We start from the raw sequence: 56,776 nt of genomic DNA, 5'->3' as shown, positions 1-56,776 counted from the left end.
ATCGACCCGGCCAAGGACGTCGACGGCGCCAACCCGCTGTCGCTCGGCCGGCTGGCCGCCGGGCTGCCCGCGTTCGCGCCCGCCACGGCCGCCGCGGTGATGGCGCTGCTCGACCGGCACGGCGTCGCCCTGGAGGGCGCCCGGGCGGTCGTGGTCGGCCGGTCCACCGTCGTCGGCAAGCCGCTGGCCCACCTGCTGCTCGACCGGCACGCCACCGTGACCGTCTGCCACTCCCGCACCCGCGACCTGGCCGCGGCGACCTCCACCGCCGAGGTGCTGGTCGCGGCCGTGGGCCGGGCGGGGCTGATCGGCGCGGAGCACGTGGCGCCCGGAGCGGTCGTGATCGACGTCGGCACCAACCCGACGGACGACGGCGGCCTGACCGGCGACGTGAATTTCGACGCGGTCATCGGCAGGGCCGGGGCGCTCACGCCGGTGCCCGGCGGGGTGGGGCCGGTGACGACGGCCCTGCTGCTGCGCCACACCGTCACCGCGGCCGGGCTGACGTGACCCGTCCCCCTTCGACGACGATCCCCTGTACCCGCCGGAAGGTGGAAACGCGTGATGCCTGACGTCCTGATCGTGCAGAACAGCAGGAGCGGCGGCCCCGGCCGGCTCGGCGGCTGGCTGGAGGACATGGGGCTGCGGCTCGACGTCGTCCACGCCTACGACGGCGCGCCCATGCCCGCGGAGCTCCACCACGACGGAATGATCATGATGGGCGGCGGCTACCTGCCCGGCGAGGACGACCGGGCGCCGTGGCTGGCGCCCACACGCGGGCTGGTGGCCGAGGCCCTGGCCGGTCAGGTCCCCTTCCTCGGCATCTGCCTGGGCGGGCAGATGCTCGCCGAGGTGGCGGGCGGCGAGGTGACCGGCGACGCGGGCGCGCCGGAGAACGGCAGCGTGCCGGTCACGCTGCGGCCCGAGACGGCGACCGACCCGCTGTTCCACGGGCTGCCGCCGGTCGTGCCCGCCATCGAGCACCACGTGGACGCGATCACCGCCCTGCCGCCGGACGCGGTCTGGCTCGCCGAGACGGAACGCTGCCCGTACCAGGCGTTCCGCGTCGGCGGGCGGGCGTGGGGCGTGCAGTTCCACCCCGAGGTGCTGCCGGAGCGCATCCGGACGTGGGAGGTGGACGGCTTCGACCCGGACGAGGTGTACGCGGGGGCGGTGGCCGACGAGCCGATCTCCACGCCGATCTGGCGCGAGGTCGCCACCCGCTTCGCCAAGCTCGTCGCCGAACGAGGCTGACCGCCGCAGCCTCAGGAGGCGTACGCGTCGTGGCCGGGCTAGGCGGCGTACGCCTCGTAGCCGAGCTTGGCGGCGACGGCGAGGCCGCAGGCGGCGGCGAGGTAGCGCAGGCTCTGCCCCGGCAGCCGCCGGGCGATCTTCGGCCCGATCCACCCGCCGAGCAGGAAGCCGGCCGCGAGCGGCCCCACCGCCACCCAGTCCACGGGGCCGAACAGCGCGAACCCGATCGCCGCGACCGCGTTGGCCAGCCCCGACACCACGTTCTTGACCGCGTTGGTCCGGGCGGGCGCCTGGTCGAGCATCGCCGACAGCACCGCGAACATGAGGATGCCGCCCGCCGCGCCGAAGTAGCCGATGTAGACCGCCACGACGAACAGCGCGATCCGGGCGAGCACGCCGTGCTCCTCGTGCTTGCGCGCCGACGGGGGCCGGACGAGCAGCAGCGAGGCCCCGGCGATGAGCCACGGCGCGATCAGCTCGAACGTCCGCGACGGCGTAAGCAGCAGCAGCGCCGCGCCGGCCGCGCCCCCGAGGGCGGCGACCCAGCCGAGCCTGAGCACCCGCTCGCCCTGCCCGGCCAGCTCGGGCCGCGAGCCGGCCGCCGCGCCGAGACCGGTGAACAGCAGGGCCACCGTGTTGGTGACGTTGGCGGTGAGCGGCGGAAGGCCGAAGGCCAGCAGCGAGGGATAGGACACGATCGAGGCGAGGCTGACCACGGTGCTGACGATCCCGGCCGCCACACCGACCCCGAGAAGCCCCAGCACGTCACCCACGATCACTTGGACATGCTAGAGGCTGTCCCGTTTGTCCTGGTGAGCCGGTACTCCCCTGTCACGTACCGGCTACATTGATCATGTGCGCGTGAACCAGCTTCACCCGTGGCCGGCCACCGTCGAGGAGGCACAGGCCATCCAGGACCGGCTGCGCCCCCAGGTCGAGCTGACCGGACCGGCGTCGTTCGGCTTGGTGGCGGGCCTGGACGTCCACTACCACGGTGACGACCGGGTGCGGGCGGCCGTGGTCGTGCTCGACGCCGCCACGCTGGAGGTGGTGGAGCAGGTGACCGCCGAGGGCCGGGCGCGGTTTCCGTACGTGCCCGGGCTGTTCGCCTTCCGTGAGCTGCCCGCGCTGGTCGAGGCCCTGGAACGGCTGAAGACCACGCCGGAGCTGCTGGTGTGCGACGGGTACGGGGTGGCGCACCCCCGGGGGTTCGGCCTGGCCTGCCACCTCGGGGTGCTGACCGGGCTGCCGGCGATGGGGGTGGGCAAGACGCCGTTCGTCGGCGAGCACGCGCCTCCGGAGGCGGGGCGCGGGTCGTGGACGCCGATCACGCTGGGCGGGGAGACGGTGGGCCGGGCGGTCCGCACCCGGGAGGGGGTCAAGCCGGTGTACGTCTCCCCCGGCCACCGCGTCTCCCTGGAGACGGCCACGGAGCAGGTGCTGCGCCTGTCCCCCCGCTACCGGCTCCCCGAGCCCGTCCGCCACGCCGACCACCTCGCCCGCCACCCCGCCTGACCGTCCGCCTCGGGAGCAGGCGGACGGGGGTCACACGCCGGCGTGCTCCAGCGGGGTGAGGATGGCCTGGGCGTCGGCGCCGCCGAACCAGAGGCCGATGACGAACGCGGCCGTGGCCTCCAGCAGCGTGGCCCGGGCGAGGCCGCCGCCGTCCAGCGGGGTGCAGCCGAGCTCCGCGACCAGCCCCCGTACCTGCTCCAGGGCCTCCGGGTCGTCGCCGCAGAGCGGCACCGCCAGCGGCCTGCCGCCGAAGACGGGCGGCGTCATGCGCCAGACGTCCACGTGCCCCAGGTTGAACGCTTTCACAACGTGGGCCCCTGTGATGTCCGCCGCCATCCGGGCGATCTGACGCGCCGGGTCGTACGAGTCCGGCGTGGCGGAGTTGGTCACGTCGATGAGCGGCTTGCCGCGCAGCGCCGGGCCGGCGGCGGTGAGCACGTCGCACAGGCCCGCCTCCCGGACGGCGGCCATCACGACGTCGCCGAACGCGGCCGCCTCCGCCCACGTGCCGGTCAGCACGGCCCCAGCTGACGCGCCGGCCGCACCGGTCATCCGCGCCGCCGCGGCGGCCGTCCTCCCGGGGTCGCGGCCGCTGATCATGATCTCGTGGCCGGCGCGGGACCACTGGGTGCCGAGGGCGTCGGCCATGCCGCCCGCGCCCAGGATGCCGATCCGCATGGTGTGCTCCGTTCGTCGGAAGGGGTGGTGACGAGGACGACGGTACGGATGGCGATGCACACCATTCGGTTCCTTTCGCGCACGGTCGGGCCTTTCGCGTACGCAGGTGGAGACTGGACCGGGACGACACGCGGCCCGCCGCGCGGGTCATCATGGACCAGGACACGTTCTGGCGGCTGGCGAGCAGGGGGATCACGGTCGAGCAGGCCCGCGCCCGCGCGGCGCTGACCGGCGATCCGGCGCTCGGCTCGGCGGTGACCACTCTGCTGGCCGTCGTGGCGTGAGGCTGGTCCGACGAGGGAGGGTTCATGGCGTTTCTCGCCGACTGCCAGGCCAGGCTGGCCTTCGATCTGATCGCCAACACCTGGAACGCGGTGGTGGTGTGGGGCCTGCGGCACGGTCCGCGCCGCCCCGGGGAGTTGCGGGCGGCGATCGGCGGCATCAGCCCCAAGGTGCTCACCGAGACGCTGCGCCGCCTGGAGGCCAACGGGCTGGTGACGCGGCGGGCGTACGCCGAGGCGCCGCCCCGCGTGGAGTACGCGCTCACCGAGCTGGGCGAGACGCTGCTGGAGCCGATCGAGCGGCTCGGCCGGTGGGCCGCCGAGCACGCGGACGACGTGATGGCCGCCCAGGACCGCCAGGAGGCGGCCGATGAGCTGGAGGAACGCCCCGCGGGATGACCGCGACGGCCACGGAGCCGACGTTTTCCAGAGCTGAATCGATCAAATATGAGAAATTATCAGGAAAGCCGGACAGCCCGATCGCCCTTGCTCCACTCTTGATCACTGATGTCCGGCCCAAGATCACGGAGCCGGGGTTCGCAGATCAGTGGAGGTTCGATGCCCAACCGTTTACGCGCGTGGCTGGCGGCCGTCGTCGTGGTCGCCGGAGCGGGGGCCGGGACGGCCCCCCAGGCGTATGCCGAGGTGGGCGCCGAGACCGCCGCCCAGGGCGTCACCAGCGCGCGCGGGGCCCAGGCCGCACCCAAGAGCGTCACCGTGGACGTGAGCCAGGACACCTACCTCAGCCAGGCCAGCCCCGCGCAGGAGCACGCGGCCCACACCTGGCTGTCGGCCTGCCCGAGCACGTGCGACGGCAAGGTGGGCTCCGAACGGCAGGCACTGGTCAAGTTCACGGTCGCGGGGCTGCCTGCGAACGCCTCGGACGTGCAGATGACGCTCAAGCTCCAGGCCGCCCGCACCACCGACAGCTCGGTGGCGGCGCGCAAGGTGAGCGGCGCCTGGACGGACGCCGCGACCTGGGCGAACCGCCCCGCCCTGGGCACCACGCTGGCCACCGCCAAGGGCCTGACCTCCGGCGAGGACGTCGCGCTCGACGTCTCCGCCGCGTTCACCGGCAACGGCGCCTACGCCTTCGCGATCACCGGGACGGCCGGCGCGCAGGCGGTCTTCCACTCGGCCGAGGCCACCGCCGGCGACGGCCCCCGCCTGACCGTCACCTACACGGAGGGCGCCCCCGGGGACGACGACGAGAGCGGCGCGACCACGGACGGCCCGCTGCCGTTCACCCTGGCGTCCACCTCGAAGCTGCGCGCCTCCGGCAAGAAGGTGTTCGCCCACTACTTCCCGCCGTACCCGATCTCCCTGGACAACCAGGCTCCGGCGAGCGACTACTACGCCCGCAACTACCTCAAGCCCGAGGGCGAGAGCGGCAAGCACTCCGCGTACGGCGGCCTGCTGCGCGACCGTCCGATCGGCAGGTCGCCGCTGTCCGGCGAGTACGTGCTGGAGGACCTCAAGACCGAGGTGCGGCAGGCGATCGCGGCCGGCCTGGACGGGTTCACCGTGGACATCCTCTCGGTGTCGAGCAACAACTGGACGCGGGTGCAGAACCTGGTCAAGGCGGCCGCCGCCGTCGACCCCGGCTTCAAGATCGTCCTGATGCCGGACATGAACGGCCTGTCCTCGGTCGACAGCGCCACGCTCGCGACGGCGCTGGCCAAGCTCGCGTCGTCGCCCGCGGTGTACAAGCTGGGCGACGGGCGCCTGGTCGTGGCCCCGTTCAAGGCGGAGAACCGCACTGCCGCGTGGTGGTCCACCTGGATGAAGACCATGAAGGACGCCCACGGCGTCAAGGTCGCGCTCGTGCCGACGTTCCTGGACTTCAACAAGAACCGGGACGCGTTCGCCTCGATCAGCTACGGCTTCTCCAACTGGGGCAACCGCAACCCCGCCGCCAACGCGAGCCTGGCCCCGAACATCAGCCGCGCCCACACCATGGGCAAGATCTGGATGCAGCCGGTGTCGGTCCAGGACTCCCGCCCGAACCAGGGTATCTACGACGAGGCGGGCAACACCGAGAACCTGCGCCTGACCTGGAAGGGCGCGATCGACGGCGGCGCCGACTGGGTGCAGCTCACCACCTGGAACGACTACTCCGAGGGCACCCAGTTCGCCCCGTCCGCGAACAACGGGTGGACGTTCCTGGACATCAGCTCGTACTACCTCACCTGCTTCAAGCTGGGCTGCCCCAAGGTGACGAACGACGTCCTGTACCTGACCCACCGGGTCCAGACGGCCGCGGCGCAGCCGACGTACGCGGAGACCAAGCTCATGAGGCTGCGCGGCGGCAGCACGCCGGCGCGTGACATGGTCGAGGTGCTGACGATGCTGACCGCGTCCACGCCCGTCACGGTCACGGTGGGCGGCCAGAAGCAGACGTACACCGCCCCGGCGGGCGTGTCGGCCAAGACGTTCCCGCTGACCGCCGGGGCCGTCTCGGTGTCGGCGACGCGCGGCAACGCGCTCGTCGCCAAGTCGCTCTCGGCGGCCGAGGTCAAGGCCAGGCCGTACGTGCAGACCCTCCAGTACTACGGGGTGAGCAGCGGCCGTTAGGTCCCCTCCCTCCCGGTACCGCCGGAGCCGCCCCCTTCCTTCCCGGGGGCGGCTCCCGGCATGTCCGGAGCCCTACAGCCAGCCCTGGGCCTGGGCGTGGCGGACGGCCTCGACGCGGTTGCGGGTGCGGGTCTTGCCGATGGCCGACGACAGGTAGTTGCGCACCGTGCCCTCCGACAGGTGGAGGCGGGCGGCGATGTCGGCGATCGTGGAGCCGTCGGCCGCGGCGGCGAGCACGTCCCGCTCCCGGCCGGACAGCGGGTTCGGCCCGGCGCTGAGCGCGGCGGCGGCCAGGCCGGGGTCGATGACCCGCTCACCGGCCCGCACGCGGCGCACCGCGGCGGCCAGCTCGCGCGCCGGGCTGTCCTTGACGAGGAACGCCGCCGCGCCCGCCTCCATCGCCCGGCGCAGGTAGCCCGGCCGGCCGAACGTCGTCAGGATCACCACTCGGCAGCCGGGCAGCATCCGGCGGATCTCCTCGGCGGCGGTGATGCCGTCGCCGCCGGGCATCTCGACGTCGAGCAGCGCGACGTCCGGCTCGGTCTTGCGCGCCACGGCCACCGCCTCGGGCCCGGAGGCGGCCTCGCCGACCACCTCGATGTCGTCCTCCAGGCCGAGCAGGGTGACGAGCGCGCCGCGCACCATGGCCTGGTCCTCGGCCAGGATGATCCTGATCACGTCCGCTCCGCCCCGGTCGCGTCCGGCACGGCGGTCACCGGCGTCACTGCTCCGCCTCCGGCGGCGCCCGGTTCAGCCGGGGCGTTAGGGTCCGCCAGGGCATTGGGTTCGTTCGGGTCGGCCTGGGCATTGGGTTCGTTCGGGTCCGCCTGGGTGCCCGGTTCCGCCGGGGCGCCCGGGTCGGCCGGGACCGGGACGCGGACGGCGAGGCGGAAGCCGCCGCGCACCCGGCCCGCCGTCATCGTGCCGCCCGCCGCCGCGACCCGCTCCGCCAGTCCGGCCAGCCCGTTGCCCTCCCCCTCCGCCGCGGGCCCGCCCAGCCTGTACGCCTCCCCCTCGGCCACCGGCCCGGCAAGTCCGTACGCCTCCCTCTCCGCCACCGGCCCGGCAAGTCCGTACGCCTTCCCCTCCGCCACCGCCCCGCCCAGTCCGTACGCCTCCCCCGACGCCGCATGCCCCGCGTGGCCGCGTCCGTCATCGGTGATCTCCAGGGTGGCCTCCACCCCGTCGTACGTCACGGTGATCTCGCAGTGCCGCGCCCCCGAGTGGCGCAGCACGTTCGTGCCCCCCTCACGGACCGCCCACGCGAGCAGCCCGTCGAGCGCCGGCGGCAGCGGCGTCCCCGTCAGCCGCACGAGCGTGTCCGTGCCCGCCGACTCCAGCGCGGCGCGGGCCCCGTCGACCGCCTCGGCCAGCCCCCGCTGCCGGTAGCCGGTGACGGCCTCGCGCACCTCGACGAGCGCCTGGCGGGCCACCTCCTCGATGTCGCGGATCTCCCGCAGCGCCCGCGGCGACTCCTCGGCCAGCCGCCCGGCCAGCTCGGCCTTCATGGCGATGAGCGACAGGCTGTGGCCGAGCAGGTCGTGCAGGTCGCGGGCGATGCGCAGGCGCTCCTCGCCGGCCGCGAGCCGGGCCACCTCGCCCTGGGCCTCCCGCAGCCGGGACACCAGCAGCCGGGTGTTGCGCACGTTGGTGAACAGCACCGCCAGGGTCGCGACCTGGAAGACGAACATGATCAGCGTGCCCGGGTCGGCGTCCGTGACCACGCCGAGCGCGACGAGCGTGACGCCCATGGCGGCGACGGCGACCACGGCCGCCCGCTTCGGCAGCGCCATGGCGAAGGCCACGCTCATGTAGACGGGCAGCGCCAGCCACCCCGAGCCGAAGATCGGCGGGAGGACGACGGCGAGCACCGTGGTGAAGCCGAGCAGCGGGTACGTCCAGCGCCCCGGGCGGCCGAACGTCCGCTGGCTGAGCACGATCCCCGCGTAGGCGGCGGCGAACGCGACGAGGGCGACGCACGCCCACGCCGCCCGGGCCCCGGTGACCTCCCCCTGCATCACCCCCAGGACGGGGGCCACGAGGTAGACCAGCCCGACGGAGATGGACAGCAGCCGCCTGACGGGCGAGACGCCGTCAGGCGGCTCCGGAACGCTCATCGACTCTCCTTGCGCGGGGGACCCCAAACTTTAGCCCTGGGGAGGAAACGCGGGCCGGCTCGCACGGCGGATGCGAACATGGAAGCGATTCTCAACTGATGGCCTGGTACTGGGTGAGGTATGGCGCAGATCGTGAAGCGGGCCTACAGGTACCGCTTCTATCCGACCCGCGGGCAAGCCGAACAGCTTGCCCGGACGTTCGGCTGCGTGCGCCTGGTCTACAACAAGACCCTGGCCGAGCGGACCCGCGCCTACACGTCGGACGGCCGTCGGGTCTCCTACGGGGAGTCCTCGGCCACTCTCACCGCGTGGAAGAAGACCGGCGAGCTGGCGTTCCTGAACGAGGTGTCGAGCGTGCCGCTTCAGCAGGCGCTGCGCCACCTTCAGGCGGCGTTCGCGAACTTCTTCGCCCGCCGGGCCAAGTACCCGACCTTCAAGTCCCGCAAGAAGTCGCGGGCATCGGCCGAGTACACCCGCTCGGCCTTCACCTGGCGAGATGGGCGGCTCACCCTCGCGAAGATGCGCGAACCGCTGGACATCGTGTGGTCGCGGCCCCTGCCGCAGGGCGCGCAGCCGTCCACGGTGACTGTCTCCAAGGACGCGGCGCAGCGCTGGTTCGTGTCGATCCTGGTCGAGGAGGCGATCCGCCCGCTGCCCCCGGCCGCCACCCGGGTCGGCTTCGACGCCGGGGTCGCCGCGCTGGCCACGTTCTCCACCGGCGAGAAGATCGTCAACCCGAAGCACGAACGGGCCGACCGCCGCAAACTCGCCCGAGCCCAGCGGGATCTCGCCCGCAAGGAGAAGGGGTCGGCCAACCGGCAGAAGGCCAGACTCAAGGTCGCCCGCATTCACGCTCGGATCACCGACCGGCGGCGAGACTTCCTGCACAAGCTCACCACTCGGCTCGTCCGTGAGAACCAAACGGTCGTGATCGAGGATCTCACCGTCCGCAACATGGTCAAGAACCACAGCTTGGCCCGCGCCATGTCCGACGCCTCCTGGCGCCGGATGCGGTCCATGCTGGAGTACAAAGCCGCCTGGTACGGGCGGGAACTGGTCGTGATCCACCGATGGTTCCCCTCCTCGAAGCTGTGCTCGGCCTGCGGTGCCCTGCACGAGAACATGCCGCTGGCTGTCCGGGCGTGGCAGTGCGCGTGCGGCGCGCTGCACGACCGCGACGTCAACGCCGCGATCAACATCCTCGCCGCCGGGCTGACGGAGAGGTGAAACGCCTGTGGAGCCGGTGTAAGACCTCAAAGGCGCAAGCCCGGCGGGCGACTGGCGGTGAAGCAGGAAGCCTGACCCGTAAGGGTTCAGATCCCCCGGCTTCAGCTGGGGGAAGAAGTCAAGCGCGTACGGTAGCCCGCCGGTAGGCGAGGACGGCGAGCACCCCGAGGGCCGCCGCCCAGCCGGCGACCGTGAGCGCGTCCGACAGGGGCACCCCGTGGCCGGCGATGACGCTCCAGCCCATGTCGGCGTAGGAGTAGGCGGGGGTCGCCTCGGCGATGGTGCGCATGGTCTCGCCCATGGTGGTGACCGGGAACCAGAGCCCGCCCACGATCACCAGCCCCAGCATGGTGATCATGGTGACGGGCTGGACGGCGTCGGGCCGCAGCAGCGAGCCGATGACCAGTCCCAGCGCGACGAACGGCACGGCCCCCGCCCACAGCGCCCCCACCAGCGCCGCCCACTGCCCCACGGACAGGGACACCCCCTGGGTGAGCGCGCCGGCCAGGCACACGAGCAGCATCGAGGGCAGGACCAGCAGGAGCGCGCCCACCAGCTTGCCCACGATGATCATCCAGCCGGGCAGCGGCGTGACCTGCAGCTGCGGCAGCCAGCCGGAGGCGCGTTCCTGCGCCCACGGGCCGGCGGTGTTGACCAGCGTCCCCGAGATCGCGCCGTAGGCGGCCATGGAGACCATGACGTACGCGCTGAGGGTGACGCCGCCGTCGGTGGTCTCCTTGCCGAAGACGTTGGCGTTGAGCAGGTAGATGACCAGGGGGAAGCCGATCCCGAGGATCACGTACCTCCGGTTGCGGATCATGCGGAGGATCTCCAGCCGCACGTACGAGGCGAGCATCAGGACTCCCGGGTGAGGGCGAGGAAGGCGTCTTCGAGGTGGCCGCCGGAGACCTCCAGGTCGTGGACCTCCAGCGTGGTGCCGCGGTAGAGCGCGGCGGTGGTGAGGGCGGCGTCGTCGGTGCGCAGCCGGGCCACGCCGTCGCGGATCTCGACCGAGGTGACGCCCGGCAGGGCGTCCAGGCCGGCGGCCGGCTGGTCGCCGAGGCGGAAGGTGACGAGCCGCCCGCCCGCCGTGGCCTTGATCTCGGCGGGGGTGCCGTCGGCGGCCAGCCGGCCCCGCGCGATGACGAGCACCCGGTCGGCGTTCTGGTCGGCCTCCTCCAGGTAGTGGGTGGCGAACAGCACCGTACGGCCGCCCGCGGCGTAGGCGCGCATGCCGTCCCAGAAGCGCCGCCGCGACTCGACGTCCATCGCGGCGGTCGGCTCGTCGAGCACGAGCAGGTCGGGGGCGCCCGCGACGGCCAGCGCGAACCTGACCCGCTGGGCCTGGCCGCCCGACAGCCCCTTGGCACGCCGCTTGACCAGGGAGCCGAGGTCGGCCAGGTCGAGGATCTCGGACAGGGGCAGCGGCCGGGGGTAGAGGCCGCGCACGAAGCCGACGAGCTCGCCGATGGTCAGCTCGGGCATCAGCTCGCCCTGCTGGAGCATCGCGCCGACGCGGCCCTGGGCGACGGCCTGCTCGGGGGTGCCGCCGAGGACGCGGACCGTGCCGGCGGTGGGCCGGGCCAGGCCGAGCAGCAGCGACACGGTGGTGGACTTGCCGGCCCCGTTGGGGCCGAGCAGGGCGATGGCGCCTCCCGCCGCGGCGGTGAGGCTCAGGCCGTCGACCGCCCGTACGTCGCCGAAGTGCTTGGCGACGCCGGTCAGGGCGAGGGCGGGGCTGGATGGGATGGTCTCCATGGCTTCCACGCTAGGAGCGGCCCGGGCGCCTCCCTGGTGCCGTGCGTCCTGCCTTCACGCTGACATTTGTCATGCTCCGGGCGCGCGGGTCAGGGGCCGTAGAGGCGTTCGAGGACGACGGCCACGCCGTGGTCGTCGTTCGACAGCGTCCGCCGCTCCACGGCGGCGAGCACCAGGTGGTGGGCGTTGGCCATGGCGTACCCGGCGCCGGCGAAGGCGAGGACGGCGAGGTCGTTGGGCATGTCGCCGAACGCCGCCACCTCGGCCGGGGCCACGCCCCGCTCCGCGCAGAACCCGGCCAGCGTGCCGGCCTTCGTCACCCCCGGCGCGCTGATCTCCAGCAGCCCGCCCACGCCGGAGTGCGTCACCTCGGCCCGCCCCGCCACCGCCTCGGCCGCGGCGGCGGCCATGTCGTCCACGGGATGCTCGCCGGACCAGGCCAGCAGCTTGACGAACGGCTCGCCCGCGTCGCGCACCGACCGCACCTCGCGCCGTTGTCTCGGGTCGTGGTGGTGGACGTCGTAGCCGGGCTCGGCCAGCACGACCGTGCCCGTCTCGACGGCGAACGCCACGCCGGGCAGCGCCCCGGCCAGGACGTCGATCACGTGGGCCGCGGCCTCGGGGTCGAGGTCGTGCCGGGTGACGATCTCGCGCGCGGCCAGGTCGTACACGATGGCGCCGTTGCTGCACACGGCGGTGCCGCTGACGCCGGCCGCCTCGGCGATCGGGTCGACCCCGCGGGGCGCGCGGGCGGTCACGAACACGATCTCGGCGCCGGCCGCGCGCGCCAGGCGCAGCGCGCGGCGGGTGCGCGGGGAGACGGAGCCGGTGGAGTCGAGCAGGGTGCCGTCGAGGTCGGTCGCCACGACGCGCGGCCGGACCGGGTGGTCGCTCGCGGGGGGAAGGTCGCTCGGAGGGGTCACGCGTCGATTATCGCGGCCTCAGTCGTCCCGGCCCCGTCGCGGCGGACCCGGCGGAGGCCGATAGGGTGCGCGCGTGACCGACACCGTCCGCCAGGACAGTCCCGCCGGGTCCGCGCTGAGGTTCGCCACCGAGCTGGTCGCCTGGGTCGCCACCCCGTGGGCCCTCGCCTCCCGCTCCGTCGCGCTGGCCGTGCTGTCGGTGATCGTGCTGATCGGATTGCCGACGCTGTTCTCCACGCCCGGGGACAAGCGCAACGTGATCGTGCCCGTGCCGGGGTTCGTCACGATCCTGCTCGTGCTGCTCCAGCTCGTGGCGGCGGTGGCCGCGTCGTGGGCGGCCTGGCCCGCGCCGGTGGCGGTCGTCGTGACGGCGCTCGCCGTGGCGACCGTCGCGTTCGAGGTGCCGCGCTGGCGGTGGCTGCTGTCGCGGGGCGTCCACCCCCCGAGCGGCGCCCTGTAGGCCGCCCGCCCCCAGAGCGGAGCCCGGCAGAGGCGTCAGAGCCGCATCTCGGACGGCAGGCGGGTCGCCGCGTCCAGCAGCTCGATCCCCAGCAGCTCGCCCGAGACCCCGTAGTCCAGGACGGCCCCGTCCACGGTCTCCTGGCGCACGGCCTCCCCGGGCGCGATCTCGTGCTTCATCGCGATGTAGGCGACGTCGTGATCCTTGTCCCAGGTGAGGTAGACGGTTTTCGGCCGCCGGCCGTCCGGCTCCTCCTCCCAGCTCAGCAGCCCCTCCTTGGCCTCGTGCGAGCCGGCCAGCGCGGCCCGGACCATGGCGAGCGCCAGGTCCACCGCCTCCAGCGCGTCGACGCCGGTGACCTTGCGCTCGTGCTCCCATCCGGCCAGCCCGTCGATCCGGTACGGGCACGACCAGTCGCCCGTGGGCTCCTCCACGGGCACGCCGACGCTGACGGTGACCTCGCTCGGCGGCTCGGTGCGAAGCGTCAGCGTCCGGCGGGCGATCTCGTACATGCAGGTGATCTACCCCGGGGCGACCGGCGGGTACCCCGCGGACATTTCCGGCACATCACCTGATGGTTTCCTTGACGCAGATGGCGCGGATCGCCGCCGTCGCCGACGTCCACTACGTCCCGGTGGCGCCGCACAACCCGCTCGGCCCGCTCGCCACCGCGGCGAACGCGCACTTCGCGGCGGCGACGACCAACTTCGCCATCCTCGAGTACAAGCCCGACGAGGTGTCCTGGTGTCCCGACCCGTACCTGCCGGTGGACGGGCGCCTGGAGCTGCGCCCGGAACAGCCCGGCTGGGGGGATTTGACTGCTCCCCCGCCTGAAGACAGGGGATTCCTGGCTCACGCTGCCTGACCGTCCAGCGGACGTTCAGGTCTTCCGCGATCAGCACCAACCGGGGTCAGACCAGCCCGGACCAGCATGACGCGGGCAGAGTTCTTGTCTCTGGGACAGACGGCTCCGCACGCGGCACAGGTGTAGGTACGTTCGGAAAGAGGTAGCGCGTGCTTGGTTCTCGCTCCGCACTGGGCGCAGTCCATGGTGGTGTGCGCGGGGTTGACGAGCATCAGGGTGCGGCCATGTTTGCGGGCCATCTCGATCAGGGCATGCTTGGTCGCGCCGATGGCCGCGTCGGCAGCCTTGCGCGCCATGCTGGACTTGGCCAGGAACTTCGGCCGGAAGTCCTCCACCGCGATCACGTCATGGTCGCCGACGACTTTCCTGGCCCACTTGCGACCAGTGTCCTGGCGCTGGCGGGCGACCTTTTTGTACTGCTTGGCGCGCAGCTTCTTCGCCTCGCGGTAGCCCTTCGAGCCCGGCTGCCCTCGGACGGGTCCGCGACGGGCCATCATCCGGTCGTAACGGGCCAGCTTCGCCCGGGCCTTCTTGCCGTAGTCGGCGTGCGGCAGGTCATGGTCGTCACTGGTGGTGGTGGCGACCTGTGTCACGCCCCAGTCGATGCCGATCGCCCGCCCGGTGGCGGGCAGCGGTTCGGCCCGGGCGGGAACGACGAACGAGGAGTACCAGTGGCCCAGACCGTCCCGGAAGACGCGCACGCTCGACGGGACGGCGGGCAGGTCACGGGACCACACCACGGTCACGATGATGTTCCCGGCCAGATGCAGGCGCCCGTCCTTGAGGCGGAAGCCGCGCCGCGTGTAGTTCAGGCTCGGATCGGTCAGGTCCTTCTTCTTGAAGCGAGGCATCCCGGCCCGCTGCCGGACGGGCAGCCGGCCAGTGATGTCCTTGACCGCCTTGGCGCGGGACCTGGCGAAGTCACGGATGATCTGCTGCTGCGGCACCGACGCCCCCGCCGCGAGCCATTCATGCTCAGCCCGCCAGCTGGTCAGCATCTTGTCGAGCTGGGCCGGGCCGCAGCTCTGCGGGTCTTCCGGGTGAGTCTTGTTGTGCAGGTGCACCGTCCTGGACGTGGCGACGCACTGGTTCCACACCCATCGGCAACGATCCCACTCGCCCGGTAAGGCGACCTGGGCGACCGGCGACACACGAAGCCGGTAGGTGTATCGGGCGTGCCCGGCGCTCTCCCCCGAATTCGCTGCCGCCTTCATGACCACTCAATCTACCGAGGAGGTAAGACAGAAATTGAGCGTTCGCCGCGGTCAGACTCCGGATCACCTGGGCGGCGATCCGGCTGGGCCTGCCCTGCTCCGCGGGAGTCCGATTCCTTCTGGACCTGAAGGCTGAGGCATCCTCGGATAAATGTGGTGACCTGATCCGCGCCGTCCCATACCGCCCTCGTCGCAAGGCTTTCCGGGCTGCTCCGGCCCGGTTTACCCTGCGAACGTCGGCGAGGGTGGGGGGCGGGACGATGACGGAGCCGTTCGGGACCAGGCTGCGGGCCAGGCTCGACAAGTACGGGCCGCTGTGCGTGGGCATCGACCCGAGCCCGGCGCTGCTGCACGCGTGGGGCCTGGACGACTCGCCGGCGGGGCTGGAGCGCCTCAGCCGCACGGTGGCCGACGCCGTGGGCGACGTGGCGGCCGTGGTCAAGCCGCAGCCGGCGTTCTTCGAGCGGTGGGGCAGCCGGGGGTTCGCCGTGCTGGAGTCCGTGCTGGCCGACCTGCGCCAGGCCGGGCCGCTGGTCGTGCTCGACGCCAGGCGCGGCGACACCGGCCCCGTCATGGCCGCCTACGCCGAGGCGTACCTCGACCAGGGCAGCCCGCTGGCGGCCGACGCGGTGACGCTCAGCCCGTACTTCGGGTTCGGGGCGCTGGAGGGGGCGATCACCTCGGCCGTCGCCAACGACGCCGGGGTGTTCGTGCTCGCGCGCGCCGACGGGCCCGAGGGTTTCCGCGACCCGTTCGCGGCGCGGGTCCTCGCGGGGGTCGAGGCGGCCAACGCGGGCCGGGCGCCGCTCGGGCCGGTCGGTGTGGTGGCCGGTGGCGTGCCGGCCTCCGCCGTGCCGGATCGGCTCGGCCCCGACCTGCTGGACCGGCTCGACGGCCCCGTCCTCGTGCCGGGCGTCGGCCCGCGTGGCCTCTCACCCGCCGACCTGGCCCGGCTGTTCCCCTCGGTACGGCACGCGGTGGTGCCGGCCGTCTCCGGCGCCGTCCTGGCCGACCCGACGCGGGTGCGCGAGCTGACGCTGCGCTACCGCGACGAGTGCGCCCACCACCTGTCCGCCCCGTGACCCGGCCGGGCCGGGGCGGTGGTCAGCCGGTCGGACCGGCGTCCGGACGGACCTCCGGCTCCTCGCCGGTCTCACCGTCGCGGCCCGCGTCTCCCCCGGCGTCGGCTTCCTCGCCGCCTTCCCCGCTGCCTTCCCCACCGCTGGCCCCACCGGCGGCCTGGGCCTCGGGCGGGTCGGCGGGGATGGGGCGGCCGGAGTGGGACGTGCCGGCGCCCGACCGCTCGGCTACGACGTCGCTCTCCGCGTTGAGGCCGGTCACGGTGTCGGGCAGGTCGTCAGGACGATCGTCGTGCTTGTCGCTCATGACCGGTTCCCTGCCCCGCCCGGCGCCGCTGATGTGGCCCGGGGCGGGGTGAATCCGATCACGCCTGCGAGCCGGCCAGCATCTCCGAGACCGAGACGAACGTGTACCCCTCGGCGCGCAGCGCCGACACCACGCCCCTGATGGCCGCCCGCGTGTCGGCCCCGCTCCCGTACCAGGGATGCAGCAGGACGATCGACCCGGGCCGCACCTCGGCCCGCACCTCGGCCACGATCTCCTGGGCCGTCGGCGTCTTGCCGGAGTCGGGTTCGACGTCCCACATGACGGTGGTCTGGTGGTGCTCGGCCAGGTACATCGGCAGCGTCAGGAGCTTCTTGCCCGTCGGCGGCCGGAAGGTGATGTTCCCCCTCTGACCGGCGGCGCGGATGAGGGCGTTGGTCCGCTCCACCTCGTCCTTCACGGTGTCCGGCGAGACGAACACCATCCGGCGGTGCGTGTAGGTGTGGTTGCCCAGCTCGTGCCCCGCCGCGACGAGCGCCGCCGTCTCCTTCGGGAACCTCTCCATCTGGGAGCCGACGACGTAGAAGGTGGCCCGGGCGTCCTCGGCGGCGAGCGCGGCCAGCACCTCGGCGGCGTGCTCGTCCGGCCCGTCGTCGAAGGTCAGCGCGACCACCTTCTCCGGCGTGTCGAACCGCGACACCAGCGTGCCGGCGACCTGGTACGTCCGCGAGTTGACCAGCCGGTACAGGCCGGTGGCGGCCAGCGCGAGCACGGCGGCCACCGCCAGCGTCACGAGCAGCCGGCGGCGGCGCCTCATCGGACCTTCCCCACGATCATGATCATGGGGGAGCAGTCTAGGGGAGCGGGCTAGAGGGCGGCGTCGATCTCCGCGCGGCTCGGCATGGAGGTGCTCGCGCCCTCCCGCTGCACCGACAGCGCCGCCGCCGCCGACGCGAACCGCAGCGCCTCCTCCGCCGGCCGGCCCTCCGCCCTGGCGACGGCGAGCGCGCCGACGAACGTGTCGCCCGCCGCCGTGGTGTCCACCGCCTCCACCTGTACGGCCGGCACGCGCAGCCGCTCGCCGGAGCGCGAGCCGTACAGGGCGCCCTCGGAGCCGAGCGTGATCACGACCTCGGGCACGCGTTCGAGCAGGCGGGACAGCGCCTCGCCGGGGTCGGCGGCGCCGGTGATGGCGGCCGCCTCGTGCTCGTTCGGGACGATGAGCGCGACGGCGTCCAGCAGCTCGTCCGGCAGCGGCTGCGCGGGCGCCGGGGTGAGGACGGCCGGGACCCCCGCCTCGCGGGCGGCCCGGGCGGCGCCGATGACGGCCTCCATGGGCAGTTCGAGCTGGAGCAGCACCGAGGCGGAGGCCGCGATGACCGCGCGCTCCTCCTCGGAGGGGGCGGTGACCTGGCCGTTCGCGCCGGGCACCACGATGATCGAGTTGCCGCCGTCGTCGTCCACCACGATGTGCGCGATGCCGCTGGGGCCCGGCACCTGGCGCAGGCGCTCGACGTTCACGCCGGCGACCGCGAGCGTGTCGCGGATCTCCGCGCCGAACGCGTCGTCGCCGACCGCGCCGAGGAAGGAGACCTCGGTGCCGGCGCGGGCGGCGGCGATCGCCTGGTTCGCGCCCTTGCCGCCGGGCACGGTGCGGAACATCCGCCCGGTGACCGTCTCACCGCGCTTCGGAGCCTGGTCCACGTACGCGACCAGGTCCATGTTCGCGCTGCCGAACACCGAGATCATGCCCACATCAACTCCCTGGTGCGCCGGGCCAGCTCGTCCAGCCCGATACCGTCGAACCCGGTCAGGCTGCTGGCCAGGCTGTTCCTCATCTTCCACCGGGCGGGCACGCCGCCGTTCAGCGCCCCCGCCACCGAGCCGACGGTCGCGCCCGCGGAGTCGGTGTCCCAGCCGCCGGCCACGGCCCCGGCGATCGAGGCGGTGAAGTCGCCCCGGCCGTGGACCAGGGCGGCCGCGACCAGGGCGGCGTTGTTGATCGTGTGGACCCAGTGCAGGCCCGCGTGCCGTTCGTGGAGGCGGTCGAGGACGCGTTCGAAGTCGGGCTCCGAGGCGGCGTCCTCGGCGGCCCGCCGCACCGCGTCGTGCAGCCGCGAGGCGGGCGGGACCACCGACAGGCCGGCGGCCACCACCTCCTCCACGGAGCTCGCCACGAGCGACTGCGCGCACAGGGCGGCGGCGAACATCGCCCCGTAGACGCCGTTGGCGGTGTGCGTCAGCCGGGCGTCGCGCCAGGCGTACTCGGCGGCCGTGGCCGGGTCGCCCGGGTTGACCCACCCGTACACGTCGGTCCGGATGAGCGCGCCGATCCACTCGCGGAACGGGTTGCGGTGCGTGGCCGTCTCGGGCGGCTCGACGCCGGACAGCAGGTTGCGGTACGCGACCCGCTCGGCGGTGAACGTGCGGCCGGCCGGCAGCTCGTCCAGCCACAGCTTGGCCACGTCGTCGGTGGTGAAGCCGCGGCCGTGCCGCTCCAGGACGGTCAGGGCCAGCAGCGGGTAGTTGAGGTCGTCGTCCTCCGGGACGCCGTCGATGTTCTCGGCCAGCGAGTTGACGGCGCTGCGCCGGTTCCAGGGCCAGCGGGCGGCCACCTCGGCGGGCAGGCCCCGCGCCGTGAACCAGCCGCGGATCGGCCAGTTGCCGGTGGCCTGGGCGATCTCCCGGACGCCCTCGCGCGGGATCTTCTCCACGGGCTTGCCGAGCACGCACCCGGCGGCCCGCCCCTCCCAGGCGCCCAGCAGCCGCGCCGGATCCACCCCTGCCCCTGACGGCGAGCCGGTCAGGGGGGAGGCGGCGGGCGCGGGCGAGGGCGATCCGGGTGAGGCGAGGGGCCGGCCGGCGGGCCAGGCGGGGGTCGCGGCGATGATCGCGTCGAGGTCGGTGGGCTCGTCCAGCGGCGACGGGATCGCCGCCAGCTCGTCCAGCAGCCGCTCGGCCAGCGGACGCAGCCGCAGCGCTCCCGGCTCGGACGCGCCCGCGCGGGGCGGCGCGTCGTGGCCACCGGCCGCGCGCCAGCGGGCGGCGATCTCCCGCACGTCGCGGCCGTCCTCGGCGGCCTGGCGCAGCTCGTGCCCCACCAGGTCCTCGGGCTGCACCCAGGTGAGGCGGATCACGCCCCGCCCTCCACACTGCCCGTCGCGCCGTACGCGGAGCCGCCCGTCGCGCCGTCCGCGGTGAGCAGGGCGGCGAAGGCGCTCTCGTGGGCGCGGCGGCGCGCCTGGTCGTCGGCGTGGACACGGCGCGCCACCCGCGCGATCGCCCGTCCCGGCTCGACCAGGTCCGTACGGCTGGCCCGCCCGATCTCCTCGGCCCACTCCCCCGGCACCGCGGCGAGCCCGCCGAGCGCGCCCGCGATGGCGCCGCCCATGGAGGCGATCGAGTCGGCGTCGCGCCCGTAGTTGACGCCGCCCAGTACCGTCTCGCGGAAGTCTCCCTTCGCGATCACGAGGAACCCGAGGGCCAGCGGCAGCTCCTCGATGCTGTGCACCCGGCTCGGCCGGCGCGCCCCGAGCCCCTGGTCGCGGTAGGTGTCGGCGACCGTGTCGTAGGGCCGCATCGCCGCGCGCAGCGTCTCGAACGAGCCCTCCCAGTGCCCGAGCCCGCGCGCCGCCTCGCAGACCGCCTCGATCGCGGCCCTGGTGCCGTCCTTGGCCAGCCGCAGGCAGGCGGCCACGACCGAGTCGGGGGTGGCGCCCGGGCGCATGGCCTCGGCGACGGCCGCGGCCATCACGCCGGCGGCCTCGCGCCCGTAGCTGGACTGGTGCGCGCCGGTGAGATCGATCGCCTCGGCGTAGGCGGCGTCGGGGTCGGCGGCGTTGACGACGCCGACCGGCGCCACGTACATGGCGGCGCCGCAGTTGACGATGTTGCCGACGCCGGCCTCGCGCGGGTCCACGTGGCCGTAGTGCAGGCGGGCGACGATCCATTTCTCGGCGAGGAAGATCCGGTGCAGCGGCAGCGCCTCCGTCTCCAGCTCGGGGATCCAGCGCCGCTCCCCCATCAGCTCGGGCACCAGGTGCTCGGCCATCGCGTACGCGTCCAGGTGGCCCTGGACCTTCTCGTAGACGCGGATGAGGGCGTGCGTCATCAGGGTGTCGTCGGTGATGTGGCCGTCGCCCTTGTGGTACGGGGCGATGGGGCGGGCGTTGCGCCAGTCCTCGTTGAACGGCGGCACGATGCCCTCGACCGGCCCCCCGTACCTTCGGGTGATCTGCTCGGGCGTCCAGCCCTCGGTGGCGCCGCCCAGCGCGTCGCCGACCGCCGCGCCCGCCACACAGCCCACCGCCTTGTCGGTGAGCAGGTCTGCGGGCTGATCTGCGAGCGGCGTCATACGAGTTCCTCCGTGAGTTCGATGAGATCTGTTCCCGCCAGGTGCGGCAGGCAACAGCCGGCCAGCGTGCGGGCCGAGGCGGTCCACCCCTCCGGGATCGCCTCGAAGCCGCCGCACGCCCCGGTGATCGCGCCGGTCAGGGCGGGCGCCGAGTCGGCCAGCGGCGCCAGGCAGGCGGCGGCGGGCACGGCCCGGCCGAGCGCGCCGCCCGACACCTCGGCCAGCGCCAGCGCGACGGGCACCGTCAGGGCGGCGCCCACCGCGTAGCTGTAGACGTGGTCGAGCAGGGCGGCGTCGAGCGCGGGCACGGCGGCGAACGGGTCGCCCGCCGCGCGCGCCGCCTCGATCGCGAGGCGCGCGTTGTGCCCGATGGCGGTGTCGCCGGGCAGGACGGCCAGCGCCGCCTCGACGGCCTGGGCCGCCGACCCGGTCGCGACCGCCGCGGCGACGGCGGCGGCCATCGCGAGCGCGCCGAGCACGCCGTCGCCGGCGTTGGTCACCCGGGCGTCCCCGGCGGGGTCGCGGCCGAGCGCGCCGAAGGCGACGGCCCGCACGGCGGCGGCGTCGTCGAAGTGGTGCGGGTTGTCGTGGCCGCTGGCGGGCGGCTCGACGCCGCGGGCGAGGTTGTCCAGCGCGGTGGCCACCGAGATGCGCGCCCGGAGGTCCGGGCTCTGCTCGCGCAGCTCGCGGAACGCCTCGGCGCGCGGCCGGTCGATGGTGAGCGCCGTCCAGGCCAGCCACTCGGCGTCGTCGGACGGGCCGAGCGCGAGCGGGGCGACGGGCTGGTTCAACGCGAACGGCACGGGCAGGGTGGTGACCCGGTGCTCCTCGGCGAACGCGTCGAGCTCCCGGTGCAGGCGCCGGCTCCACGGGGCGTGCAGGGCAGAGCGGTGCCGGCCGGCCGGCCAGCCCACGGCGTCGCCCACGGCGAGCCCGGCGAAGGCCCCCCGGATTCTGTCCCCCGACATGGTCGTCTACTGTCCTTTCGCCGTACGGCTTCCGCCGCCCGGTCCGTCTGCTGGTGCGCCCGCCCGCGGGTCCGCCCGATCGTCGCCCGCTTCGGCGCCCGTTTCGTCGCCCGCCACCGCGGCCGGGCGGTGGCGGGCCGCCGCGTCCGTGAGCTCGTCGGCGACGGTCAGGACGTGCCGGCCGGCCACCACGGGCAGGCAGGTGCCCGCGACCGGGCCGATGCGGGCGGCCCACCGTCCGGGCACGCCGCCCTCGCCCCGCCCGGCGCCCGCGACGGCGCCGGCGATGGCCCCGATGGTGTCGGCGTCGCGGCCCAGGCTCACGGCGAACGTCACGGACGCCTCCACGTCGCCGTCGCCGGCCAGGTAGGCGGCCAGGGCGAGCGCCACGGCCTCGGGCGCGACGTCGGTCCACGGGTAGTGGCTCACCACGACGGCCTCGTGCAGCGCCTCCACCAGCGCCGCCTCTTCGCCATCCGGCTCCCGCCCCTCCTCTGCCCGCTCCTGAACGGCAGGCGGGTCCTCCGCGACAGGCCGGTCCTGAACGGCAAGCGGGTCCTGCATGGCGGGCCGGTCCTGCATGGCGGGCCGATCCTGTCGGATGCGGTCGAGGACGGCGACCGCGCGGGTGACGGCGCGGGCCGTCCACGAGTCCTCCGGCACCACCGACAGCGCCGCCGCCACCACCTCGCGCGGCGGCAGGCCCGCCATGGCGGCGGCCACGGCGCCCGCGACGGCGCGCCCGCCGAGGACGCCCTCGCCCGACTGGCTGACCCGACCGTCCTGCTCCACGAGCCGCGCGGCCTCGGCCGGGTCGCCCGGGCAGAAGATCCCGTACGGCGCGGCCCGCATGGCCAGCCCGTCCGACCAGCCGTGCTGGTGGACCAGCCCGGTCATCGGCGGTTCGAGGCCACGGCGAAGCGCTTCGACGGTGCCCAGTTCCGAGAACCCGGCCCCGCGCATGGGGCCGGTGATCCGCGGCAGCACCTCGGCCCGGTAGGCGGCGGCCACGTCGGCCGAGGTGAGGGCGTGCCCGTGCCGGACGAGCTGGGAGGCGGCGAAGATGGCGTACTCGGTGTCGTCCGTGCCGCCGCGCTCGATCTCGGTGAGCCGGCCCCAGCGCCGCCGGATCTCGGCCGGGGTGAGGTTCTCCGCGGGGGCCCCGAGGGCGTCCCCGGCCGCGAGGCCGAGCAGACACCCCCGGGCCCGGTCGCGGTGGGTCCCCGCCTCGGGACGGGTCACCGCTGCGCGATACGTCACCGCTGGTACCGCTCCAGCACCTTGTTGCCGTCGTCGACCAGCTTCTTCGCCACGTCGTCGATGCTGATCTTGTTGGCGAAGTACTCCTGGAGCGCCGGCGTCGCGACCTTGCTCTTCCACTCGTCGAACCCGTTGACCTTGAGGAACGGGGCGACGACGAGGTTCTTGGCCGAGGCCGTGGCCACGTCCCAGCCGTTCTCCTTGGTCGTCATCGACGGGTCGGCGGCGGCCTTGACGGAGGTCGGCAGCAGCCAGTCGCCCTTGGCGAGCTTGGCCTGGTTGGTCGGGTTGAGGAAGTACGAGATGAACTTCAGCGCCTCGTCCGGGTGCTTGCTGTCCTGCGCGACCGACAGGGTCTGGGAGACCGCGCCCTGGTCGGTGGTGGTGCCCTTGAGCGGCGGCAGCGTCACCCACTCGAAGCCCTTCGGCGCCTGCTCGGCGACCTGCTGGCGCAGGTAGACGCCGGCGGGCAGCAGCGCGAACTTGCCGGCGTAGAAGGCGGGCAGCGGGTCGGCCGTGCCCTGGCCCAGGGCCGCCGGGTCGGCCGACTTGTCCTTGTAGAGCTGGTCGTGGATGCGCTGGAGGACCTCCTTCTCCTCCGGGCCGACCTTGACGGTGGTCTTGCCGTCGACGGTCTGGAAGAAGGTGCCGCCGAAGTTCAGCGCCAGGTTGAGGCTCTTGTTGACCGGCGACTTCATCGGCCAGGCCACGCCGAACGCGTCACCCTTGGTCATCTTCTTGGCGGCCGCGGAGAACTCGTCCCACGTCCACGGGTTGTCGGGGGTGGGGATCCGCACGCCGGCGCCGTCGAGGAGCTTCTTGTTGGCGATGATGACCTGCGACTCCTGCAGGAACGGCACGCCGTACACGCCCTGCTTGCCCTTGCCGTCGTCGAAGGTGACGGTGTCCCACGACTTCTGCGGGATGTCGCTCTTCAGCTCGGCGGGCAGCTTGTCCGACAGGTCGAGCAGGTAGCCGTCGGAGGCGAAGCCGGACAGGGCGGGCGAGTCGTTGTGGATGACGTCCGGCGCGGTGCCGCCCGCGAACTGGGTGACGAGCTGGTCGTTGACGTTGTCCCAGCTGCCCTGGACGTAGGTGACCTGGATGGTGGGGTTGGCCTTGTTCCACTCGTCGACGATCTGCTTGTTGGCGGCGACCGACTCCTTCTGCCAGGCCAGGCTGAGGAAGTTCAGCTTCACCGGCTCGCCGGGCTTCCCGGCCGCGGAGCCGCCCTTGTCGCCGCCGCCGCTGCCGCAGCCGGCGGCCAGCGCGACGATCGCCGCCGCCGCCAAAGCGGACTTCATACGCATGAGAGCCTCCTACTAGCCCTTGACGGCGCCGGCCATCAGGCCGGACTTCAGTCGCCGCTGGATGATTGCGAAAAAGATCAGGCTCGGGATGGTCGCCATGAGCGACGCCGCGGCCAGCGGGCCGAGCCGGGCCACCCCCTCCGGGCCGGTGAAGCGCACCAGCGTCAGGGGGAGTGTCATCACGTCGGGGTCCTGCAGGATCACGAGCGCGAAGAGGAACTCGTTCCACGACGAGATGAACGCGAACAGCAGCGTCGCGACCACGCCGGGCGCGAGCAGCGGCGCCACCACGCCGACGATGGTCCGGATCCGCCCGGCGCCGTCCATGGCCGCGGCCTCCTCCAGCTCGGCCGGCACGGCGCGCACGTACCCCTGGAGCATCCACAGCGCGAACGGCAGCGTGAACGTCACGTGCACGACCACCAGGCCGGGCAGCGTGTTCACCAGCTCCAGGTCCCGCAGGATCATGAAGAGCGGGATGATGATCAGGATGAACGGGAAGACCTGGCTGACCAGCACCCACCCGATGGCGATCCGGTTGACCAGGCCGCGGTAGCGGGCGATCGCGTACGCGGCGGGCAGCGAGATCACCACCGTGATGACGCTGCTGGCCAGCGCCACGACGAGGCTGCGGGTGGCCGCGCCGACGAGGTCCTGCTCGCCGAACGCGTCGGCGAAGTTGGCCAGCGTCGGCTCGCGCGGGATCCAGGTGGGGTCGGCCAGCGCCATCTCGCGCGGCGTCTTCAGCGCCGTGGACAGCAGCCACAGCAGGGGGAACGCCAGGAAGACGACGTAGGCCAGCAGGGCGAGGTACTGCGGGACGCGGCGCAGCCCGGCGGCCCCTCCGCGGGTGGTGACCGTCACTTGGCCTCCCTCATCTGGCGCCACAGGTACAGGCCGAGCGCCGCGAGCACGACGACGGCCATCGCGAGGCCGAGCATCGAGGCGTAGCCGGCGAACCGGTACCGGAACGCCTCCTCGTAGGCGAACAGCATCGGCAGCCGCGTCTGGCCGCCCGGCCCGCCCTGGGTGAGCACGTAGACCAGGCCGAACTGGTTGATGTTCCACACGAAGTCGAGCGAGGTGATGGCCACGATGACCGGCTTGAGCTGCGGCAGCGTGATGTTCCAGAACTTGCGCCAGCGGCCCGCGCCGTCGACCTCCACCGCCTCGTACAGCTCCCTGGGGACGTTCTGCAGCCCGGCCAGCAGGACGACGGTCGTCTGCGGCATGCCGGTCCAGACGCCCACCACGATGATCGCGGGAAGCGCGAGGGAGAAGTCGGCCAGCCAGTTGACGTGCGTGCCGAGCACGCTGTTCAGGATGCCCGCGTCGGGGTGGTAAACGAGCTTCCACATCAGGCCGATGACCACCGGCGGCATCGCCCACGGCACCACCGCGAGCACCCGGGCCACGCCCCTGAACCTGAGGTCCTGGTTGAGCAGCAGCGCCAGGCCGAGGGCGGCGAGGAACTGCAGGCCGGTCACCGAGACCGCCCAGATCATGCCGATCCGGAACGACGACCAGAAGTCCTCGGCGGTCAGCAGGTCGCCGAGGTTCTCCAGGCCGACGAAGCTCGTCTCGTGGTTGCGGGTGTTGCGCGCGTCGGTGAACGCGAGCGCGATGCCGTACAGCAGCGGGCCCACGCTGAACAGCAGGACCGGCACGAGCGCGGGCAGCATGAGCACCCACATCTCGCGGGTCTGCCGCGAGAACCTCCTGCGCCGCGCGTGCCGCGCGGGCGGGGTGGGCGGCGCTGGCCTGGTCGCGGTCGCCGTCATGACGTGCCCCCTCCTTCCGTGCTCCTGCTCTGCGTGGCCGCCTGTCCCGCCGCTCCGGTGACGTCCCGTACGGCCGGCGGCTCCGGCGTCGTGGAGGCGCGCACCACCAGCCGGGGCGGCACGGTCACCACGCGGGGCTCGTGCTCGCCGTCCTGGAGCCGGTCGAGCAGCAGCTCGGCGGCGACCCGGCCGCGCTCGGCGGACCCGAGCGAGACGCTGGTGAGCGACGGCCACGAGGCCGCGGCGAGGTCCGTGTCGTCCATGCCGACCACCGCCACGTCCTCCGGCACCCGCTTGCCCGCCGCGCGCAGCACGTCGAGCGCGCCGAGCGCGATGAGGTCGTTGGCGCACATGAGCGCGTCGACGTCGGAGACCCGGTTGAGCAGGGCCGCGACCGCGCGGCCTCCTTCCGCCCGGTAGAAGTCGCCGATCTCCACCAGCTCCTCGTCGTACGGCAGGCCCAGCTCGGCCAGCGCCTCGCGGTAGGCGGCGCCGCGGGCCGCGCCGGGCACGGTGTCGGTGGGGCCGTTGACCAGCGCGATGCGGCAGCGGCCGAGCGCGTGCAGGTGGTCGACGGCCAGGCGCACGCCGGTGCGGGAGTCGGCCCGCACGTTGTCGACGGGCGTGCCCTCGGGCACGGAGCCGATGACGACGACGGGCGCGCGGGCGGCGCCCAGCATCTGCAGGTGCGCCTCGGTGACGCGCAGCGGCACCATGATCATGCCGTCGACGTAGCGTTCGCCGAGGCTGTGCAGCACGTCGATCTCGTCGGCGACGACGGCGCCGGTGGAGTGCAGCACGAGGCGGTAGCCGGCGGCCTTGAGCACCGGCTGGATCTCGCGCAGCATGGCCAGGTACGCCGGGTTGCCGACGTCGGCCATCGCGAACGCGACCTGGTGCGTGCGCCGGGACTTCAGCGACCGGGCCACGGCGTTGCGCACGTAGCCGAGCTCCTCGGCCGCCGCCATCACCTTGCGCACGGTCTCCTGCCGGGTGGGCAGGCCGTTCAGCACCCGCGAGACGGAGGCGATGGACACGCCCGCGCGCTCGGCGATCGTGGTGATCGTGGGTCCCTGTGCCAAGGTCGTCCTTCCGTGCTGTAAACGTTTCCGGCAAGGATCTGTAAACGTTTACGGTGTTTCGGACATGAAACCGGCAGGCATCATGCCGGTCAAGTCACGATCACATAACACCAGGTCAACGGCGTGCCAGGCAAAGCCTGGCTCGGCTTCCGGCGGGAAAACGGTCATGAAACGGGCACGGAGGGTGCGCCCGTGTTCCGGAGGCGGCCCGAGGGTGCGCGAGCGCCACGGCCCCGGTGCCTTCGCGCGCGTCACGGCGGGCGACCGGTGAGGCGGAGGAGCGTGCCCCTGGAGGGCCGCCGGCCACGGTCGGCGGGTGGGCCCTCCCGTGCCGGCCGTAAAGATCCGTAGAGGAAGGCCCACCCCGGCGGCGGCGTCAGGACCGGACCGGCACCTCGACGCGCGGGTGTTCTGTGGCCAGGGAGCGGATGGCCGGTGCGCCGGCGAGGGCGACGACGGCCGCCAGGACGGCCGGGACGATCAGCGCGACCGGCAGCGACGACTCCTCGGCCACGAACCCCAGCACGGCGGGCCCCACCAGCATTCCGCTGTAGCCGAACGCCGTCACCAGCGACAGCGCCCGCCCGACCTGGCCGCCGGCGGCGCCCACGGCGCTGAAGATGACCGGCACCACCGTGGCCAGCCCCACCCCGGCCAGCGCCCACCCCGTCCACGCGCACGCCACCCGCACCGCGTCGCCCACCAGCGGCGACACGAGCACGAGGAGGTAGCCGCAGGTGGCCAGCAGGCCGGCGAGCTGGATGGTGCGCACGGAGCCGAGCCGGGCGCGGATGGGGTCGCCGAGCAGCCGGACGGTGGTCATGGCGACGGAGAAGATCGTGTACGCGACGGGCGCGGCGGCCGGGTCGGTGCCGAGCACCCAGCGGGCGTGCAGGGCGGCCCAGTCGATGGCCGCCCCCTCGCTCAGGTGCCCCGCGAACGCGGCCAGCCCGAGCATCGCCACCAGCCCCCACCGCAGCCCGGGGCCACCACGCCGCCCCCCGTTCCCGCCACCCGGAGCCGCCTCGTCCGCCGCCGCGCCGGCCCGGTCGTCCGCAGGCGGGACGGAGCGCGACGGGCGGGCCGGGAGCAGGCGCAGGGCGAAGGGCACGTACACGAACGGCACCACCACCGCCGCCGCCACGAGCAGCACCTGCGCGTCCAGCCCCGTCTGCAGCACCAGCGCCGTCAGCCCGCCCCCGGCCGCGCCGCCGAGGCTCCACGTGCCGTGGAACGCCGAGATGATCGGCCGCCCGTAGGCGTGCTCGACCTCGACGGAGTGGGTGTTCATGGCCACCTCCGTCACCCCGAGCCCCATGCCGAACACCACGGCCAGCACGGCCAGCCACGCATACCCGGGAGCGAGGGCGGGCCCCAGCAGCACCGCCGCCGACAGCGGGCCGGACACCCAGCACACGGCCCGGCTGCTCCACCGGTCCACGAGCGGGCCGGTGACCAGCATGGACACCAGCGCCCCACCGGAGATCAGCAGCAGCACGCTGCCCAGCCGCGCCGGTCCGAGGTCGAGCCGGTCGTTGAGGGACGGCAGGCCGGCGGCCCACAGGCCCATCACGAACCCCGCCAGGAAGAAGTAGCCGAACACCGCGCTCCGGGCACGACGCGCCACCGCAAGACTTATGTTCACGGCTAGAGCATAATCAGAGGTGCAGGGACGGCACAACGGCGGAACCCTGGCGCGACCGCCGCGAAGCGGCCCGACGGCCAGAGCGCTGCACAGCCGTGGTAAGTGAACCGACGTGCGTGACAGATGGGTGTGACACACGACGTGACGCGCCCGCGAGCGACGTGGAGGCGTGGCGGCGTGCGTGGCGTGGATGCGTGGCGGCGCGGGTGCGTCAATGCGTGGCATGCGTGGCGTGCGTGGCGGCGGCGTCTGGACGCGGGTGGCGGAGAGTGCGGCAAAGGCGCCGCGCGGAGAGAAGGGAGCGCCGGAGATGCGAGCGGAGCACGAGGCGGAGTCGCGAGGATGACGGGCGGACCCACCGCGGCAACGGGCGGGCACTCAGGGGCAGGGGCGACGACCAGCGGGGCGTTGCGGGCCCACAACCGGGTGCGGCTGCTGCGGGCGGTGCACGACTGCGGCGCGTCCCTGACCCGCTCGCGGCTCACCCGCGACCTCGGCCTCGCCCGCGGCACCGCGTCGGTGCTGGTCGGGGAGCTGGCGGAGAGCGGGCTGCTGCACGAGGAACCGGCGCCCGAGCACGGCCGGGGCAGGCCCACGCAGGTCCCGGGCCCGCATCCGCGCGGCCCGGTCGCCCTGGCGGTCGACGTGCGGGAGGACGCCTGGGAGGTCGCGGCGTGCGAGCTGGGCGGGCGCGCCACGGTCCTGGAGGTGCGTCAGCACGACGGGACGCCCGAGGGTGCGCTCGTGCCGCTCGGCGCGGCGCTGCGCGGCCATCTCGAACGGCTGGTCCCCCGGGTCGTCGGCACCGGCGTGGCGCTGGCGGGTCCGGTGCGTCCCGGCGGGCTCGTCGACATCGCGCACCTGCGCTGGAACTCGGTGGACGTCCCCGGCCTGCTGGCCCTCCCCGGGCCGCTGGTCGTGGGCAACGACACGGCGTTCGCCGGGCTGGCCGAGGCCCGGCGGGGCGAGCTGCGCGGCGTCGCGGTGGGGTTGCACCTGCACGTCGACTTCGACCTGGGCGGAACGCTGATCGTGGACGGCCGCCCGCTGGCCGGGGCGACCGGGGTCGGCGCCGAGTTCGGCCACATGCCGCTCATCGGCGGTGACGCGCCCTGCATGTGCGGGGCGTACGGGTGCTGGGGACAGGAGGTGGGCACGAACGCCCTGCTGCGCCACCTCGGCCTCGCCCACGGCGGCGGGCGGGGCCGCGACCACGCCGAGCGCCTGCTCTCCGCCGCCATGGCGGGCGACGAAGGAGCGGTACGGGCCGTGACGTCCTGTGCCGGCGCGCTCGGCCGGGGCATCTGCGCCCTGGTGAACGCGCACGACCCGGAGGTGGTGACGCTGTCGGGGTTCGGCGTGGATCTGCACCGGCTGGCGCCGGCGGAGCTCATGGGGCGGTTCGAGCGCGGCCTGATGGCGATCCGCCGGGAACGGCCGCCCAGGATCTCCCCCTCGGCCCTCGGATGGCGCGGCGCGCTGATCGGCGCCATGGAGTCGGTCTTCGACGCCTTCCTCACGGTCGACGCCGTGGACCAGTGGCGCCGCGCCTTTTCCTGAGGCGTTGACCACTTCCTGAGGCGTTGACCACGTTCCCCGGCCCGTACGGCATGGTCGGCCCGCGAGAAGTGGCCGCGACACGCCCGAAAACCAGAATGTGATGCAAAACACGCGACAGGGGTGAAACGCCGCCACGGACCGTAATCCTGCACGTGTCCGGTGATCTACCAGCACTTCCTCCCGGACCATCCATGAGGCCGTCACTGTCAGTCAGGGACCCCCGTAAGGAGGCGGCGTCCTGCGGAGCGGCTCGGGACCGGGACGCCCGTGCTGGAGGGCCGTCCGCGACCCGCGCGGCCCGGCCGCACGCGAGGCGGCGCGGGAGCGGAGACGCGCCCCTCCCGCCGAGAACGCCGACGTAGGCGGCCATCTGCGCTTTCACCGCCGCCCGCGCGGCGCTCGGCGAGCGGCCGGGACCGCGTCCCCGCGCCAGGCGGCCGCCGCCGCCGCGCCGGGATCGGCGGCGGGTCTCCCCCGGCTTCCGGCGGAGCCGTCCGCGCCCTGGCCGGAAGCCGTTTTCCCTGCCCGCGCCGCGATGGTCCGGGAGCGCGCCCACCGGCGGCGCCGCGCAGACGTCCCCGCTCCCCCGCGCGGGATCACGTGACCCGCCGAGGCGGCCCCGCAGGCGCGGCGCACGGCCTGAGCGGACGCTTTCCGCACCAAGAACCGCTGGTATCCGCCATGATTAGCCACTGCACTACGGGTAACAGAACCCCGAACGTTTAACTCCCCGAGGAGACAGAGATGGCACTTCCCACTCTCACCCCCGAGCAGCGCAAGGCGGCTCTGGAGAAGGCGGCCGAGGCCCGCGCCGCGCGCACCGCTCTGCTGGCCAAGGTCAAGGCCGGCGAGATGACGTTCTCGCAGCTCCTTGAGCGCGATGACGACATCGCCAAGAAGATCAAGGTGTCGCAGGCGCTGCGCGCGGTCAAGGGCGTCGGCCCGGCCAAGGCCACCGCGCTGATGGAGGAGGCGGGCGTCGACGAGAAGCGCCGCCTCGGTGGCCTGGGCGCCCAGCAGCGCAAGAAGCTGGTCGAGGCGCTCGGCTAGACACCGGGTGGCCGGGTCCTGGAGACCGGGTGGCCTGGTCCGCGCGGGTCCGCCGCGCGGGCCGGCCGGCCGCCCGGCCCGGAACCCCCACAGAATCCCCACAACCCCCGCCCCCGCCCCCGACAGCCCGGTGACGGGCGAGGACCAGCGGGACGGGCCCTCCGCAGGGCGATTCCGCGCCCTGGCCGCAGGCCCGCCGGGCGGCCCGAGGAAGACGGACCGCCGGAGCCGCGCGGGTCAGGAGCGCAGGTAGGCCAGGACGGCGAGCACGCGCCGGTGCTGATCGCTGTCGTCGGCGTAGAGGCCGAGCTTGCTGAAGATGCTCCTGATGTGCTTCTCCACCGCCCCGTCGCTGATCACGAGCTGCCGCCCGATGGCCGGGTTGGACCTGCCCTCGGCCATGAGCCCCAGCACCTCCCGCTCGCGCGGCGTGAGCTGGGCCAGCGGGTCGTTCTTGCGCCTGCGCACCATGAGCTGCGACACCACCTGAGGATCGAACACGGTGCCGCCCGCGGCCACCCGCCGCAGGCCCTCCAGGAACTCGTCGACGTCCACGACCCGGTCCTTCAGCAGGTAGCCGACCGCGCCCCGGGCGTCGGCCAGCAGGTCGTCGGCGTACGACACCTCGACGTACTGCGACAGGATGAGCACCGGCGCGCCCGGCACCCGCTTGCGGGCCTCGACGGCGGCGCGCAGGCCCTCGTCGGTGAACGACGGCGGCATCCGCACGTCCACCACCGACACGTCCGGCCGGTGCTCGGACACCGCCGCGACGAGGGAGTCGCCGTCGCCCACGGCGGCCACCACCTCGCAGCCGAACTCCTCCAGCAGCCTGACCAGGCCCTCCCTGATCAGGACCGCGTCATCGGCCACGACTACGCGCACGGCACCTCCGCCACGATCACTGTCGGCCCGCCGTCGGGCGAGTCGACCGTGAGCTCCCCGTCGACTGCGCGGAGCCGGTCGGCGAGCCCGGCGAGACCGTGTCCCTTGGCGACGTGTGCGCCGCCGACACCATCATCCCCGATCGTCAGCATGAGGATGTTGCCGGTGCGGCTGAGCTGGACGGTGCAGACGGTGGCGCGGCTGTGCTTGGCGACGTTGGTCATGGTCTCGGCGACGACGAAGTAGATCGCGTTCTCGACGGCGGCCTGGAAGCGGCCGACGACCTGCACGTCCAGCTCCACGGGCACCGTGCAACGGCCGGCGAGGGCGGCCAGCGCGGGCGCGAGGCCACGGTCGGACAGGATGGGCGGCGCGATGCCCCGCGACAGGGCGCGCAGCTCGTCGAGCGTCTCGCGGGTGGCGGTGATCGCGGAGCCGATCGTGGCCTGGGCGGCCTCCGGGTCCTTGGCCATCTGCCGCTGCGCGCGGGACAGCTCCATCGCCAGCGACACCAGGCGCTGCTGGGGGCCGTCGTGGATGTCGCGCTCCAGCTTGCGCAGCGCGTTGGCCTCGGCGGAGACGGCCGCGGCGCGGCCCTCGGCGAGGTCCTCGATGCGTTCCTGCAGCTCGGCGACGCCGGTCAGCAGCGCCCGGCCCAGTCCGGCGCGGATCAGCGCGGCCGCGCGCACCATGAACGGCAGGACCAGCAGCCCCAGCACGCCGAGCGACACGTGGAAGACGACGTTGACGCCGTAGCCGCGGCCGAAGCCGAGCAGCTCGGGCAGCTCCGTGTTGCCCGGGATGCGCGAGGTCACGACGCCGTAGAGGGGGTAGCTCAGGCCGAGGAGGGGGATGGCCCAGAACACCACGGTCAGCACGAACGCGATGATCGCCATCGGCAGGTTCAGGATGCCGTGCAGCAGGTCGAGCCAGGACTGCCCGCTGGTCAGCGGGTTGACCAGCCGGCGGAACCGGCCGGCTCCCTCGGGCGCGGGCTTGTAGCGGGGGCGTACGGGCGGGCGGCGGAGCACGTCGGACAGCCAGCCGCGCTCGGCGTCGGCGAACCCGCGTGCGATCATGAGGACGCCGGCCAGGAGCGGCACGCCGACCCACACGACCGCGGTGCCCAGGCCGGCGGCGAACCCGGCGATCAGGATCGCGAAGCCGATGACCGTGGTGGGGAAGCCCACGAGCGTGTAGCGCGTGTCGAGCAGGACACGCCTCATGAGGGAGCGCATGGCGCAACGGTATGCCCACGTCGTCCCCGATTCGACCCGGTGCGCAGGCATGCCGGGGTAGGGCCTGCCCTACCCCCGCCGGTGGTGCGATCTTGACCCGCGATTCGGCGGCTCGCGGGAATGTGCCGGGACGGCCGCGCCGGAAGTCTGGGGAGGTACCCGCCCCCGCGCTTCCCGACGAAGCCGCTGAATCGAGGCTCCCCCATGACCGTCCTCCTCGACCGTCCGGCGCCGCCCGGCGTCCCCGTCGCGGCGGCCGCGCCGCGCGTCGCCCGGGACCCGTTCATCGACGTGCTACGCGTCCTGGGGATCGCGCTGGTGGTGCTCCAGCACTGGACGATCCCCGTGCTCGCCTTCGACGGGACGACGCTGAGGACGGGCAACGCGCTGGCGACGCCCGGGGTGTGGGTGGTCACGTGGCTCAGCCAGGTGATGCCGCTGGTGTTCTTCGCCGGCGGCGCCGCGAACGCGATCAGCTTCGGCCGCGCCCGGCACGACGCGCCGCGGTGGCTGGCGGCCCGGCTGCGGCGGCTGGCCTGGCCGCTGCTGCCGCTGGCGGCCGTGTGGATCCCGCTCCCCCACGCGCTCGCGGCGCTCGGCGTGCCGGCCCAGCCGCTGGAGACGGGCGCGCGGCTGACCGGCCAGCTCCTGTGGTTCCTCGCCGTCTACCTCATCGCCGTGACGGCCACGCCGCTGATGGCCCGCCTGCACGAGCGGTACGGCGGGCGGGTCCCGGCGGCGCTGGCGGCCGGCGCGGTGCTGACAGACGTCGCCCGCTTCTCCACGGGCCTCGACGCGCTGGGCTACCTCAACATCGTGTGCGTGTGGCTGGCGGTCCACCAGCTCGGCCTGCTGTACGCGGAGGGGCGGCTGACCCGGCCGGGCGTCATGGCGGCGGGCGGATTCGGGGCCGCGGCGCTGCTGGTGTGGGCGGGGCCGTACCCGGGCAGCATGATCGGCCTGCCCGGCGCCGGTATGTCGAACATGGCTCCCCCGACGCTCGCCATGCTGGCCGTGGCGTTCGGGCAGGTGGGGCTGGCCCTGCTACTGCGCGAGCGGATCCTGCGGCTGCCGCTGGGCGGCCTGCTGTCCTGGGCGGGGCCGCGGATCATGACGGTGTACCTGTGGCACATGCCGGCGTTGTTCGCGGTGACCGGGGTCGTCGTGGTGGGGCTCGGCGTGGACACGCCGGCGCCGGGCGGCGCCGGCTGGTTCGCCGGGTGGCCGTTCTGGTTCGGGGCGCTGTGCCTGGTGATGTGGCCGCTGCTGAAGGTGTTCGCCCGGTTCGAGGAGCCGCCCGCGCTGCCGTACCGGCCGGGCGGGTGGCCGCGGATGCTGGTGGCGGCGGCGCTGGCCGGCGCGGGACTGCTGACGCTCACGGTGGCGGGGTTCGCGCCGGGGATCGCGCCGGTCGCGGCGGTGGCGGCGCTCGGCGGGGCGCTCCTGCTGACGGCCGGGCCGCGCCGCCCGGCCCCGGCCCTGGTCCGGTGAACGCCCGGAAACACGCCTGTCATGCGACGGCCGCCACAATGGCATGACATGACGACACCACGACCGCCGGCCGAGTCGGACCTTCCCGCCGTCGCCGCCATCTACGCGTACTACGTCGACAAGAGCGTGGCCACCTTCGACGAGATTCCGCCCGGGGTCGAGGACTGGCAGGCCAAGGCCGCGGCGATCACCGGGGCCGGGCTGCCGTTCCTGGTGACGGAGGAGGACGGCGAGGTGACCGGCTTCGCCTACGCCGGCCCGTTCCGGCCCAAACCCGCCTACCGGCACACGGCGGAGGTCACCATCTACCTGGCGCCCGGGGCGACGGGGCGCGGCCTGGGGCGGCTGCTGCTGGGCGCGCTGATCGAGCGCGCCGCCCGCGCCGGGACGCGGCAACTGGTGGCGGTGGTCGCCGACAGCGGCGACCCGGCGTCCTTGAGGTTGCACGCGGCGTTCGGCTTCGAGCAGGCGGGGCGGCTGAGGGGCGTCGGCTACAAGCACGGCCGGTGGATCGACACGATCCTCCTCCAGCGCGCCCTGCACCCCTCCGACGCGCCCTGAAGGCCCGCCGCTCCCCTGTGCACGCCCACAACAGACGGTCAGCACCGCACAAGCGGTTCGACCACCGGGGTTTGCGCCCCCAACCCCTGCGCACGCCCACAACAGACGGTCAGCACCGCACAAGCGGTTCGACCACCGGGGTTTGCGCCCCCAACCCCTGTGCACGCCCACAACAGACGGTCAGCACCGCACAAGCGGTTCGACCACCGGGGTTTCTTCGGCAGGATAGAGGGCGTGAGCCTTCTCATCGACCGCCTCCCCGAAGAGATCGACGCCGAACCGGACGCGATCTTCGACGCCTTCGTCTCCTGGAACTCCGAACGCGGGCTCACGCTCTATCCCGCCCAGGAGGAGGCGCTCATCGAGGTGGTCTCCGGCAGCAACCTGATCCTGGCCACCCCGACGGGCTCCGGCAAGAGCCTGGTCGCGGCGGGCGCCCACTTCACGGCGCTCACGCGGGACCTCCGCACCTTCTACACGGCGCCGATCAAGGCGCTGGTGTCGGAGAAGTTCTTCGACCTGTGCGCGATCTTCGGCACCGAGAACGTCGGCATGATGACGGGCGACGCCAGCGTCAACCCGGGCGCGCCCATCATCTGCTGCACCGCCGAGATCCTCGCCAACGTGGCGCTGCGCGACGGGGCGGCGGCCGACATCGGCCAGGTCGTCATGGACGAGTTCCACTTCTACGCCGAGCCCGACCGCGGCTGGGCCTGGCAGGTGCCGCTGCTGGAGCTGCCGCACGTGCAGTTCGTGCTGATGTCGGCCACGCTGGGCGACGTCACGATGTTCGAGCGCGACCTGACCCGGCGCACCGGCCGGCCGACGTCCGTGGTCAAGCACACCGAGCGGCCCGTCCCGCTGGTCTACTCGTACCGCATGACGCCGCTGCACGAGACGCTGGAGGAGATGCTCAGCACCGGGCAGGCGCCCGTGTACGTCGTCCACTTCACGCAGGCCGCCGCGATGGAACGCGCGCAGGCGCTGATGTCGATCAACATGGCGACGAAGGCGGAGAAGGAGGCGATCGCCGCGATGATCGGCGGCTTCCGCTTCACCACGCGCTTCGGCCGGGCGCTGTCGCGGCTCGTGCGCCACGGCATCGGCGTCCACCACGCCGGCATGCTGCCCAAGTACCGCCGCCTGGTCGAGCGGCTGGCGCAGGCGGGCCTGCTGAAGGTCATCTGCGGCACCGACACGCTGGGCGTCGGCGTCAACGTGCCGATCCGCACCGTGCTGTTCACCGCGCTGTCCAAGTACGACGGCAACAAGGTGCGCCGCCTGCGGGCCCGCGAGTTCCACCAGATCGCGGGCCGGGCCGGGCGGGCCGGGTTCGACACGATCGGCTACGTCGCCTGCCAGGCGCCCGAGCACGACATCGAGAACGCCAAGGCCCTGGCGAAGATCGGCGACGACCCGAAGCGGCGGCGCGGCTACGCCCGCAAGAAGCCGCCGGAGGGGTTCGTCGGCTGGAGCGAGGAGACGTTCGAGAAGCTGCAGGGCGCCGAGCCCGAGCCGCTGGCCTCCCGCTTCAAGGTGAGCAACGCGATGCTGCTGGCCGTCATCAACCGGCCCGGCGACTGCTTCCAGGCGATGAAGCACCTGCTGACCGACAACCACGAGGACCGCAGGTGGCAGCGGCGGCACATCAGCCAGGCCATCGCCATCTACCGGTCGCTGCTCGCGGGCGGCATCGTCGAGCAGCTCGGTGAGCCCGACGAGCAGGGCCGCCGGGCCCGGCTGACGATCGACCTGCAGGAGGACTTCGCGCTCAACCAGGCGCTGTCCACCTTCGCCCTGGCCGCCTTCGACCTGCTCGACAAGGAGTCGCCGAGCTACGCCCTCGACATGGTCTCCATCGTCGAGTCCATCCTGGACGACCCGCGCCAGATCCTGTCCGCCCAGCTCAAGAAGGCGAGGGGCGAGGCGGTCGCGCAGATGAAGGCCGACGGCATGGAGTACGAGGAGCGCATGGACGCCCTCGCCGAGGTGATGTACCCGATGCCGCTGGAGACCCTGCTGCTCGGGGCCTACGAGACGTACCGGCGGGGCCACCCGTGGGTGGGCGACTACACGGTCAGCCCCAAGTCGGTGGTGCGCGACATGTTCGAGCGGGCGATGACGTTCGGCGAGTACATCCAGTTCTACGAGCTGGCCCGTTCCGAGGGCACGGTGCTGCGCTACCTGGCCGACGCCTACCGCACGCTGTCCCGCACCGTGCCCGAGCACCTGAAGACCGAGGACCTGGTCGACCTCATCGAGTGGCTGGGCGAGCTGGTGCGGCAGGTCGACTCGTCGCTGATCGACGAGTGGGAGAAGCTGACCAACCCGGCGGAGGCGCTGGAGCGGCACGAGCAGCTCGAGACCAAGGTCCGGCCGGTCACCGCCAACCCGCGGGCGTTCCGGGTGCTGGTGCGCAACGCGATGTTCCGGCTGGTGGAGCTGTGCGCGCTGGAGAAGGAGGAGGAGCTGGAGGAGCTGGCTCCCGACGTCGACTGGGGGGCGGCGCTCGACGCGTACTACGACGAGCACGAGGAGATCCACACCGACGCCGACGCGCGCGGGCCGGCGCTGCTGCGCATCCAGGAGGAGAGCGGGCTGTGGAAGGTCCGCCAGACGGTCAAGGACCCGGCGGGCGACGGCGACTGGGGCATCGACGCCCAGGTCGATCTGGCGGCCTCCGACGAGGAGGGGCGGGCCGTCCTGCACGTCCTCGGCCTCAACCGGCTCTGACGGCGCCGGACGGCCCGTACGAGGTCAGGCCGGTGGGAGGGTCAGCACGGCGGCCGGCAGGTGGCGCAGGGCCGGCGGGATGACGACGGTGCCGTCCGGGTCGATCTCGGCGGCTCCCTCGCCCCAGTGGGCGCCCGGGCGGCCGAGCAGGTCGGCGGGCAGCCGGAAGGCGCCGTGCGCCGGGTCGAGCGCGATCACGTTGAGCGTCCCGTCGGGACGCACGGTGTAGCGCAGCGGCGCCCCCACCGGTTCGGCGTGCCGGCGCCAGGGGCGGGTGCCGTAGACGGCGTCCGGGTGGGCGGCCAGCCACCGGCCGAGCTCGCGCAGCCGGCCGACCTGCGCCTCGGGCAGTGAGCCGTCGCCGCGCGGGCTGATGTTGAGCAGCAGGTTGCCGTTCTTGGCGACGGTGTCGACGAGGAGGTGGACCAGCTCGGTGGCGTCGATGAGGTGGGTGTCGTCCTCGGCGCGGTTGTAGCCGAACGAGGCGCCCAGGCCGCGCGTCGCCTCCCACACCCATGCGGGCGTGCCGGCCTCGGTGCGGTACTCGCGGGTGCGGAACCCCAGGTGCGGCACGCCCCACCGGTCGTTGACCACCCCGTCCGGCACGAGGCCGTAGTAGTGCTCGAACAGCTCGGCCAGACTGTACGGCCCGGCGGCCTTGGCCGAGTCGGGCCAGTCGATGTCGTTCCACAGCACGTCGGGCCGGTGCGCTTCGACCAGCTCCCGCACCTGGTCGAAGCAGTGGCGGGCGAAGGCGGGGTCGTTGCGCCGGTAGGTGAACAGGTCGGTCAGCGACCGGATCGGCGGGAAGTGCGACACGTGCCAGTCGAGCGCCCCCGAGTAGTAGAGCCCGAAGCGCAGCCCCGCCGACCGGGCGGCGCCGGCCAGCTCGGCGACGACGTCGCGGCGGGGCCCCCGGTGGACGCTGGAGAAGCCGGTGGTGGCGGTGTCCCACAGGCAGAAGCCGTCGTGGTGCTTGGCCGTCGGCACCACGTAGCGCGCCCCGCACGCGGCGAACAGCCGCATCCAGCCGTCGGGGTCGTACCGCTCGGCGGTCCAGGCGTCGGCCAGGTCCTCGTAGGAGGTGCCGACGCCGAAGGCGGCCTCGTGGTGGGAGGCGGTCGGCGAGCCGGGGATGCGCAGGGTGTTGGCGTACCACTCGGCGTACTGGTGGTGGCTGTACTCGAGCTCCACGGGCACGTCCTCGCCCGGCCGGCGCGGCGGCGCCCACCCGGCGACCGAGTACAGCCCCCAGTGGACGAACAGGCCGAACTTGGCGTCCCGGTACCAGTCGGGCACCGGTCGGTCGGGGTAGCGCGGCGCGTCCTCACCGAGGTCGGGACCGGTCCGGCGATCGAAGAAGAGCATGGATTCCTTTCAGCGCCCGGCCAGCCCGGCCGTGGCGATTCCCTTCACCAGGTGTTTCTGCAGCGCGATCAGCAGCAGCAGGGTGGGCAGGATCGAGATGACGGAGGCGGCCATGACCAGGTGCCACTGGTTGCCGTTCTGGCCGAAGAACAGCTGCAGCCCGAGCGGCACGGTGCCCCTGGCGTTCACGTCGTTGATCATGATGAGCGGCCACAGGAAGCTGTTCCAGTAGCCGATGAAGGTGAACACGGCGAGCACGCCCAGCGCGGGCCGGGCGAGCGGCAGCATGACCCGCAGGAAGACGCGCAGCTCCCCGGCGCCGTCGAGGCGCGCCGCCTCGCGCAGCTCGCCGGGCACGCTCTTGAAGAACTGCCGCAGCAGGAACGCGCCGAAGGCGGTGAACGCCCACGGGAAGACGAGCGCCTGGTAGCTGTCGACCCAGCCGAACGCCTGCATGAGCAGGAACATGGGGACGACCAGCACCTCCTGCGGCACCATCATGGTGGCCAGGAAGACGAGGAAGATCCCGTCCCGGCCGCGCCAGCGCAGCGCGGCGAAGGCGTAGGCCGACAGCGCCGAGGCGGCCAGCACCACGAGGGTGCCCGCGCCCGCCACCAGCACGCCGTTGCCGATGTAGCGCTCGAAGGGCACGTAGGTGAAGACGTCGGCGAAGTTGCGCCAGCGCACCTCCGAGCCGACCAGCGCTCCCGGCGAGCCGAACGTCTCCCCCGGCGGCTTGAGCGCCGTGGCGACGGCGAAGATCAGCGGGTAGAGGAACGCCAGGGCGACGGCGGCCAGCAGGACGTGGGACACGACGCGGCTAGCTCTCATAGTGCACCCACCGTTTCTGGCCCACGAACTGCACGGCCGTGACGCCGAGGATGATCGCGAACAGCAGCCACGCGCCCGCCGCGGCCAGCCCGAGGTCGCGGGACTCGAAGCCGGCCTGGTAGACGTTCATGACCAGGGTCTCGGTGGCGTTGCCGGGACCGCCCGCCGTGAGGATGTAGGGCTGGGTGAACACCTGCAGCGCGTTGATCATCGTCATGGTGGCCGCGAAGAACAGCGCCGGGGAGATGAGCGGGAGCTGCACGCTGACGAGCCTGCGCAGCCCGGTCGCCCCGTCGAGCGAGGCGGCCTCCAGCACGCTGGGCGACATCTCGTTGACGGCCGCGGAGAAGACGATCATGTTGTAGCCGAATCCCTGCCACACGCTCATCGCGACCACCGCCAGCAGCGCGGTGCGGCCGTCGGCCAGCAGGTTCGGCTCCCCGCCCACGGCCTGGAGGAGCAGCTTCCAGATCACCGCGTTGGCCACCATGGGCGTGATGGCCGGGACGAAGAACAGCACCCGCCACAGGTTCGCCCAGCGCGAGCGGTGGATCCAGAACGCCAGGCCGAGCGCGAGCAGGATGTTGAGGGGCACGTACAGGCCGGTGAAGACGAAGGTGTTGCGCAGCGCGGTCAGGAAGTCGGGGTCCTCGCCGAGCAGGTAGCGGAAGTTGTCCAGGCCGACGAACTCCCGCGTGCCGAGCATGGGCCACTGGAAGAAGCTCATGACGACGGCCATCCCGACCGGGAACAGGGTGAACAGTCCCAGTCCGAGCACGCTCGGCGTGACGAAGCCGAGCGCGCTCCACTGCTCTGTCGTACGCGGTCTCACTGGCCGCTTCACTGGCCCCGGGCGCTTTGCTGCTGGATCGTGGCGAGGGCGTCCTTGGGCGACTGGTCGCCGGTGTAGACGCGGATGAGGTACTGCGCCATGAGCTTGCCGACGCTGTCCCAGTTCTTCGTGGTGAACAGCGGGACGCCGCCGGCCAGGCCGTCCTTGACCGAGGCGATGGCGCCGCGCACCGCCTCGGCGTTGCGCGGGTCCTGCTTGACCAGGAACTCCTCGTAGGTGGCCTGCTGGCCGGTGCGCGAGGGGAAGCTGCGGCCCTGCCCGGCCAGGTAGGTCTGGGCGTCCGGCCCGGTCAGCACCGAGACGGCCTTGGCGGCCTCCGCCGGGTACGGGCAGCCCTTGGCGACGCCGAAGCCGGAGGCGGCGAGGTAGGTCTTGGACCCGCCGGACCCGGCGGGCAGCGGCGCGAAGCCGACGGCGAACTTGGCGTCCTTGAGCGCCGAGCCGATGTTCCACGACCCGTCGACCGCCATCATCGCGTTGCCGTTGACGAACTGCGTCTCGCCCCAGCCCACGTCGGAGGAGCTGGCCGGCACCAGAGCCGCCTTGGCGGTGGCCAGGCCGGCGTACCAGGTGAGCGCGTCCACCATCGGCCGGCTGTCGAACTGCAGCTTCACGTCGGGGGTGACCGGCTGGGCGCCGTTGTAGGACAGCATCAGCGACAGCGCGTGCAGGTCGGCGAAGGACATGCCGAACCCGGCCTTGCCCCCGGTGGACAGCTTCCTGGCCGCCTGCTCGAAGTCGGCGACGGTCCAGCCGCTCTTCGGCTCGGCGACCCCGGCCTTGGTGAAGGCGTCCTTGTTGTAGTAGAGGAGCATCGAGGCCAGGTCGTACGGCAGGGCGAGCTGCTTGCCGCCCAGCTTGAGGGCCTCCAGCGCGGCGGGGGCGAAGCCCTGGGCGTCGGCCTTGCCGTCGAGCGGTTCCAGCAGGTCGGCGTAGGCGCTGAGGCGCAGGCTCTGCATGGACACCACGCACGGCTGCTTGCCGGCGGCGAACTCGGTCTGGAGCTTGGTGAAGTAGTCGTTGAACGGCGCCGTGCGGAGGTTGACCTTGATGGTGGGGTGCTGCTGGGTCACCAGCGCGGCCAGATGGTCGAGCTGGGCCTTCTCGTCCTCGCTGCCGGCCCACATCTCCCAGTCCAGCGTGACGGTGCCGCCCGTGTCGCGGGCGCCGCCCGACGTGCCGGTGCCTCCGCCGCCGCCGCACGCGGCGGTCACCATCATGCCTGCCAGGCCCAGGGCCAGCAGGACGCCTCTGCGCATGTGCATCTGCGCTCCCTCCTGGACGCCGCCCGTGATATTTTTCGGGGGCGAATTTATTATGGTGGCTGACCTTAGGGTCGGGATGCGCAAGGCGTCAAGAGAGGCAGAATGAGCGGTATGCCCCCACCCCCGTACCGGGAGGACCTGATCAAGGCGGAGATCCTCGCCATGCTCGGGTCACGGCCGCTCAACCGGTCACAGATCGCCGCCCGGCTGGGCCTCGGCGCCGCGACCGTGACGGAGCACACCCGCCGCCTGATCGACCTGGGCTTCCTGCGCGAGCTGCCACCGCAGGTCAGCGGCAGGGGACGGCCGAAGGTGCCGCTGGAGGTGGTCCCGGACGCGGCGTACACGCTGGGCCTGCGCGTGCACTCCGACCACCTGATGGGCGTGCTGGCGCGGCTCGACGGCGGCGAGGTGGCCCGCTTCACCCGGCCGTTCTCTCCCGCGGACGATCCGGTGGGGCAGCTCGCGGCGGCGTGCGAGGACGTGCTGAGCGATCCGGCCACCGGGTCGCGGGTGCTCGGCATCGGGCTGGCCGTCCCGGGCGTGATCGACCCCGGCACCGGGACGGTCCGGCTCTCGCCGCGCATGGGGTGGACCGACCTGCCGCTCCAGCCGCCGCTGGCCGCGCGTCTGCCGGTGCCCGTGCTCATCGACAACGACACCAGGGCCTCCACCACGGGAGAGCTGCTCTACGGCACCGGCCGCGACCACGACGACTTCCTGGTGCTGGCGATCGGCGACGGCGTGGGCATGGGCATCGTGCTGGGCCGCCGGGTCCACCGCGGGCCGGACGGGGTGGCGGGCGAGTTCGGCCACGTGCCCACCGGTCCGGACGGCCCGGCGTGCGTGTGCGGCCGGCGGGGCTGCGTCGACGCGTACGTCGCGGACTACGCGCTCGCCGCCGAGGCCGTCAGGCGCGGCCTGGCCGCCGCGCCGCCGCCGCTGGAGGAACTGCGCCGCATGGCCGCTGACGACGCGCCGGGCGTGCGCGGCCTGCTCGACGAGGCCGGCGAGATCCTCGGCCGGGCCGTGGCGGGCGTGGTGAACGTCCTGGCCGTACGGGCCCTGACCGTCATCGGGGAGAGCCACGTGCTCTGGCCGTACCTGGCGCCCGGCTTCCACCGCGCGGTCGACGGCGGGGTCATCGCGGCGCTGTCCGGACTGGAGATCACCCTGCGGCCGTGGGACGACAGCGGCCACGCCCGCGGCGCCGCCAGCCTCGTGCTGGCCGCCAGTCTCGCCTCGTGAGCCGCCGGTAGACCGGCTGGAGCAGCCGGAGGCCGAGGACCGGCTGGTCGCCGCCGATCCGCGGGCGTTCCTGGTGCTTGGTGCTCAGCGCGATGTTCCGGCTGGTGGAGCTGTGCACGAGCCGCCACGCGGACACGGTGGCCATACCGCATCGATCCGCAGCGGCATCGTTGTGTGGGTTGCGCCGGTCAGGTGGTACGCCTCGTCGTCGCGGAAGGTGTATTCCTAGGGTCAGATCAGCGCGGCGAGTTGGTTGGCGTGGCGACGGGCGAAGTCGGCCAGGCCGCGCTCGACGGCCGACGAGCCTTGCTCCGCCGGATTCCGTCGCTTGGTGTGGCAGGCAGCTCGACCACCGGCAGACAGACCACACGTCTGCAGGTGGGCGCGCGTCGCCTTGGACAGGCGCCGGCCCTCGCGTCCACACCCACATGGCCTTAGCGGTGAGGTGAGCGTGCGTGGCGTCCGGCGAGCCGGCGCGAGCCGAAACCGAATCCCTCGGCATGTTGCAACAGCCCTGTCACATTCTCCGCCCGGAGCCGGCGTGGCACTGACGGTGATGGGCGGATGCGGCAGCAAGCATGCAGTGGCACTCCTGATGGAAAATCGCTCCGACCGCAGGCGTTGATTTCGATCCTCCACAGGGAGGCCCACCGAGATGGCTCTGTCTGAGCACTCCGCCCCCGGGGAAGGATGCACGAATAGGTTTTGGAGGCGGTGGGACACACCGACCCATCCCCCCTCAGACTCGAGGCATCGCCAGGAAGGGAGTAGAAGTCAGATGCCAGACGTCCTTGCACGCGCCGACCCCGCTCTGCTTCTCCATCAGTCCGCTCACGTTTGGCGGATCGCTGTGCCGGCGACCCCGGCGATGCTACTCGCGGATTGCGGGTAGCGATTATGGCGAGAATAGGAACGCTTGGGATCGAGGAGGAGTTCTACATAGTGGATGCGGCGACACGTGCTCCCGTGCCGGCCGCGGAGACCGTCCTGTCCGCTGTGGATCAGCTGGACATATCCGTAACAGGCGAATTGACTCCCATGCAGATCGAGCTCAAGACCCCTGTTTGCGGAAATCTTACCACGGCCGCCCTTGCTCTTATACGCGGCCGCCGCATTCTTGCCAAAATAGCAGCTCAACACGGCTGGAAGATCCTGGCCTCGGCCACGCCACCATTAGGCGATGTACCACCGCCCCCGCTGCGGGATATCCCTCGCTATTCAGCGCTGTTCGACAGGTTCGGCGCACTGCTCGAGGAGCAGGGGACGTGTGGTCTGCATGTGCATGTGGGTGTTTCGAACATCGAGGACGCTGTACGGGTCTGCGGATACCTGCGGCCATGGCTGAGCTATTTGCTGGCGATAAGCGCCAACTCGCCTTTTCACCTAGGACGCGACACGTGCTACGCCAGCTGGCGAGCGATCATAGCCGGTCGATGGCCGACGATCACCGCGCCGCCTGTAATGTCGGACCACGCCGAATTCAGCACGACGGTCAGGCAATTCCAGCGTCATGGGGTGGCGCTGGACGCAAGCGGCGTCTACTGGTGGGCTCGTCCGTCCGTTGCCTTTTCCACGGTCGAAGTCAGGATTGCGGACAGCCAACCAACTGTCGCGGACACCATGCTCATCGCCGCGCTTGCGCGCGCATTGGTCCTGGAGGCGTTGCACGACATCAGGACCGGTGCCATGCCGCCACATCTCGATGACGCCAAAGTGAATGGGATGATCTGGCGAGCCGCACGAGAGGGGCTGGAGGGAATGATCATAGATGCCGGTACCGATGAAGTCGCGCCGGCCTTCACGTTGATAAGGCGGCTCTGCTCCCGCCTCCGCCCTCATCTGGAGAAGGCAGGAGACTGGAGGACTGTCGAGTGTCTGCTGGATCGGCTCCACCGACTGGGGTCCAGCGCGCAGCGACAGCGTGTGGCGGCGCAGCGTGGCGGTCTCCGGTCAACCGTCGACTCGCTCAGTCTGCAGCTCGGCATCCGCTAGATGAAACCAGGCGGGCGATCCGCGACGAGACCAAGAACGATCGACGGCCATACAACCGGCCTTCGCGTGCAGAAAGAGCCGGCAATCTCACCAGGATGGTCCGCTTCGAGTGATCGAACAGGCCAGAAGTGCACTCGCCCGGAGCAATACGCGAGGTATCGCGATATTCCGGTTGAACTTGGGGCAAATGCTGTTATCTGGGAACCCCGTCCGGCTCATCACCAGCGGCTGCGACTACGGACCACTCAGAGCCGTCAAGACGGAGTTCCCTCATCAGTGCAGGTATCCTCGCATACGATCGCGCGATACGATAGTTTAGGTATATCCAACCGCTATCGAGTCCGAGGAATCACAATTGATGGGCGACCACGGAATCAAGCCCGGCGTCTACGAGCATTTCAGCGGCAATCGCTATCAGGTGATCGGTTTCGGTCACGGCGTGGAAGGCACCGGCGCGGATGAACAGGTCGGCGAGGAGGTGGTCGTCTACCAAGCGCTATTCGACTCACCTGCGTACGGCGACCGCCACATCTGGGTGCGCGGAGTCAAGAACTTCACCGAGCATATCGAGGTTGCCGGACAGCGGGTGGAGCGGTTCCGCTATGTTGGCGAAGCAACTGACGAATGATCGAAATGGCTATCGTGGCGTAAGGCGATAGGTGCCCGCCTGGATGAGGACCGCACCGATCCAGCACCACCACGGCAGTCCCCCCAGGTAAACCCAGATCCCGGACGTCAGCGCCAATGCAGCGGGGTAGATCCAGGGCGTGTGCCGTTGGTAGCCCAACAGCACAGGTATGGTCTGCACACCCTCGCGCGCGTCCTTGCCGGCGTCCCGCAAGTCTCCGATGAGATTGCGCATTGTCATGATCACGAAGACCAGGACGCACAGGGCAGCTGGAACGCCAGGAATGAGCAGTACCAGAGTCACCTTGAGGCCACCGTTGAGCAGCGGGGACACTGCGGCACAGGAAGGCCAGCGCTTTTTGAGCGCATAAGCCACGGCAAGCACAAAAAACGGCAGGAGCCACACACTGTGGAGTACGATCGCGCCCGCGATCCACGGGATGACCCATGCATACCATGGCCACAGAAGCCGGCCGGCGTCGCGGTGCCGCCACTCCAAATGGATGAGAAAACCGAACCACAGCAGGCTGATCCCGAACGCAACCGGTAATGCGGCACCCAATGCGGCCAGCAGTAGGACAAGGTCGACGAACGAATAGATGCGCAGTTGCCCGACATAGTTGACCAACTCTCCCAGCCTGGCCCGAGCCAGGCTGGGAGAGGAAGGATCAGGGACCATCAGGGCTCGCCGAACGTGCTGTAGAGCGTCTTGGTCACCAGGAACTCCTCGAGCCCCTCGGCACCGAGTTCACGGCCGAGCCCCGACTTCTTGACCCCTCCCCATGGGGCGTACTCCATGAAGTAGCCGAAGCAGTTGATCCAGCATGTCCCGGCGCGCACCACCGCGGCGAACCGGTCGGCCACCTTTCGGTCGCCGGTCCACACAGAGGCCGACAGCCCGTACTCCGTGTCATTGGCCGCGCCCACACCCTCATCGAAGCCGTCGAAGGGATAGACACAGCCAACTGGACCGAAGACCTCCTCTCGGGAGATCTCCATGGAAGGGACGGCACCAGTGATGATCGTTGGCTCGTACCAGAGCGCGCCGATCTTCGAGGGCCTGCCGCCGACTGCGGCCTTGGCGCCGGCGGCCAGTGCGCGCTGGACATAGCCATCAATCCGCTCAAGGTGTGCGCGGTCGATCTGCGGACCTTGCTCGGTGGCCTCGTCCATCGGGTCGCCGAGGCGGCGCGCCAGCGCAGCGGCGCCCAGACGCTCGAGGAACTCATTGAAAATGGGGCGCTCGACAAAGGTGCGGCTGGCAGCGCAGCAGTTCTGGCCTTGGACGGAGAACATCCCGTCGATGGTGCCCGCAACCGCACTGTCCAGATCTGCGTCAGCAAAGATGACATTCGGGGACTTTCCGCCCAGCTCGAGCGTCGTACGTGCGACACCATTCGCCGCACGCCGCGCGATCTGCTGACCAGTGGCGACGCTGCCGGTGAACGTCACCATGTCTATCCTGGGGTCAGCGACCAATGCGCCGCCGGCGACCGGCCCTTCTCCCATGAGGATGTTGACGACTCCGGGCGGGAATCCGGCCTCCGCGACGAGGCCCGCGAGGTACTGCGCCGACAGCGGAGCGCGCTCGGCGGACTTGACGACCACCGTGCACCCGGCCGCCAGGGCCGGCGCGAGCTTCCACGACATGCACGGAAAGGGGAAGTTCCATGGCAAGATCGCGGCGCAGACCCCGATCGGCTCCCGACGGGTCCAGACACGAACCTCTCCGACCGAGGGGAGCGTCCGATCGACAAGGCCTTCGGCCAGGTCGGCGTAGTAACGGTAGACGGTGGCGGCGTGCGGGACGTCCCACCCGCGTACGCCTTTGAGCAGCTTGCCGGTGTCTGCGGACTCAAGCAATGCGAGCTTCTCGGCGTCGCGGTCGATGAGTTCGGCCAGCCGCCTGAGCACCACGCCGCGCTCTTGCGGAGTCATCCTCGGCCAAGGGCCCGAGTCGAAGGCATGACGCGCCGCGGTCACTGCCGCATCGACGTCGTCCGTGTCGACGCAGGGCATTTCGGCCAGCGTGTTCTCGGTGGCCGGCTCCAGTACCGATAGTGTCCGGTGGCTCTTAGGTTCCACGAAGGCACCGTCGATGAACGGGCGTAGATCAATGTTGGGCAGCACCTCGGCGCGAAGGCGTTCCCGGTTGCTCTGCGGGCTGTGACCGACCATGGCATTTCCTTTCCACGCTTGTCCGCGAAGCGGTCATTCAGCATTGGATGTCGGTGGGCGCTACCTACGAAAGAGCTCGGTGGGGTAGCGCAGGAACATGTTCTCCTGCGGGAAGAAGAGGTGCGGGCATTCATCGGGGAGTTCTAGCTCCGACTTCGGCATCTGGAACAGTCGGGCCGCGTCCGCCACCGTTTGCGCGCTGCCTAGTTGCCGGTTCTGCGCCTGCTCGTTGAGAAAATCAAGATTGTCGGCCATGTTGCGCGTGGCACCCATCTCGACCATCCACTGCACCTGATCGTCAGCAAGCGTGATCCACGGGAAGTAGCCGATCCCGCCACCGTAGTAACTGTAGTCCTCGCCGGCGCCTTTCGAGGGCTTGGCCACGAGTTGAACCTCCGTGCCGAGCGCACGATAGCGCAGCACGACGTGCCACAGTATGCTGAGGAGCATCCTGCTCGTGTCGCTTATTTCATATTCGGGCAGTGGAAGCAGGCGCTGACTGACGAAGTCGTGCCGCCCGGCTCCGATCTCTCCCGTGGCACTCATGAAATGGTGGTATGCAGTCGAGAACAGCCATAGATTCGCTGTTCCGTACAGTGATTCGGGGCAGTAATTGCGGACCACATCCAGGCAGCCGGCAGCCTCGTACATACGCTTTCTGATGATGCTGAGCGCACCGGCCAGACCAAGTCTGAAGTTGACGTCGCGAAACACCGGCGGGTCGAGCTCGGGCTGGAATCTCGGCAGCTCGGTGAGAAGGAAATCCCAGCTCCCGGTGGGAGAGAGGCGGAGGCTCTCCCTCCGGTCGAAGACCCGGGGGATCACCTCGCGCAGCTTCGGTGCCCCCAGAACCTCCGGACTGCTGAGCCTGCCGAAGAACTTCGACACCCACAATGCACTCCACAGCAGGGAGAACGTGGCTAGGTTCAGGCTGTTCTGCAGCGGGATGTAAAGCGTGCCGCCATGCCGCTGCCATTCAGTGCGGCGGAAATATTCGGCGAGGTTCAGCCCGTACCATGCGAATCGGTCGGGAGGCGCCACCAGCAGCAGATCGTTGGGCACTTGCTGTGGATTCTTCTGTACCGCCAGCGCGAGCATGAAGGTCGAGCCGGAAAGGCTGGCGTCACGCAATGCCTGGAGATCTTTGAACTTCATCCGGAATTTGAGGGCCGGCACGCCCAGCGGGCTGTCGGGCTCCGGAGTGAAGCGGTCAGTGGCTTTGATCTGCCAGGTGATGGCGACCGCTTCGGCCGGTGACCAGAGCGGCGGAATCTCGACCCGATAGTCGATCTTCTGGCTGTCCGGACTGAACTGGGCAGGCTGAGGAGCACCAGCGTTGTGCAGCCACCAGTCAAGGATATCGAGAAATGTGCGCTCCGCTATTCGGCCACGCTGTTCGGCGTCGCGGCCGCTGCGGACACCGTCCCGGCTTATGACGACCCCCTCCGCGAATGCAGACTGGAGGGAGCCTAGCAGCTATCCACGACTCTTTGCAGATGGACTTGCGTAACCATTGAGGCGACATCAATGATCATAACGAATTGGGGCTATACATGGCCATGATTCAAGCCGGTCCGATATTTATGGGGAAAAGTTCTTCCGTGATTCCAATATACTCCCTCGCCTGAATCAGCTCGGCAGACAGGCCACTGTCGCGAATCTGAGCAGCCGTACTCCGCGAGCGATACACGACTTTTGCCGTGCTTCTGACGCCGTACACGAACCCAAGCAGCCGAGCTGTTCGCTCCACCAGTTCGTCGCCACCTGTGGGGAGCGCCCCCTCGGTCAGTGCGCCGGACGCCCAGGCGATCACTCCGAGCCAGGCATCGGTGAGCGCCGTCGCGAGGAGAAGATTGCGGTGATAGCAGCTCAACCATCGGGTCTTCCCTCCGGCCAAGAATCGGTAGGGGGCCCAGATGACCCTGGCCCGATCCTTGCCGTAGATCAGCCCGCCCGCCCGCTCAGCACGTCCTGTGATCGTCTGCTCCGCGAGAGGTCGCGGCTCACCGACCTCCTCCAGGCGGTTACGGTCGGCCAAGGCGTCAAGCAAGCGATGGGTGTCGCCGCCACTGGCTGTCCGGAACTCTGTCAGGGCACCCGTCGCCTGGATCACGGAAACGAGGACGAAGGGCTCCGGGCAATAGCCCGGGTCGGGCTCCTGATCGGCACGACGCGCCTCGTCGACGCGGGTCAACAGATCCGATGCCATCCCGCTCAACCGCCGCCAGCCTGTATCCGGTTCGTCCGCCATCCGATAGAAGGACTCCCGTTCGAGCGAAGCCAGCGAGGCGGCAAGCTCGGCTGCGCTGAACTCGCCCAACAGAATGTGGGTGAGCGCGATCGTGTTGCCCAGCGGATGACAGAAGCCGTCGAGCATGGCCCGGTGCTGACCATCCCTCGTCACCGCACGCGTCGATCGCGCCAGGCGGAGCGGTATCTGAGCCCGCCAGGCCCGCTCGGCGGACACCTTCGCGTAGTCGCGGTAGCCCGATGTCCGATGCCAGAAGTTGTTGATCTCTGCGATTGCGCCGTCACGCTGCGTCCAAGGGACGGTGAGGATCGATCCGGGATCCGCGACCGTCGGCCATATGCCGGCAGACAGCGGCTGCACGCTCGCGTTCACTTGTGCATGGTGGAAAGCGCGCTGATAGTGCGCAGGCAGTGTCAGCCGAGGAATGACCGGTGACGACGGTGCGGGCCGTAGCAGTGCGGGCGTGGTCTCGGTCCATATATGGGACACGCGTACCTGCAGGAACCTCGCGGACATGTTGCCCCCGGTTAACAGTTCTTGTAGCTTGTGTTTGATTCGTTCCAAGACTCGCGGCGCGGCCCGCCGACGGCCTGGGATTGACCGGGTGAGTGGAGGAACTCATTCAGGGGCAGTCTCCGGGAGACTGCCCCGCCTTGCTATTTCCAGCCGGAACTCGTGGACTGCCGCAGCAGGCACGCAGGCTGGACCTCATCCACGATCTTCGACGGCCCGACGAGCTTGGGCCCGCAAACCGGGCCCGGTGCCCAAGCGAGCCGCACGGTGGAGGTCTGACGGACCGCTTTCAGCACAGCTGCCGCAGAGGCCGTCCCGTCCAGCACCTCCCGTAGCCGCTCGACATCCGCATCAGCCGCCTCTTGCTCGAAGGAATACCGGATGGCCGGGACCACCCAGACCGAACCGTCCTGGCGTGTTCCCGGCGTGAATGTGTAGAGCTGCTTCGGTGGCGCCCCGCTGCGCAGCTCGACCCGCACCTGCGGCAACATCACCGATGCGCCCGCGGCCGACAGGCGTTCCAGAAACTGCTGTGGCCGGTCGGAAGGGCGTGGAGTGCGGCGGTGTTCCCGCCACACGAGCACGAACCGTGGGATGCCGAAGGCACACAGACCGATCAGAACGGACGCCAGCCATACCGCCAGCAGGTCGTCCACACCGTAGCCGGTGAGGTAGGTGTGCGGATCTCCCAGCAACCACGTGACCAGCCAGAACATCGGTATCGCCAGAACCGAGAGCGTGGCTGACAAGGTCAGGAACTCGGGAGCGCTCACCTCGAGGGACGGCAGCACCTCGTCGGCAGCGTTGTACCGACGAGCGACCAAGCGATAGGACATGAGCGCCAGGAAGCCCGGCAACACCAAGAACGATGGGATCCCGATCGCAGTGAGGAACTCGGACTCCCCGAGCACAGCGTACGTGACTTCCTGACTTGCAACGACGGCGACCGGACGCAGACGGCCGTTCTCGGCGTAATCACCAGTCACGCCATAAAGCATCAGCTGGCGGCCGGTCCGGGCCTGCTTCGTGGCTTCGACAAGGAAGTCGTATATGGCGACGGCGCCGGGTTCCAAGGATTCAGGGACGACACGTCGACTTATTTCCCCTGGCGCGCATCGCTCCTCGACACAGCCGCGCAGTCCCGGCGGCAGCCGAACCCACACCTCACGCAGCTGAACGGCGACCGTGCCAACGTTCTGCACGGTGACGTTGGTCAGAACGGGTCGCCGTTCGGCCAGATCCGGATGCGCCGAAGTCACTGTCATCTTGAGAAGTTCGGAGTGACCGGAGCCACGGCGAACCTCAACCGGCAGGTGCGCGAGGGTCAGGCCGGACACCTTCTTGGCCCGCGCCACCAGCACCAATTCGCCGGAGGTGAGCTGATCCGAGATCATCGTGACGCTGACCCGCCAGCCGCTCGAAGGGGCGATCGGACGCGGGTCAGGTGGAGTCACCTTCAGATCCGGTCGCGGCACCGTCGTCAGCGTCACATCCGCGATGGTCATGTCGTCGGGCAGTCTGGCCAACACGTCCACCGTCGCGGTCTCACCGGCCACCAGGCTCAACTTCGCCGGCGCCACCACAAGCCTGATCTTCCCTGCCCCGCTCGCGATGCCGGGAAGGCAAAACCAGAACGCGAACGTCAGGCCGAGCAAGACGATCGCTTTCACTTGCACGTCCTGTCGTCCGTCGGCGCCGATCCCCGGCCGCTATCCGACATCCGAGCTTGTGCTCTCCATAACGTCTCATCGGACTTGTTGAAGGCAACACGGAAGTAGTCGAGGCCGTCAGCCGGAGAAGCATAAAACAGCGATCCGGGGGCTACTGCGACACGGCGATTCTCCAGCAGCCAGTCGGCGTACGAACATGAATCCTGCCCGGCATCACCGGCGTCGACCATGAAGTAGCAGCCGCCCTCGGGGGCTATGCATTCCAGCCCTCTCCCCTGGAAGATCGCCATAGCGCGGCCGAGACGTTCCTCCATCCCTACGCCGCCATTCCCGCCCGCGTGGCCGCAGGCGTCCAGTTGCACGAAAGCCTGCTGAAGGGGCGCTGCCGCGCCACCGGTCAGGGCAACGTGGACCTGGCGAAGAACCTGAGTGGTCGCCGCCCTTGCCCAAAGGAAACCTTGCCGCCAGCCGCTGACAGCATGGCTTTTGGAAAGGCTGCCCACCACGACCGCTCGAGGAGCGAGCTCGGCGACATCCGCTACGGACACATGGCGCCGGTCACCGAATACGAAGTCCGCATACACTTCGTCGCTCACCATCACGGTGTTCCAACGCAAACACAGCTCGGCGATCTCGGCGATCTCGGCTGCTTCGAAGACCCGCCCCGTCGGGTTGTGCGGGGTGTTCAGCAGGAACACGCGGCTCCGCGCCCCGAACGCCCGACGAAGCTCGGCTGGATCGTAGCGCCAGCGGGGCGGACGCAGTCTCACCAGGCGAGCCTGCCCGCCGGCCAGCCGGATGGCGTCCAGATGGTTCTGATAGAGCGGCTCGAATGTCACGACCTCGTCACCCGGCTCCACCAAGGCCAGCAGCGCCGCGGTCAGCCCTTCGGTCGCCCCACACGTGATCGTGAGTTCCGTCTCGGGATCAGCGTTTCGCCCGAACGTGCGCGCGAGCGCAACCCGCGCGGCCTTCGCCCCGAATGGATCTTCATACTGATTGCAACCGCTCTTGATCGCGGCACATACCGCACTGATCATCGCGACAGGGGTCTCGGGATACTCGGGATTCCCCACGGCGAGATCGACGGCACCGCGACTGCGCACGAGGCGGATCCAGGCCCCGATCCCGCCCGAGCTGAGGTTATTCGTGCGGGACGCAAAGTAGATCTTCGCGCCTGCGGCCTCCGGGGCTTCCATCGTTCGCCTCGCCTCGGGAACGTCTCGATCGCTGCCGTAGGGTCATTGATTCGAGAGCATCGTCTGCGACATCATCCATCAAAGTGGCGAGCGAGGTGTTCTGCAAGCATTATCGTCGACAAGTTGGTGTTCGCCGATGGAATACACGGCATAATCGAGGCGTCCGCAACCGTGAGCCCGCCCAGCCCATAAAGCGTGCCCTCGCTGCTGACGACTGCACCCTTTGCCGGATCTGGACCTATTCTGCACGTGCCGACCGGATGGTGGTAACTCCGCACATTCTCTCGAAGCCACCGCTCCATGAGGCTGCCGTCCTCCTGTACCTCCCCGGGAGGTTGCGCATCCTCTTTCGATTCCAGGAGGCCGGCTATCGGGTCGGCAGTGGCAATCTCGCGTGCGGCCCGCATGCCCTCGGCCAGTGTCAGTGTGTCTGCCCGCTCGCGCAGAAGGCCCCGATGGATGAGGGCCGGCTCGTATGGATCCGGCGAGCACAGTCGCAGACTGCCTTCGGAGGTCGGCTTCAGTGCCGAGATCAGGAACCGCGCGAAGTGTTCCCGCCGCGCCCTTCCTGTGCGCATGAGCACTTGGAGGCCGGGAGCCCGGACCGAACCGCTCCCCCGGCATAGACCGTGGCCGACCCCGGACAAGTGGTGGACCGGCTTCACGCCAGCTCTGGCCAGCTCATTCGCAGGCCCGACTCCAGACCGCATCAGAACGACCGGGCTACTGAGGGCGCCTGCGGTGAGGACGACCTCACCGGCTTCGATCCGCTCGCCGGACCTGGCCAGCACGACGGCAGCGGCGCGCCCGTTAAGGCCATCGCGCAGCTTATTCGCTTCCCGTTCAGTTGGTTGAGGGGTAGTCGACCCGCGCCTACGACAGAGGGAGCATTGTGATCCCCTACTGAGGGATGTCCGACTTCCGCGGCCGCTTGCAGAAACGCCACCTGCAATGGCTCCATCTCGGCCTCGTCGGGGCGACGGATCAGCAACGGACCATCATCGCCGTGCCAGAGCAGGTCACCAAAATCGAGGTCCCTCTCGATCGACCGGAACGACCCCAACACCTCGTCGAAAGACCAGCCCGGATTTCCGGCGCTCGCCCGTCGGCATAGTCCGCCGCCGATCCGCGCTAGGCGAGACATCCATTTATCGCCGACGAGCCGCCGACCAGCTTCCCCTGAGGGAGAGCGGTGCTCCTCCCATATCCATCCGGCGCGCTGCGTAATCCCCAGTCATGGCTCGTCGCGATCCGCTGCCCGTTCGCGATCGCGCCCGGAAGCTCCGCCGGGTCCACCTAATCAGGACCGCGCCTCCAGTGGCAGAGATCCGGCCCCGATAATCACACAATCATAGGATGTCCGGCCGCCCACCCCATCGTCATACCCTCTTCAGACTTCCACGCACCGGCATGAATGGCGAATGTTTTCCTGAACCGGCAATTCCGTGAACATTTTCATCTTCGGGCGGCGTGAGCGAAACGGTGATTCTGAAGGACGGCGACGGCCTTGCAGAGGTGGCCCCCCGGAAGGGCTGCATGTGTCTTCGCCCCGGACGTCCATAGAATCGTCCCACGTCGCCGTTGACACACCGACATTCGGCGCCGAGCTCGCCGGAGCGCTCACCCTGCCACCAGCCCTCCGCTACCAGGCATAGTGGTCGCGTCCGTGGATGGCGGATGCTTCGCACTCTCTCCCCCATCAGCGAGAGCATGCGGGCGGGGCCAGTGCTCGTGATGTCGAACACGTCCATCGCATCACGCGCAGTGTCCGAACCGCCGCCAGATCAGCGGATGTGCTGGGAGCCCGGCGGCCCCCGGGCCGACGCCGGGCTCGACGTCCCCCGTCGTGGCAGGACGACGGGGGAGATAGCCGTGTGCCGGAACGGACTGGCAACGGCGTTCCGGCACACGCCTGTTTCTCAATCTTCGCGAAGAGTGGGTCCTGATCGGGTCATGAGAATGTCTCAAGATCGGGACATTTCGCACTGTGCGACGGTGCAGATCTTGCCGAGCATCCGCCGGGCGTCCTTGACCTGCTCCCGGTAGTCGGTCTTGGCGGGTTTGCCCCACTCCCCCGCCCGCGTGTAGAGGATCAGGGCGTCGGCGCGGCGGACGACCACGGCGCGCTCGCCGCCGATGGCCGGCTTGCCGCCTTGGTAGCTCTGGCCCGACAGGGTCACGGCCTCGTCGCCCAGGGCCAGGGGCGCGACGGCGTAGCGGTAGCCGCCGGTGCGGCAGGCCGTGGCGGCGGCGCGCAGGTCGGTCATGGCCTTGCGCGCGGCGGCCTCGGAGGCGTACAGGACGACCTGCTCGGACTTGGAGTAGTCGGGCACGGCCGTGTAGACGATGGTCTTGGCCGCGGTCCGCCCGGCCTGGCCCAGCCTGGGCCGCTCGCACGGGTCCACCACGAGGGGGGCGGTCTTCCTGCCGCTGACGCTCCAGCTCGTCTCGGGGTCGTCGTCCTTGACCGAGGCGGCCTTCTCGTACAGGAGGAACCCGTTGGGGATGGAGACGGCGGCGGCTAACTGTATTGACCCGCAGGGTTGTTGACGCGGGTGATCGGTGGTTGGCCTCCGAGCGCGGTGTGGCAGCGGTGGTGGTTGTAGGTGTGCAGGAAGTCTTGCAGAGCGGCGGTGCGTTCGTCGTTGCTGGC

52 protein-coding genes and 2 pseudogenes (1 of these 54 cut by a window edge) are annotated in these 56,776 nt (G+C 71.2%); 18 read left to right on the top strand and 36 right to left on the bottom strand.

The window, feature by feature from the left end:
- On the top strand, positions 1 to 510 hold the 3' portion of the coding sequence (locus tag HTZ77_RS38270) for a bifunctional 5,10-methylenetetrahydrofolate dehydrogenase/5,10-methenyltetrahydrofolate cyclohydrolase (RefSeq protein WP_175594656.1). It extends 336 nt beyond the left edge of the window; the window shows 510 of its 846 coding nt (coding positions 337–846); its start codon lies off the left edge, out of view; the stop codon is at positions 508 to 510.
- A gap of 54 nt (positions 511 to 564) precedes the next feature.
- Positions 565 to 1,254: a type 1 glutamine amidotransferase gene (locus HTZ77_RS38265; RefSeq protein WP_175594755.1), complete on the top strand. Its 690-nt coding sequence runs from the start codon at positions 565 to 567 to the stop codon at positions 1,252 to 1,254.
- 38 nt (positions 1,255 to 1,292) lie between these two features.
- Here HTZ77_RS38265 and HTZ77_RS38260 read toward each other — a convergent pair whose 3' ends face one another.
- A complete protein-coding gene (locus HTZ77_RS38260) occupies positions 1,293 to 2,033 on the bottom strand; it encodes a sulfite exporter TauE/SafE family protein (protein ID WP_328809015.1) in 741 nt (246 codons plus the stop codon).
- Between the two features lie 76 nt (positions 2,034 to 2,109).
- On the opposite strand from HTZ77_RS38260, the gene nfi reads away from it, so the two are divergent.
- Complete coding sequence (gene nfi, locus HTZ77_RS38255) at positions 2,110 to 2,769, top strand: deoxyribonuclease V (RefSeq protein WP_175594655.1); 660 nt, start codon at positions 2,110 to 2,112, stop codon at positions 2,767 to 2,769.
- A 30-nt stretch (positions 2,770 to 2,799) separates the two neighbouring features.
- On the opposite strand, the gene HTZ77_RS38250 is transcribed toward nfi, so the two are convergent.
- A complete protein-coding gene (locus HTZ77_RS38250; RefSeq protein WP_175594654.1) occupies positions 2,800 to 3,447 on the bottom strand; it encodes an NADPH-dependent F420 reductase in 648 nt (215 codons plus the stop codon).
- A 152-nt stretch (positions 3,448 to 3,599) separates the two neighbouring features.
- Here HTZ77_RS38250 and HTZ77_RS47850 point away from each other — a divergent pair, with 152 nt between their 5' ends.
- The 3 genes from HTZ77_RS47850 (at position 3,600) to HTZ77_RS38240 (ending at position 6,302) form a co-directional block, all read left to right on the top strand.
- The gene (locus tag HTZ77_RS47850; protein ID WP_268960231.1) at positions 3,600 to 3,731 is read left to right on the top strand and encodes a hypothetical protein; all 132 of its coding nucleotides are present in this window, start codon (positions 3,600 to 3,602) and stop codon (positions 3,729 to 3,731) included.
- Between the two features lie 24 nt (positions 3,732 to 3,755).
- A complete protein-coding gene (locus tag HTZ77_RS38245) occupies positions 3,756 to 4,127 on the top strand; it encodes a winged helix-turn-helix transcriptional regulator (protein ID WP_175594653.1) in 372 nt (123 codons plus the stop codon).
- A gap of 159 nt (positions 4,128 to 4,286) precedes the next feature.
- A complete protein-coding gene (locus HTZ77_RS38240) occupies positions 4,287 to 6,302 on the top strand; it encodes an endo-1,3-alpha-glucanase family glycosylhydrolase (RefSeq protein WP_175594652.1) in 2,016 nt (671 codons plus the stop codon).
- A 72-nt stretch (positions 6,303 to 6,374) separates the two neighbouring features.
- Here HTZ77_RS38240 and HTZ77_RS38235 read toward each other — a convergent pair whose 3' ends face one another.
- A complete protein-coding gene (locus HTZ77_RS38235) occupies positions 6,375 to 6,980 on the bottom strand; it encodes a response regulator transcription factor (protein WP_175594651.1) in 606 nt (201 codons plus the stop codon).
- Complete coding sequence (locus HTZ77_RS38230; protein WP_175594650.1) at positions 6,977 to 8,419, bottom strand: histidine kinase; 1,443 nt, start codon at positions 8,417 to 8,419, stop codon at positions 6,977 to 6,979. The genes HTZ77_RS38235 and HTZ77_RS38230 overlap by 4 nt, the downstream gene beginning before the upstream one ends.
- Positions 8,420 to 8,539: 120 nt before the next feature.
- Here HTZ77_RS38230 and HTZ77_RS38225 point away from each other — a divergent pair.
- Positions 8,540 to 9,721 (top strand): annotated as a pseudogene (locus HTZ77_RS38225) (RNA-guided endonuclease InsQ/TnpB family protein).
- A 43-nt stretch (positions 9,722 to 9,764) separates the two neighbouring features.
- On the opposite strand, the gene HTZ77_RS38220 reads toward HTZ77_RS38225, so the two are convergent.
- From HTZ77_RS38220 to HTZ77_RS38210, 3 genes are all read right to left on the bottom strand, one after another.
- Positions 9,765 to 10,502 carry an ABC transporter permease gene (locus HTZ77_RS38220; RefSeq protein ID WP_175594648.1) on the bottom strand — a complete coding sequence of 246 codons (738 nt, stop codon included), beginning with the start codon at positions 10,500 to 10,502 and terminating at the stop codon, positions 9,765 to 9,767.
- A complete protein-coding gene (locus HTZ77_RS38215; RefSeq protein ID WP_175594647.1) occupies positions 10,502 to 11,404 on the bottom strand; it encodes an ABC transporter ATP-binding protein in 903 nt (300 codons plus the stop codon). Before HTZ77_RS38215 ends, HTZ77_RS38220 begins: the two co-directional genes overlap by 1 nt.
- A gap of 89 nt (positions 11,405 to 11,493) precedes the next feature.
- Positions 11,494 to 12,327: an HAD family hydrolase gene (locus HTZ77_RS38210; RefSeq protein WP_328809014.1), complete on the bottom strand. Its 834-nt coding sequence runs from the start codon at positions 12,325 to 12,327 to the stop codon at positions 11,494 to 11,496.
- Between the two features lie 73 nt (positions 12,328 to 12,400).
- Between HTZ77_RS38210 and HTZ77_RS38205 the strand changes: the two genes are divergently transcribed.
- Positions 12,401 to 12,787, top strand: a complete 387-nt coding sequence (locus HTZ77_RS38205; RefSeq protein ID WP_175594646.1) for a hypothetical protein — start codon at positions 12,401 to 12,403, stop codon at positions 12,785 to 12,787.
- Between the two features lie 35 nt (positions 12,788 to 12,822).
- Here the strand turns inward: HTZ77_RS38205 and HTZ77_RS45605 are convergent, their stop codons facing one another.
- Complete coding sequence (locus HTZ77_RS45605) at positions 12,823 to 13,299, bottom strand: DUF2283 domain-containing protein (protein WP_205304486.1); 477 nt, start codon at positions 13,297 to 13,299, stop codon at positions 12,823 to 12,825.
- 62 nt (positions 13,300 to 13,361) lie between these two features.
- Between HTZ77_RS45605 and HTZ77_RS38195 the strand changes: the two genes are divergently transcribed.
- Complete coding sequence (locus HTZ77_RS38195; RefSeq protein ID WP_175594645.1) at positions 13,362 to 13,652, top strand: enolase C-terminal domain-like protein; 291 nt, start codon at positions 13,362 to 13,364, stop codon at positions 13,650 to 13,652.
- Here HTZ77_RS38195 and HTZ77_RS38190 read toward each other — a convergent pair.
- Positions 13,640 to 14,866, bottom strand: a complete 1,227-nt coding sequence (locus HTZ77_RS38190) for an RNA-guided endonuclease InsQ/TnpB family protein (protein ID WP_175594644.1) — start codon at positions 14,864 to 14,866, stop codon at positions 13,640 to 13,642. The genes HTZ77_RS38195 and HTZ77_RS38190 overlap by 13 nt on opposite strands.
- A gap of 260 nt (positions 14,867 to 15,126) precedes the next feature.
- Between HTZ77_RS38190 and pyrF the strand changes: the two genes are divergently transcribed.
- Positions 15,127 to 15,948: an orotidine-5'-phosphate decarboxylase gene (pyrF, locus tag HTZ77_RS38185; RefSeq protein ID WP_175594643.1), complete on the top strand. Its 822-nt coding sequence runs from the start codon at positions 15,127 to 15,129 to the stop codon at positions 15,946 to 15,948.
- A gap of 22 nt (positions 15,949 to 15,970) precedes the next feature.
- On the opposite strand, the gene HTZ77_RS38180 is transcribed toward pyrF, so the two are convergent.
- The 12 genes from HTZ77_RS38180 to HTZ77_RS38125 form a co-directional block, all read right to left on the bottom strand.
- Positions 15,971 to 16,252 carry a hypothetical protein gene (locus tag HTZ77_RS38180; RefSeq protein ID WP_175594642.1) on the bottom strand — a complete coding sequence of 94 codons (282 nt, stop codon included), beginning with the start codon at positions 16,250 to 16,252 and terminating at the stop codon, positions 15,971 to 15,973.
- A 58-nt stretch (positions 16,253 to 16,310) separates the two neighbouring features.
- Positions 16,311 to 17,027, bottom strand: coding sequence for a polysaccharide deacetylase family protein (locus tag HTZ77_RS38175; RefSeq protein WP_175594641.1), 717 nt, complete (start codon positions 17,025 to 17,027; stop codon positions 16,311 to 16,313).
- Between the two features lie 50 nt (positions 17,028 to 17,077).
- On the bottom strand, positions 17,078 to 17,959 hold the full coding sequence (gene rbsK, locus HTZ77_RS38170; protein ID WP_175594751.1) for a ribokinase: 882 nt from the start codon (positions 17,957 to 17,959) through the stop codon (positions 17,078 to 17,080).
- Complete coding sequence (locus HTZ77_RS38165) at positions 17,956 to 19,347, bottom strand: ADP-ribosylglycohydrolase family protein (RefSeq protein ID WP_175594640.1); 1,392 nt, start codon at positions 19,345 to 19,347, stop codon at positions 17,956 to 17,958. Before HTZ77_RS38165 ends, rbsK begins: the two co-directional genes overlap by 4 nt.
- A complete protein-coding gene (locus HTZ77_RS38160) occupies positions 19,344 to 20,564 on the bottom strand; it encodes an ADP-ribosylglycohydrolase family protein (protein WP_175594639.1) in 1,221 nt (406 codons plus the stop codon). Before HTZ77_RS38160 ends, HTZ77_RS38165 begins: the two co-directional genes overlap by 4 nt.
- A complete protein-coding gene (locus HTZ77_RS38155; protein WP_175594638.1) occupies positions 20,561 to 21,532 on the bottom strand; it encodes an ADP-ribosylglycohydrolase family protein in 972 nt (323 codons plus the stop codon). The genes HTZ77_RS38160 and HTZ77_RS38155 overlap by 4 nt, the downstream gene beginning before the upstream one ends.
- Before the next feature lie 6 nt (positions 21,533 to 21,538).
- Positions 21,539 to 22,792: an ADP-ribosylglycohydrolase family protein gene (locus tag HTZ77_RS38150; protein WP_205304485.1), complete on the bottom strand. Its 1,254-nt coding sequence runs from the start codon at positions 22,790 to 22,792 to the stop codon at positions 21,539 to 21,541.
- Positions 22,789 to 24,102, bottom strand: coding sequence for an ABC transporter substrate-binding protein (locus tag HTZ77_RS38145; RefSeq protein WP_175594637.1), 1,314 nt, complete (start codon positions 24,100 to 24,102; stop codon positions 22,789 to 22,791). Before HTZ77_RS38145 ends, HTZ77_RS38150 begins: the two co-directional genes overlap by 4 nt.
- A gap of 12 nt (positions 24,103 to 24,114) precedes the next feature.
- On the bottom strand, positions 24,115 to 24,966 hold the full coding sequence (locus HTZ77_RS38140) for a carbohydrate ABC transporter permease (RefSeq protein ID WP_328809013.1): 852 nt from the start codon (positions 24,964 to 24,966) through the stop codon (positions 24,115 to 24,117).
- On the bottom strand, positions 24,963 to 25,883 hold the full coding sequence (locus tag HTZ77_RS38135) for a carbohydrate ABC transporter permease (protein WP_175594636.1): 921 nt from the start codon (positions 25,881 to 25,883) through the stop codon (positions 24,963 to 24,965). The genes HTZ77_RS38140 and HTZ77_RS38135 overlap by 4 nt, the downstream gene beginning before the upstream one ends.
- Positions 25,880 to 26,965, bottom strand: a complete 1,086-nt coding sequence (locus HTZ77_RS38130) for a LacI family DNA-binding transcriptional regulator (RefSeq protein WP_175594635.1) — start codon at positions 26,963 to 26,965, stop codon at positions 25,880 to 25,882. Before HTZ77_RS38130 ends, HTZ77_RS38135 begins: the two co-directional genes overlap by 4 nt.
- 376 nt (positions 26,966 to 27,341) lie before the next feature.
- Positions 27,342 to 28,610, bottom strand: a complete 1,269-nt coding sequence (locus HTZ77_RS38125) for an MFS transporter (RefSeq protein ID WP_328809012.1) — start codon at positions 28,608 to 28,610, stop codon at positions 27,342 to 27,344.
- Positions 28,611 to 28,952: 342 nt separating this feature from the next.
- On the opposite strand from HTZ77_RS38125, the gene HTZ77_RS38120 reads away from it, so the two are divergent.
- A complete protein-coding gene (locus tag HTZ77_RS38120; RefSeq protein ID WP_175594633.1) occupies positions 28,953 to 30,170 on the top strand; it encodes an ROK family transcriptional regulator in 1,218 nt (405 codons plus the stop codon).
- 744 nt (positions 30,171 to 30,914) lie between these two features.
- Positions 30,915 to 31,220 (top strand): integration host factor, actinobacterial type, encoded by a 306-nt coding sequence (gene mihF, locus HTZ77_RS38115; protein ID WP_175594632.1) that lies wholly within the window; start codon positions 30,915 to 30,917, stop codon positions 31,218 to 31,220.
- Between the two features lie 237 nt (positions 31,221 to 31,457).
- On the opposite strand, the gene HTZ77_RS38110 is transcribed toward mihF, so the two are convergent.
- Both HTZ77_RS38110 and HTZ77_RS38105 read right to left on the bottom strand, forming a co-directional pair.
- Positions 31,458 to 32,105: a response regulator transcription factor gene (locus HTZ77_RS38110; RefSeq protein ID WP_175594631.1), complete on the bottom strand. Its 648-nt coding sequence runs from the start codon at positions 32,103 to 32,105 to the stop codon at positions 31,458 to 31,460.
- Entirely contained in the window at positions 32,096 to 33,343 is a 1,248-nt protein-coding gene (locus HTZ77_RS38105) for a sensor histidine kinase (RefSeq protein WP_175594630.1), read from the bottom strand. The genes HTZ77_RS38110 and HTZ77_RS38105 overlap by 10 nt, the downstream gene beginning before the upstream one ends.
- Positions 33,344 to 33,463: 120 nt before the next feature.
- Here HTZ77_RS38105 and HTZ77_RS38100 point away from each other — a divergent pair, with 120 nt between their 5' ends.
- The 3 genes from HTZ77_RS38100 (at position 33,464) to HTZ77_RS38090 (ending at position 38,128) form a co-directional block, all read left to right on the top strand.
- Positions 33,464 to 34,834, top strand: coding sequence for an acyltransferase family protein (locus tag HTZ77_RS38100; protein ID WP_407940633.1), 1,371 nt, complete (start codon positions 33,464 to 33,466; stop codon positions 34,832 to 34,834).
- Positions 34,835 to 34,882: 48 nt separating this feature from the next.
- Positions 34,883 to 35,395: a GNAT family N-acetyltransferase gene (locus HTZ77_RS38095; protein ID WP_175594628.1), complete on the top strand. Its 513-nt coding sequence runs from the start codon at positions 34,883 to 34,885 to the stop codon at positions 35,393 to 35,395.
- Between the two features lie 225 nt (positions 35,396 to 35,620).
- Positions 35,621 to 38,128 carry a DEAD/DEAH box helicase gene (locus HTZ77_RS38090; RefSeq protein WP_175594748.1) on the top strand — a complete coding sequence of 836 codons (2,508 nt, stop codon included), beginning with the start codon at positions 35,621 to 35,623 and terminating at the stop codon, positions 38,126 to 38,128.
- A 24-nt stretch (positions 38,129 to 38,152) separates the two neighbouring features.
- Here the strand turns inward: HTZ77_RS38090 and HTZ77_RS38085 are convergent, their stop codons facing one another.
- The 4 genes from HTZ77_RS38085 to HTZ77_RS38070 are packed head-to-tail and all read right to left on the bottom strand — an operon-like array spanning position 38,153 to position 42,445.
- A complete protein-coding gene (locus HTZ77_RS38085) occupies positions 38,153 to 39,496 on the bottom strand; it encodes an alpha-L-fucosidase (RefSeq protein ID WP_175594627.1) in 1,344 nt (447 codons plus the stop codon).
- A gap of 9 nt (positions 39,497 to 39,505) precedes the next feature.
- Entirely contained in the window at positions 39,506 to 40,327 is an 822-nt protein-coding gene (locus HTZ77_RS38080) for a carbohydrate ABC transporter permease (protein ID WP_175594626.1), read from the bottom strand.
- Entirely contained in the window at positions 40,317 to 41,159 is an 843-nt protein-coding gene (locus HTZ77_RS38075; RefSeq protein WP_205304484.1) for a carbohydrate ABC transporter permease, read from the bottom strand. The genes HTZ77_RS38080 and HTZ77_RS38075 overlap by 11 nt, the downstream gene beginning before the upstream one ends.
- Before the next feature lie 8 nt (positions 41,160 to 41,167).
- Positions 41,168 to 42,445, bottom strand: a complete 1,278-nt coding sequence (locus HTZ77_RS38070) for an ABC transporter substrate-binding protein (RefSeq protein ID WP_175594625.1) — start codon at positions 42,443 to 42,445, stop codon at positions 41,168 to 41,170.
- 111 nt (positions 42,446 to 42,556) lie between these two features.
- Between HTZ77_RS38070 and HTZ77_RS38065 the strand changes: the two genes are divergently transcribed.
- From HTZ77_RS38065 to HTZ77_RS38055, 3 genes are all read left to right on the top strand, one after another.
- Positions 42,557 to 43,693, top strand: coding sequence for an ROK family transcriptional regulator (locus HTZ77_RS38065; RefSeq protein ID WP_175594624.1), 1,137 nt, complete (start codon positions 42,557 to 42,559; stop codon positions 43,691 to 43,693).
- A gap of 897 nt (positions 43,694 to 44,590) precedes the next feature.
- Positions 44,591 to 45,685 (top strand): carboxylate-amine ligase, encoded by a 1,095-nt coding sequence (locus HTZ77_RS38060; RefSeq protein ID WP_175594623.1) that lies wholly within the window; start codon positions 44,591 to 44,593, stop codon positions 45,683 to 45,685.
- 358 nt (positions 45,686 to 46,043) lie between these two features.
- Positions 46,044 to 46,313: a DUF1653 domain-containing protein gene (locus HTZ77_RS38055; protein ID WP_175594622.1), complete on the top strand. Its 270-nt coding sequence runs from the start codon at positions 46,044 to 46,046 to the stop codon at positions 46,311 to 46,313.
- Between the two features lie 9 nt (positions 46,314 to 46,322).
- Here the strand turns inward: HTZ77_RS38055 and HTZ77_RS38050 are convergent, their stop codons facing one another.
- The 9 genes and pseudogenes from HTZ77_RS38050 to HTZ77_RS38005 form a co-directional block, all read right to left on the bottom strand.
- A complete protein-coding gene (locus HTZ77_RS38050; RefSeq protein WP_175594621.1) occupies positions 46,323 to 46,940 on the bottom strand; it encodes a UbiA prenyltransferase family protein in 618 nt (205 codons plus the stop codon).
- Between the two features lie 50 nt (positions 46,941 to 46,990).
- A complete protein-coding gene (locus tag HTZ77_RS38045; RefSeq protein WP_175594620.1) occupies positions 46,991 to 48,490 on the bottom strand; it encodes an aldehyde dehydrogenase family protein in 1,500 nt (499 codons plus the stop codon).
- 60 nt (positions 48,491 to 48,550) lie between these two features.
- Entirely contained in the window at positions 48,551 to 49,666 is a 1,116-nt protein-coding gene (locus tag HTZ77_RS38040) for a hypothetical protein (protein WP_175594619.1), read from the bottom strand.
- 388 nt (positions 49,667 to 50,054) lie between these two features.
- Positions 50,055 to 51,113: a hypothetical protein gene (locus HTZ77_RS38035; protein ID WP_175594618.1), complete on the bottom strand. Its 1,059-nt coding sequence runs from the start codon at positions 51,111 to 51,113 to the stop codon at positions 50,055 to 50,057.
- 284 nt (positions 51,114 to 51,397) lie between these two features.
- Positions 51,398 to 52,924, bottom strand: a complete 1,527-nt coding sequence (locus tag HTZ77_RS38030) for a hypothetical protein (RefSeq protein ID WP_175594617.1) — start codon at positions 52,922 to 52,924, stop codon at positions 51,398 to 51,400.
- Positions 52,921 to 54,123 (bottom strand): pyridoxal phosphate-dependent aminotransferase, encoded by a 1,203-nt coding sequence (locus tag HTZ77_RS38025; RefSeq protein ID WP_175594616.1) that lies wholly within the window; start codon positions 54,121 to 54,123, stop codon positions 52,921 to 52,923. The genes HTZ77_RS38030 and HTZ77_RS38025 overlap by 4 nt, the downstream gene beginning before the upstream one ends.
- A gap of 71 nt (positions 54,124 to 54,194) precedes the next feature.
- A complete protein-coding gene (locus HTZ77_RS38020) occupies positions 54,195 to 54,950 on the bottom strand; it encodes a GMC oxidoreductase (protein ID WP_407940636.1) in 756 nt (251 codons plus the stop codon).
- Between the two features lie 1,137 nt (positions 54,951 to 56,087).
- Positions 56,088 to 56,531, bottom strand: coding sequence for a hypothetical protein (locus HTZ77_RS38010; protein WP_175594613.1), 444 nt, complete (start codon positions 56,529 to 56,531; stop codon positions 56,088 to 56,090).
- 113 nt (positions 56,532 to 56,644) lie between these two features.
- Positions 56,645 to 56,776 (bottom strand): annotated as a pseudogene (locus HTZ77_RS38005) (integrase core domain-containing protein); the annotation flags it as partial.

The organism is Nonomuraea montanisoli (assembly GCF_013363975.1).
Taxonomy (GTDB): domain Bacteria; phylum Actinomycetota; class Actinomycetes; order Streptosporangiales; family Streptosporangiaceae; genus Nonomuraea; species Nonomuraea montanisoli.
The sequence above is the reverse complement of the archived record's forward strand: the minus strand, read 5'-3'. Positions and strand labels throughout refer to the sequence as shown.

Coding starts and splice junctions, on each gene's coding strand:
- HTZ77_RS38265 (WP_175594755.1), top strand. CDS start 565: ATGCCTGACGTCCTGATCGTGCAGAACAGCAGGAGCGGCGGCCCCGGC.
- HTZ77_RS38250 (WP_175594654.1), bottom strand. CDS start 3,447: ATGCGGATCGGCATCCTGGGCGCGGGCGGCATGGCCGACGCCCTCGGC.
- HTZ77_RS47850 (WP_268960231.1), top strand. CDS start 3,600: ATGGACCAGGACACGTTCTGGCGGCTGGCGAGCAGGGGGATCACGGTC.
- HTZ77_RS38245 (WP_175594653.1), top strand. CDS start 3,756: ATGGCGTTTCTCGCCGACTGCCAGGCCAGGCTGGCCTTCGATCTGATC.
- HTZ77_RS38240 (WP_175594652.1), top strand. CDS start 4,287: ATGCCCAACCGTTTACGCGCGTGGCTGGCGGCCGTCGTCGTGGTCGCC.
- HTZ77_RS38230 (WP_175594650.1), bottom strand. CDS start 8,419: ATGAGCGTTCCGGAGCCGCCTGACGGCGTCTCGCCCGTCAGGCGGCTG.
- HTZ77_RS38220 (WP_175594648.1), bottom strand. CDS start 10,502: ATGCTCGCCTCGTACGTGCGGCTGGAGATCCTCCGCATGATCCGCAAC.
- HTZ77_RS38215 (WP_175594647.1), bottom strand. CDS start 11,404: ATGGAGACCATCCCATCCAGCCCCGCCCTCGCCCTGACCGGCGTCGCC.
- HTZ77_RS45605 (WP_205304486.1), bottom strand. CDS start 13,299: ATGTACGAGATCGCCCGCCGGACGCTGACGCTTCGCACCGAGCCGCCG.
- HTZ77_RS38195 (WP_175594645.1), top strand. CDS start 13,362: ATGGTTTCCTTGACGCAGATGGCGCGGATCGCCGCCGTCGCCGACGTC.
- HTZ77_RS38190 (WP_175594644.1), bottom strand. CDS start 14,866: ATGAAGGCGGCAGCGAATTCGGGGGAGAGCGCCGGGCACGCCCGATAC.
- pyrF (WP_175594643.1), top strand. CDS start 15,127: ATGACGGAGCCGTTCGGGACCAGGCTGCGGGCCAGGCTCGACAAGTAC.
- HTZ77_RS38180 (WP_175594642.1), bottom strand. CDS start 16,252: ATGAGCGACAAGCACGACGATCGTCCTGACGACCTGCCCGACACCGTG.
- HTZ77_RS38175 (WP_175594641.1), bottom strand. CDS start 17,027: ATGAGGCGCCGCCGCCGGCTGCTCGTGACGCTGGCGGTGGCCGCCGTG.
- rbsK (WP_175594751.1), bottom strand. CDS start 17,959: ATGATCTCGGTGTTCGGCAGCGCGAACATGGACCTGGTCGCGTACGTG.
- HTZ77_RS38160 (WP_175594639.1), bottom strand. CDS start 20,564: ATGACGCCGCTCGCAGATCAGCCCGCAGACCTGCTCACCGACAAGGCG.
- HTZ77_RS38155 (WP_175594638.1), bottom strand. CDS start 21,532: ATGTCGGGGGACAGAATCCGGGGGGCCTTCGCCGGGCTCGCCGTGGGC.
- HTZ77_RS38145 (WP_175594637.1), bottom strand. CDS start 24,102: ATGCGTATGAAGTCCGCTTTGGCGGCGGCGGCGATCGTCGCGCTGGCC.
- HTZ77_RS38135 (WP_175594636.1), bottom strand. CDS start 25,883: ATGACGGCGACCGCGACCAGGCCAGCGCCGCCCACCCCGCCCGCGCGG.
- HTZ77_RS38120 (WP_175594633.1), top strand. CDS start 28,953: ATGACGGGCGGACCCACCGCGGCAACGGGCGGGCACTCAGGGGCAGGG.
- mihF (WP_175594632.1), top strand. CDS start 30,915: ATGGCACTTCCCACTCTCACCCCCGAGCAGCGCAAGGCGGCTCTGGAG.
- HTZ77_RS38105 (WP_175594630.1), bottom strand. CDS start 33,343: ATGCGCTCCCTCATGAGGCGTGTCCTGCTCGACACGCGCTACACGCTC.
- HTZ77_RS38100 (WP_407940633.1), top strand. CDS start 33,464: ATGTGCCGGGACGGCCGCGCCGGAAGTCTGGGGAGGTACCCGCCCCCG.
- HTZ77_RS38095 (WP_175594628.1), top strand. CDS start 34,883: ATGACGACACCACGACCGCCGGCCGAGTCGGACCTTCCCGCCGTCGCC.
- HTZ77_RS38085 (WP_175594627.1), bottom strand. CDS start 39,496: ATGCTCTTCTTCGATCGCCGGACCGGTCCCGACCTCGGTGAGGACGCG.
- HTZ77_RS38080 (WP_175594626.1), bottom strand. CDS start 40,327: ATGAGAGCTAGCCGCGTCGTGTCCCACGTCCTGCTGGCCGCCGTCGCC.
- HTZ77_RS38070 (WP_175594625.1), bottom strand. CDS start 42,445: ATGCACATGCGCAGAGGCGTCCTGCTGGCCCTGGGCCTGGCAGGCATG.
- HTZ77_RS38065 (WP_175594624.1), top strand. CDS start 42,557: ATGCCCCCACCCCCGTACCGGGAGGACCTGATCAAGGCGGAGATCCTC.
- HTZ77_RS38060 (WP_175594623.1), top strand. CDS start 44,591: ATGGCGAGAATAGGAACGCTTGGGATCGAGGAGGAGTTCTACATAGTG.
- HTZ77_RS38055 (WP_175594622.1), top strand. CDS start 46,044: ATGGGCGACCACGGAATCAAGCCCGGCGTCTACGAGCATTTCAGCGGC.
- HTZ77_RS38045 (WP_175594620.1), bottom strand. CDS start 48,490: ATGGTCGGTCACAGCCCGCAGAGCAACCGGGAACGCCTTCGCGCCGAG.
- HTZ77_RS38025 (WP_175594616.1), bottom strand. CDS start 54,123: ATGGAAGCCCCGGAGGCCGCAGGCGCGAAGATCTACTTTGCGTCCCGC.